Source organism: Sphingomonas trueperi (genome assembly GCF_040545965.1).
GTDB lineage: Bacteria > Pseudomonadota > Alphaproteobacteria > Sphingomonadales > Sphingomonadaceae > Sphingomonas > Sphingomonas trueperi_C.
In genome coordinates, this window is the sequence record NZ_JBEPMV010000006.1 from 57,672 (window position 1) to 112,041 (window position 54,370).

Annotated in this window: 60 protein-coding genes and 1 tRNA gene (2 of these 61 only partly in view); 26 read left to right on the forward strand and 35 right to left on the reverse strand. The window is 67.1% G+C overall.

Features of this window, described 5'->3' with window-relative positions; all coding sequences use genetic code 11:
• From ABIC35_RS16865 to ABIC35_RS16875, 3 genes are all read right to left on the reverse strand, one after another.
• On the reverse strand, positions 1–685 hold the 5' portion of the coding sequence (locus tag ABIC35_RS16865) for an enoyl-CoA hydratase/isomerase family protein (protein ID WP_121076411.1). It extends 86 nt beyond the left edge of the window; only the first 685 of its 771 coding nucleotides appear in the window; it begins with the start codon at positions 683–685; its stop codon lies off the left edge, out of view.
• A 365-nt stretch (positions 686–1,050) separates the two neighbouring features.
• A complete protein-coding gene (locus ABIC35_RS16870) occupies positions 1,051–1,194 on the reverse strand; it encodes a DUF2256 domain-containing protein (protein WP_121076415.1) in 144 nt (47 codons plus the stop codon).
• A gap of 4 nt (positions 1,195–1,198) precedes the next feature.
• A complete protein-coding gene (locus ABIC35_RS16875) occupies positions 1,199–3,076 on the reverse strand; it encodes a M1 family metallopeptidase (RefSeq protein ID WP_121076418.1) in 1,878 nt (625 codons plus the stop codon).
• 119 nt (positions 3,077–3,195) lie between these two features.
• On the opposite strand from ABIC35_RS16875, the gene ABIC35_RS16880 reads away from it, so the two are divergent.
• Entirely contained in the window at positions 3,196–4,164 is a 969-nt protein-coding gene (locus ABIC35_RS16880; protein WP_121076421.1) for a methyltransferase, read from the forward strand.
• Positions 4,165–4,289: 125 nt separating this feature from the next.
• Here ABIC35_RS16880 and aroB read toward each other — a convergent pair whose 3' ends face one another.
• Together aroB and ABIC35_RS16890 are read right to left on the reverse strand one after the other, a co-directional pair.
• Positions 4,290–5,387: a 3-dehydroquinate synthase gene (gene aroB, locus ABIC35_RS16885; RefSeq protein WP_121076424.1), complete on the reverse strand. Its 1,098-nt coding sequence runs from the start codon at positions 5,385–5,387 to the stop codon at positions 4,290–4,292.
• On the reverse strand, positions 5,384–5,923 hold the full coding sequence (locus ABIC35_RS16890) for a shikimate kinase (protein WP_121076426.1): 540 nt from the start codon (positions 5,921–5,923) through the stop codon (positions 5,384–5,386). The genes aroB and ABIC35_RS16890 overlap by 4 nt, the downstream gene beginning before the upstream one ends.
• 74 nt (positions 5,924–5,997) lie before the next feature.
• Here ABIC35_RS16890 and ABIC35_RS16895 point away from each other — a divergent pair, with 74 nt between their 5' ends.
• From ABIC35_RS16895 to ABIC35_RS16910, 4 genes are read left to right on the forward strand one after another with little or no spacing between them, the layout of a single operon-like run.
• Positions 5,998–6,135 (forward strand): hypothetical protein, encoded by a 138-nt coding sequence (locus ABIC35_RS16895; RefSeq protein ID WP_164521922.1) that lies wholly within the window; start codon positions 5,998–6,000, stop codon positions 6,133–6,135.
• The gene (locus ABIC35_RS16900; RefSeq protein ID WP_354278526.1) at positions 6,116–7,927 is read left to right on the forward strand and encodes a hypothetical protein; all 1,812 of its coding nucleotides are present in this window, start codon (positions 6,116–6,118) and stop codon (positions 7,925–7,927) included. The genes ABIC35_RS16895 and ABIC35_RS16900 overlap by 20 nt, the downstream gene beginning before the upstream one ends.
• The gene (locus ABIC35_RS16905; protein WP_121076429.1) at positions 7,924–8,835 is read left to right on the forward strand and encodes a tyrosine-type recombinase/integrase; all 912 of its coding nucleotides are present in this window, start codon (positions 7,924–7,926) and stop codon (positions 8,833–8,835) included. The genes ABIC35_RS16900 and ABIC35_RS16905 overlap by 4 nt, the downstream gene beginning before the upstream one ends.
• 10 nt (positions 8,836–8,845) lie before the next feature.
• Positions 8,846–9,793, forward strand: coding sequence for an acetyl-CoA carboxylase carboxyltransferase subunit alpha (locus ABIC35_RS16910; RefSeq protein WP_121079309.1), 948 nt, complete (start codon positions 8,846–8,848; stop codon positions 9,791–9,793).
• A gap of 60 nt (positions 9,794–9,853) precedes the next feature.
• Here ABIC35_RS16910 and ABIC35_RS16915 read toward each other — a convergent pair whose 3' ends face one another.
• The 3 genes from ABIC35_RS16915 to ABIC35_RS16925 form a co-directional block, all read right to left on the reverse strand.
• Positions 9,854–10,021, reverse strand: a complete 168-nt coding sequence (locus tag ABIC35_RS16915; protein WP_121079311.1) for a Flp family type IVb pilin — start codon at positions 10,019–10,021, stop codon at positions 9,854–9,856.
• 81 nt (positions 10,022–10,102) lie between these two features.
• Positions 10,103–10,267, reverse strand: a complete 165-nt coding sequence (locus ABIC35_RS16920) for a Flp family type IVb pilin (RefSeq protein WP_121079313.1) — start codon at positions 10,265–10,267, stop codon at positions 10,103–10,105.
• 126 nt (positions 10,268–10,393) lie between these two features.
• Positions 10,394–10,579 (reverse strand): Flp family type IVb pilin, encoded by a 186-nt coding sequence (locus ABIC35_RS16925; RefSeq protein WP_121076432.1) that lies wholly within the window; start codon positions 10,577–10,579, stop codon positions 10,394–10,396.
• A 95-nt stretch (positions 10,580–10,674) separates the two neighbouring features.
• Here ABIC35_RS16925 and ABIC35_RS16930 point away from each other — a divergent pair, with 95 nt between their 5' ends.
• Entirely contained in the window at positions 10,675–11,085 is a 411-nt protein-coding gene (locus ABIC35_RS16930) for a (deoxy)nucleoside triphosphate pyrophosphohydrolase (RefSeq protein WP_121079315.1), read from the forward strand.
• Positions 11,086–11,142: 57 nt separating this feature from the next.
• Here ABIC35_RS16930 and ABIC35_RS16935 read toward each other — a convergent pair whose 3' ends face one another.
• Positions 11,143–12,621, reverse strand: a complete 1,479-nt coding sequence (locus ABIC35_RS16935; RefSeq protein ID WP_121076435.1) for a lipopolysaccharide biosynthesis protein — start codon at positions 12,619–12,621, stop codon at positions 11,143–11,145.
• On the reverse strand, positions 12,618–13,601 hold the full coding sequence (locus tag ABIC35_RS16940) for an MlaA family lipoprotein (protein WP_121076438.1): 984 nt from the start codon (positions 13,599–13,601) through the stop codon (positions 12,618–12,620). Before ABIC35_RS16940 ends, ABIC35_RS16935 begins: the two co-directional genes overlap by 4 nt.
• A 283-nt stretch (positions 13,602–13,884) precedes the next feature.
• Here ABIC35_RS16940 and ABIC35_RS16945 point away from each other — a divergent pair, with 283 nt between their 5' ends.
• The 3 genes from ABIC35_RS16945 to ABIC35_RS16955 are packed head-to-tail and all read left to right on the forward strand — an operon-like array spanning position 13,885 to position 16,555.
• On the forward strand, positions 13,885–14,739 hold the full coding sequence (locus tag ABIC35_RS16945; protein WP_121076441.1) for a CDP-alcohol phosphatidyltransferase family protein: 855 nt from the start codon (positions 13,885–13,887) through the stop codon (positions 14,737–14,739).
• Positions 14,739–15,836: an inositol-3-phosphate synthase gene (locus ABIC35_RS16950; RefSeq protein ID WP_121076444.1), complete on the forward strand. Its 1,098-nt coding sequence runs from the start codon at positions 14,739–14,741 to the stop codon at positions 15,834–15,836. Before ABIC35_RS16945 ends, ABIC35_RS16950 begins: the two co-directional genes overlap by 1 nt.
• Entirely contained in the window at positions 15,833–16,555 is a 723-nt protein-coding gene (locus ABIC35_RS16955) for an NTP transferase domain-containing protein (RefSeq protein ID WP_121076447.1), read from the forward strand. The genes ABIC35_RS16950 and ABIC35_RS16955 overlap by 4 nt, the downstream gene beginning before the upstream one ends.
• Before the next feature lie 164 nt (positions 16,556–16,719).
• Here ABIC35_RS16955 and ABIC35_RS16960 read toward each other — a convergent pair whose 3' ends face one another.
• Positions 16,720–17,304, reverse strand: coding sequence for a class I SAM-dependent methyltransferase (locus ABIC35_RS16960; protein ID WP_354278527.1), 585 nt, complete (start codon positions 17,302–17,304; stop codon positions 16,720–16,722).
• 17 nt (positions 17,305–17,321) lie between these two features.
• Complete coding sequence (locus ABIC35_RS16965; RefSeq protein WP_121076450.1) at positions 17,322–18,149, reverse strand: methyltransferase domain-containing protein; 828 nt, start codon at positions 18,147–18,149, stop codon at positions 17,322–17,324.
• 42 nt (positions 18,150–18,191) lie between these two features.
• On the opposite strand from ABIC35_RS16965, the gene ABIC35_RS16970 reads away from it, so the two are divergent.
• The 7 genes from ABIC35_RS16970 to ABIC35_RS17000 all read left to right on the forward strand — a co-directional run bounded on the left by ABIC35_RS16970 (position 18,192) and on the right by ABIC35_RS17000 (position 23,263).
• Entirely contained in the window at positions 18,192–18,923 is a 732-nt protein-coding gene (locus ABIC35_RS16970; protein WP_121076453.1) for a double zinc ribbon domain-containing protein, read from the forward strand.
• A gap of 35 nt (positions 18,924–18,958) precedes the next feature.
• Positions 18,959–19,216 carry a glutaredoxin 3 gene (gene grxC / locus ABIC35_RS16975; RefSeq protein WP_121076456.1) on the forward strand — a complete coding sequence of 86 codons (258 nt, stop codon included), beginning with the start codon at positions 18,959–18,961 and terminating at the stop codon, positions 19,214–19,216.
• Entirely contained in the window at positions 19,213–20,037 is an 825-nt protein-coding gene (locus ABIC35_RS16980; RefSeq protein WP_121076460.1) for a carbon-nitrogen hydrolase family protein, read from the forward strand. Before grxC ends, ABIC35_RS16980 begins: the two co-directional genes overlap by 4 nt.
• A complete protein-coding gene (locus tag ABIC35_RS16985) occupies positions 20,034–20,471 on the forward strand; it encodes a DUF1178 family protein (protein WP_121076463.1) in 438 nt (145 codons plus the stop codon). Before ABIC35_RS16980 ends, ABIC35_RS16985 begins: the two co-directional genes overlap by 4 nt.
• A 34-nt stretch (positions 20,472–20,505) precedes the next feature.
• A tRNA-Arg gene (locus tag ABIC35_RS16990) sits at positions 20,506–20,582 on the forward strand.
• Between the two features lie 163 nt (positions 20,583–20,745).
• Positions 20,746–21,723 (forward strand): right-handed parallel beta-helix repeat-containing protein, encoded by a 978-nt coding sequence (locus ABIC35_RS16995; RefSeq protein WP_121076466.1) that lies wholly within the window; start codon positions 20,746–20,748, stop codon positions 21,721–21,723.
• A gap of 454 nt (positions 21,724–22,177) precedes the next feature.
• Entirely contained in the window at positions 22,178–23,263 is a 1,086-nt protein-coding gene (locus tag ABIC35_RS17000) for an acyltransferase family protein (RefSeq protein WP_121076469.1), read from the forward strand.
• A gap of 105 nt (positions 23,264–23,368) precedes the next feature.
• On the opposite strand, the gene ABIC35_RS17005 is transcribed toward ABIC35_RS17000, so the two are convergent.
• Positions 23,369–24,043, reverse strand: a complete 675-nt coding sequence (locus ABIC35_RS17005; RefSeq protein ID WP_121076472.1) for an OmpW/AlkL family protein — start codon at positions 24,041–24,043, stop codon at positions 23,369–23,371.
• Between the two features lie 178 nt (positions 24,044–24,221).
• Between ABIC35_RS17005 and ABIC35_RS17010 the strand changes: the two genes are divergently transcribed.
• Together ABIC35_RS17010 and ABIC35_RS17015 are read left to right on the forward strand one after the other, a co-directional pair.
• The gene (locus ABIC35_RS17010; protein ID WP_121076475.1) at positions 24,222–24,956 is read left to right on the forward strand and encodes a Crp/Fnr family transcriptional regulator; all 735 of its coding nucleotides are present in this window, start codon (positions 24,222–24,224) and stop codon (positions 24,954–24,956) included.
• A gap of 79 nt (positions 24,957–25,035) precedes the next feature.
• A complete protein-coding gene (locus ABIC35_RS17015; RefSeq protein WP_121079319.1) occupies positions 25,036–25,836 on the forward strand; it encodes a universal stress protein in 801 nt (266 codons plus the stop codon).
• A gap of 113 nt (positions 25,837–25,949) precedes the next feature.
• Here ABIC35_RS17015 and ABIC35_RS17020 read toward each other — a convergent pair whose 3' ends face one another.
• Together ABIC35_RS17020 and ABIC35_RS17025 are read right to left on the reverse strand one after the other, a co-directional pair.
• A complete protein-coding gene (locus ABIC35_RS17020; protein WP_116468858.1) occupies positions 25,950–26,207 on the reverse strand; it encodes an SWIB/MDM2 domain-containing protein in 258 nt (85 codons plus the stop codon).
• Positions 26,208–26,468: 261 nt separating this feature from the next.
• Positions 26,469–26,864 carry a BLUF domain-containing protein gene (locus ABIC35_RS17025; RefSeq protein ID WP_121076478.1) on the reverse strand — a complete coding sequence of 132 codons (396 nt, stop codon included), beginning with the start codon at positions 26,862–26,864 and terminating at the stop codon, positions 26,469–26,471.
• A 284-nt stretch (positions 26,865–27,148) separates the two neighbouring features.
• On the opposite strand from ABIC35_RS17025, the gene leuA reads away from it, so the two are divergent.
• Positions 27,149–28,807, forward strand: coding sequence for a 2-isopropylmalate synthase (gene leuA, locus ABIC35_RS17030; RefSeq protein ID WP_121076481.1), 1,659 nt, complete (start codon positions 27,149–27,151; stop codon positions 28,805–28,807).
• Positions 28,808–28,852: 45 nt separating this feature from the next.
• On the opposite strand, the gene ABIC35_RS17035 is transcribed toward leuA, so the two are convergent.
• The 10 genes from ABIC35_RS17035 to miaA form a co-directional block, all read right to left on the reverse strand.
• Complete coding sequence (locus tag ABIC35_RS17035) at positions 28,853–30,577, reverse strand: methyl-accepting chemotaxis protein (protein WP_354278528.1); 1,725 nt, start codon at positions 30,575–30,577, stop codon at positions 28,853–28,855.
• A gap of 150 nt (positions 30,578–30,727) precedes the next feature.
• Complete coding sequence (locus ABIC35_RS17040; RefSeq protein ID WP_121076488.1) at positions 30,728–31,093, reverse strand: dihydroneopterin aldolase; 366 nt, start codon at positions 31,091–31,093, stop codon at positions 30,728–30,730.
• Entirely contained in the window at positions 31,086–31,859 is a 774-nt protein-coding gene (locus ABIC35_RS17045) for an SDR family oxidoreductase (protein ID WP_121076491.1), read from the reverse strand. Before ABIC35_RS17045 ends, ABIC35_RS17040 begins: the two co-directional genes overlap by 8 nt.
• On the reverse strand, positions 31,859–32,479 hold the full coding sequence (folE, locus tag ABIC35_RS17050) for a GTP cyclohydrolase I FolE (protein WP_121076494.1): 621 nt from the start codon (positions 32,477–32,479) through the stop codon (positions 31,859–31,861). Before folE ends, ABIC35_RS17045 begins: the two co-directional genes overlap by 1 nt.
• A gap of 76 nt (positions 32,480–32,555) precedes the next feature.
• Positions 32,556–33,155 carry a TMEM175 family protein gene (locus ABIC35_RS17055; protein ID WP_121076498.1) on the reverse strand — a complete coding sequence of 200 codons (600 nt, stop codon included), beginning with the start codon at positions 33,153–33,155 and terminating at the stop codon, positions 32,556–32,558.
• A gap of 198 nt (positions 33,156–33,353) precedes the next feature.
• Complete coding sequence (locus ABIC35_RS17060) at positions 33,354–33,953, reverse strand: YceI family protein (RefSeq protein ID WP_121076501.1); 600 nt, start codon at positions 33,951–33,953, stop codon at positions 33,354–33,356.
• A 96-nt stretch (positions 33,954–34,049) separates the two neighbouring features.
• Positions 34,050–35,069: a ketol-acid reductoisomerase gene (ilvC, locus tag ABIC35_RS17065; RefSeq protein WP_121076504.1), complete on the reverse strand. Its 1,020-nt coding sequence runs from the start codon at positions 35,067–35,069 to the stop codon at positions 34,050–34,052.
• 51 nt (positions 35,070–35,120) lie between these two features.
• Positions 35,121–35,636: an acetolactate synthase small subunit gene (gene ilvN, locus ABIC35_RS17070; protein ID WP_121076507.1), complete on the reverse strand. Its 516-nt coding sequence runs from the start codon at positions 35,634–35,636 to the stop codon at positions 35,121–35,123.
• Positions 35,637–35,683: 47 nt separating this feature from the next.
• Positions 35,684–37,429 (reverse strand): acetolactate synthase 3 large subunit, encoded by a 1,746-nt coding sequence (locus ABIC35_RS17075; RefSeq protein WP_121079321.1) that lies wholly within the window; start codon positions 37,427–37,429, stop codon positions 35,684–35,686.
• A 93-nt stretch (positions 37,430–37,522) separates the two neighbouring features.
• Complete coding sequence (miaA, locus tag ABIC35_RS17080; RefSeq protein WP_436286787.1) at positions 37,523–38,449, reverse strand: tRNA (adenosine(37)-N6)-dimethylallyltransferase MiaA; 927 nt, start codon at positions 38,447–38,449, stop codon at positions 37,523–37,525.
• Between miaA and serB the strand changes: the two genes are divergently transcribed.
• The gene (serB, locus tag ABIC35_RS17085) at positions 38,448–39,326 is read left to right on the forward strand and encodes a phosphoserine phosphatase SerB (RefSeq protein WP_121076513.1); all 879 of its coding nucleotides are present in this window, start codon (positions 38,448–38,450) and stop codon (positions 39,324–39,326) included. The two genes, miaA and serB, sit on opposite strands and share 2 nt — an antisense overlap.
• Before the next feature lie 4 nt (positions 39,327–39,330).
• On the opposite strand, the gene ABIC35_RS17090 is transcribed toward serB, so the two are convergent.
• Both ABIC35_RS17090 and ABIC35_RS17095 read right to left on the reverse strand, forming a co-directional pair.
• Positions 39,331–40,125 (reverse strand): MipA/OmpV family protein, encoded by a 795-nt coding sequence (locus ABIC35_RS17090; protein WP_121076516.1) that lies wholly within the window; start codon positions 40,123–40,125, stop codon positions 39,331–39,333.
• A gap of 14 nt (positions 40,126–40,139) precedes the next feature.
• Complete coding sequence (locus ABIC35_RS17095) at positions 40,140–41,039, reverse strand: SPOR domain-containing protein (RefSeq protein ID WP_121076518.1); 900 nt, start codon at positions 41,037–41,039, stop codon at positions 40,140–40,142.
• A gap of 134 nt (positions 41,040–41,173) precedes the next feature.
• On the opposite strand from ABIC35_RS17095, the gene ABIC35_RS17100 reads away from it, so the two are divergent.
• The 3 genes from ABIC35_RS17100 to ABIC35_RS17110 are packed head-to-tail and all read left to right on the forward strand — an operon-like array spanning position 41,174 to position 43,424.
• A complete protein-coding gene (locus ABIC35_RS17100) occupies positions 41,174–41,887 on the forward strand; it encodes an AAA family ATPase (RefSeq protein ID WP_121076521.1) in 714 nt (237 codons plus the stop codon).
• A gap of 5 nt (positions 41,888–41,892) precedes the next feature.
• Positions 41,893–42,198, forward strand: coding sequence for a hypothetical protein (locus ABIC35_RS17105; protein WP_147425868.1), 306 nt, complete (start codon positions 41,893–41,895; stop codon positions 42,196–42,198).
• A complete protein-coding gene (locus ABIC35_RS17110; RefSeq protein ID WP_121076527.1) occupies positions 42,195–43,424 on the forward strand; it encodes an SPOR domain-containing protein in 1,230 nt (409 codons plus the stop codon). The genes ABIC35_RS17105 and ABIC35_RS17110 overlap by 4 nt, the downstream gene beginning before the upstream one ends.
• Before the next feature lie 4 nt (positions 43,425–43,428).
• Here the strand turns inward: ABIC35_RS17110 and ABIC35_RS17115 are convergent, their stop codons facing one another.
• The 4 genes from ABIC35_RS17115 to ABIC35_RS17130 are packed head-to-tail and all read right to left on the reverse strand — an operon-like array spanning position 43,429 to position 46,641.
• Positions 43,429–44,649 (reverse strand): dihydroorotase, encoded by a 1,221-nt coding sequence (locus ABIC35_RS17115; protein WP_121076530.1) that lies wholly within the window; start codon positions 44,647–44,649, stop codon positions 43,429–43,431.
• Positions 44,646–45,635, reverse strand: coding sequence for an aspartate carbamoyltransferase catalytic subunit (locus ABIC35_RS17120; RefSeq protein WP_084581839.1), 990 nt, complete (start codon positions 45,633–45,635; stop codon positions 44,646–44,648). Before ABIC35_RS17120 ends, ABIC35_RS17115 begins: the two co-directional genes overlap by 4 nt.
• A 43-nt stretch (positions 45,636–45,678) precedes the next feature.
• Complete coding sequence (gene ruvX, locus ABIC35_RS17125) at positions 45,679–46,140, reverse strand: Holliday junction resolvase RuvX (RefSeq protein WP_121076532.1); 462 nt, start codon at positions 46,138–46,140, stop codon at positions 45,679–45,681.
• Between the two features lie 39 nt (positions 46,141–46,179).
• Complete coding sequence (locus ABIC35_RS17130; RefSeq protein ID WP_121076535.1) at positions 46,180–46,641, reverse strand: Lrp/AsnC family transcriptional regulator; 462 nt, start codon at positions 46,639–46,641, stop codon at positions 46,180–46,182.
• 128 nt (positions 46,642–46,769) lie between these two features.
• On the opposite strand from ABIC35_RS17130, the gene ABIC35_RS17135 reads away from it, so the two are divergent.
• A complete protein-coding gene (locus tag ABIC35_RS17135) occupies positions 46,770–47,831 on the forward strand; it encodes a Leu/Phe/Val dehydrogenase (protein ID WP_121076538.1) in 1,062 nt (353 codons plus the stop codon).
• A gap of 6 nt (positions 47,832–47,837) precedes the next feature.
• On the opposite strand, the gene ABIC35_RS17140 is transcribed toward ABIC35_RS17135, so the two are convergent.
• Positions 47,838–48,950, reverse strand: coding sequence for a DUF3089 domain-containing protein (locus ABIC35_RS17140; RefSeq protein WP_121076541.1), 1,113 nt, complete (start codon positions 48,948–48,950; stop codon positions 47,838–47,840).
• A 148-nt stretch (positions 48,951–49,098) separates the two neighbouring features.
• Between ABIC35_RS17140 and gatC the strand changes: the two genes are divergently transcribed.
• On the forward strand, positions 49,099–49,386 hold the full coding sequence (gene gatC / locus ABIC35_RS17145) for an Asp-tRNA(Asn)/Glu-tRNA(Gln) amidotransferase subunit GatC (RefSeq protein WP_121076543.1): 288 nt from the start codon (positions 49,099–49,101) through the stop codon (positions 49,384–49,386).
• Entirely contained in the window at positions 49,383–50,864 is a 1,482-nt protein-coding gene (gene gatA / locus ABIC35_RS17150; protein ID WP_121076545.1) for an Asp-tRNA(Asn)/Glu-tRNA(Gln) amidotransferase subunit GatA, read from the forward strand. The genes gatC and gatA overlap by 4 nt, the downstream gene beginning before the upstream one ends.
• A gap of 59 nt (positions 50,865–50,923) precedes the next feature.
• Here gatA and ABIC35_RS17155 read toward each other — a convergent pair whose 3' ends face one another.
• The 3 genes from ABIC35_RS17155 to ABIC35_RS17165 form a co-directional block, all read right to left on the reverse strand.
• On the reverse strand, positions 50,924–52,225 hold the full coding sequence (locus ABIC35_RS17155; protein ID WP_121076548.1) for a hypothetical protein: 1,302 nt from the start codon (positions 52,223–52,225) through the stop codon (positions 50,924–50,926).
• A gap of 58 nt (positions 52,226–52,283) precedes the next feature.
• Positions 52,284–53,753: a hypothetical protein gene (locus tag ABIC35_RS17160; RefSeq protein WP_121076551.1), complete on the reverse strand. Its 1,470-nt coding sequence runs from the start codon at positions 53,751–53,753 to the stop codon at positions 52,284–52,286.
• Positions 53,754–53,883: 130 nt separating this feature from the next.
• Positions 53,884–54,370, reverse strand: the 3' portion of a protein-coding gene (locus tag ABIC35_RS17165; protein WP_121076554.1) for a glycosyltransferase family 2 protein. 473 nt of this gene lie beyond the right edge of the window; only the last 487 of its 960 coding nucleotides appear in the window; the start codon falls outside the window, past its right edge; its stop codon occupies positions 53,884–53,886.

A 54,370-nucleotide genomic window follows, 5' to 3' on the forward strand; every position in this document is an offset into this window, starting at 1 on the left:
GGCGGCGCAGCTGCGTGGTCAGCGCGATGCGGGTGTAGCGGCTGGTCAGCGGCGGCAGCGCGGCGATGCCGTCGGCGATCGCGTGCGCACGGGCGAGCAGACCGTCGGCCGGAACGATCTCGTTGACCACGCCCCAGTCCTTTGCCGTCGCCGCATCCAGCACCTGTCGGGTCAGCAGGAAATAGCGCCCGCGGACCGAGCCGATCACGTGCGGCCATACCAGGTGCATGCCGTCGCCGGGGACGATGCCGAATTCGAAATGCGGCTTGTCCTGGAACACGGTTTCCGGCGTGGCGAGGATGATGTCGGTGAGCAGCGCATATTCGCTGTGCAGCAGAACCGGGCCGTTCAGCGCGGTGATCATCGGCACTTCGATATCGAGGATGTTCGACAGGACCTTGCGGCCCTCGCGCAGGATCTTGTCATACCCCCGCGGCGTGAAGAAATCGAAGCCGTCGGGTTCGATCACGTCCATGAACGCATCGCCCGAGCCGGTGAGGATCACTACCCGATTGTCACGGTCTTCGCCGATCTGGTGGAACAGGTCGACGAACTGCTCATGGGTGTGACCGTTGAATACAAGCTTGCCGCCATTGGTATGCAACGCCACTTCCAGAACGCCATTATCCTTGCGCGTGAGGCGAGCGTTGGGGAAGGCATCACGATAGTTTTGGAATACGGACATGTGCTGTCTCCAAAGTTGATCAGTGCGAATAGACGAGGATCGTCGCTGGGGCTGGAATACGAAGACTATGTTGTTTCGATTAGGCGAAGGCGCTGTACTTCCCTCGCCCCGTTTAGATACGAGCGAGCGCCAGTCGCGATAATGCGCAAAAGTCGAAAGTCATTCTTGCAGGGCGGCGGGCCCTCGGCGGCAGATCGAATCGTGATTCTGCCGGATACGTTCAAGACTCGGCCCTCCAGAGACGAGGGACACGCGAATCCGATACGAATTTCACGCTGATCGGTGGGGGTGGACCTTACAGCCGGGTGCACGCCGTCGCCGGCGCCGGGGTATGCTCCGCAAGGGGCGGGGCGCGGGAGAAGTCGCTACTTCCCCGCGCGTCGACAACGATCCGAACAGTAGATCACATTTTCCCAGTCCCGCTCCCATTTCTTCCGCCAGGCAAAGGGGCGCTGGCAGACCGGGCAGGTCTTGGTCGGCAGGTCCCGCTTGGCGACGCCGCGCGGCATCGGATCAGTCCGCGCCGACGATCTTGGCCACGCCCGCCGCGACGGTGGGGTGGTAGCTCGCCTTCGAGGCCTCGTAGAGGCGCCGCGCGATCGGCTTGCCCCAGTCGCCCTGCGCCACCAGATCCTTGTAGATCGGGTAGATCAGCAGGCCGCGACCGACGCTGCCGACCAGCTTCTCGATGCTCGGCACGGCCGGATCATAGCGGTTGGCGATCGCCAGCTCGCCCCAGGCCGAGCGGACATAGGCGTTGTTGGATGCCGACAGACCCAGCGTCTCGTCCAGCTCCTTGAGCCGCGCCGGCGTCTGCTGGCGGTTCAGCCCGTTGAGGAAGCGCAGCCATTGCTGGGTCGCCCAGCCCTGCGGATGCACCGCCGCGACCGTCCCGCCGGCATTCACCGCGGCGAGCGCGGCATCGACCGCCTTCAGCGTTGCCGACTGGACGTGCACCGCATTGTTCGGCAGCCCGGCGGCATAGGCCCATTTGTCGAGCTGCAGGTTCGATTCGAGCCCACGATCGCCCTTCACCAGATTGGCGCGCAGGTCCGCAAGGAAGCCGGCGGTGGTCTGCGGTTGGAAGGCATGACGGTCGAAATAGCCGCGCAGATAGACGTCCCAGCGCGCGCGGCCCACGATGCGCTCGATCGTGCGCAGGAAGGTCGATCCCTTGAAGTAATCGAGCTGGCCGAAGGTCGCGCCCGGATCGCCGTGGAGCCGCGTGGTCGGCGCCTCCATCCCGCCGGCATCGGCGATGTCCTTCTGGAGACCGTCCCATTCGAGATCGGCGTCGGTCGCGGCGCGCTCCGTGCCGTACACCGCCTCCATGATGCGGTTCTCGAAATAGGTCGTGAACCCCTCGTTGAGCCACGAATCCGACCAGGTCGCGTTGGTGACGAGGTTGCCCGACCAGCTATGCGCCAGCTCGTGCGCCACCACGTCGACGTTCGAGCGGTCGCCGGTGAGGATCGTCGGCGTCAGGAAGGTGAGGGTGGGGTTCTCCATGCCGCCATAGGGGAAGCTCGGCGGCAGGACGAGCATGTCGTAGCGGCCCCAGCGATAAGGGCCGTAGAGCGCCTGCGCGGCGTCGATCATCTTCTCGACATCCGCGACTTCCTTGGCAGCGGCTGCGAGCATGCTGGGCTCGGTCCACACGCCGGCGCGCGGGCCGACCGGCTGGAAAGCGAGGTCGCCCACCGCGAACGCGATGAGGTACGGCGGCACCGGCTTGTCCATCCGGAAGCGGAACTTGTGCCAGCCCTTGCCCGCCGGCACGCCCTTGGCGCCGTCGATCCGCGTGCCGCTCGCCACCGCGACGAGATCGGCGGGGACGGTGAGCGTGGCGGACCAGGTCTGGCGGATGCCGGGGCTGTCCTGGGTGGGGATCCAACTGCGGTTGTTGATCGGCTGGCCCTGGCTGAACAGATAGGGCTTCTTCTTGCCGGCGGTGAGCGCGGGCGCGAGCCATTGCAGCGCCGAGGCGCCGGGGGCGGTTGCATAATGGAGCACGATCTTGCGCGCGCTGTTCAGCTGCACCGTCAGCGGCGCGCCGAGATCGGGCTTGGCCGCGCCGACCGTGAAGGGCAGCGGCTTGCCGGCGGCGTCGGTCACCTTGGCGATCACCAGCCCGTCGTCGTCTAGCACGATCTCGGTCGCGCCGGGCGCTGCCAGGATATCGAGCGTCGCGGTGCCGCTGAGCGTCTTGGCCGCGAAATCGGCGCGGAGGTCCAGCGCGACATGGGTGACGCGGGCGACTTCCGGGCGCGCATGGGTCCACACGTCCTTCGCCTCGGGCGTCGTCAGGATCGGCGCTGGGGCGGTCTGCTGGGCGAGGGCGGGGGAGACGAGCATGGTCGAAGCGGCGAGAGCCGGGGCTAGAATGCGCATGCCATGGAGCTAGGCCCTGGCGCTGGACGGGGCAAGGGACTTGCCATGGATCAAGCACTTGGCGCCGGACCCTCTGCGGGCCCGTAACGTTGATGCGGAACGATTTTGTGGGAGTATGCATGGCACTGCTGGTGGCGGAACGACCTGTGGCGGCGGATATGGGGGCGGCGCTCCACGAACTGATCGCCTTCCTCAAGGCGCGCGCCTACCGCTTCATCACCCCCACGCCTGCCACCCACGCACGGGTGCTCGCCCGGTCGGACCGGCAGCGCGCTGCCGACCTGCGCGATGTCTTCGGCTGGAGCCTGCCCTTCGCACGCGATCTGCTCGACGCGCCGCTGCTGGAGACGCTGGAAGCGGCCGGGCTGATCGAGGTGACGGGCGATCTTCTGCGCAGCAAGGTCCGCGTGTCGACGCTCGGGCCCGATCTGCTGGTGCATTCCGCCTATCCGACCGACGATACCCATGCGGTGTTCTTCGGGCCGGACAGCTATCGCTTCGCGCGCTTCATCGCGGAAGAGCTCCGCCGCTGCCCGGAGCGCGAGGGGGCCACGCTGGTCGATATCGGTACCGGCGCCGGGGCAGGAGCGATCGCCGCCGCGCATTGCTGCCCGAAGGTCGACATCGTGATGACCGACATCAACCCGGCGGCGCTGCGGCTGGCGCGGGTGAATGCGCAGGCGGCCGGCGTTGCGGCGCGCTTCGTGGAGGGCGACGATCTGTCGGGCATCTCGGGCGAACTCGACCTGGTGCTCGCCAACCCGCCCTATATCATCGATCCCGCCGGCCGTGCCTATCGTGACGGTGGTGACCTTCACGGTGCCGGGGTGGCGCTGGCGATGGCCTGCGAGGCGGTGCCGCGGCTCGCGGCGGGCGGGCGGTTCCTGCTCTACACCGGCAGCGCGATCGTGCGCGGAGCGGATGCGCTGCACGATCGGCTGGTGCAACTCGCCGCGGCAGAAGGCTGCCGGCTGCGCTACGAGGAGATCGACCCCGACGTGTTCGGCGAGGAGCTGGAGACGGCGGCCTATGCGGATGTCGAACGCATCGCGCTGATGACCGCGGTGATTGAGCGGCTGAACAATTAAAATGAAAAGCCCCTCCTCCTTGGAGGAGGGGTTGGGGGTGGAGGGGTTCCAGAACAGAAGTTGGTCTCGGTGAGACACAGCCCCACCCCAACCCCTCCCCTGAAGGGGAGGGGCTTAGATGGGCTTCAGCGCTGCGAATCCAAAAATGCCGCGACCCTGGCCAGGTCCACCGTCTTGTCCAAGTACGTTTGCCCGATGCCGCGGGCGAGCAGGAAGGGCAGAGTGCTGCCCTCCATCTTCTTGTCGTGGAGCATGTGGCCGACCAGCGTCGCGCCGTCTGCGGTCACGCCTGCCGCCGCCAGCCCATCGGGCAGCCCCACCGACCGCAGGTGCGCCGCCACCCGCGCGGCATCCTCCGCCGGGCACAGGCCCTGCTGCGCCGAGAAGGCGAATGCCAGCGCCGTACCCGCCGCGACCGCCTCGCCGTGTAGCAGCTTGTCGGAGAACCCCGTCTCCGCCTCCAGCGCATGGCCGAAGGTGTGCCCAAGGTTGAGCAGAGCCCGCGTGCCGGTCGTCTCGCGTTCGTCCGCCGCGACGATCCGCGCCTTGGCGGCCACCGAATGGCCGATCGCATGCGCCCGCGCCGCCGGATCGCCCGCGAACAGCGCGGCGGCGTTCGCCTCGCACCAGGCGAAGAAGCCAGCATCGTCGATCAACCCGTATTTCGCGACTTCGGCATAGCCCGCGCGCAGTTCGCGCTGGGGCAGGCTATCGAGCACCTGCGGGTCGATCAGCACGATCGAGGGCTGATGGAACGCGCCGACCAGGTTCTTGCCCGCCCGGGAATTGATCGCGGTCTTGCCGCCCACCGAGCTGTCGACCTGCGCGAGCAGCGTGGTGGGGATCTGGACGAAGTTGCAGCCGCGCTTGAGGATGCTCGTCGCGAAGCCGACCAGGTCCCCGATCACGCCGCCGCCCAGCGCGATCACCTGATCGCTGCGGACGACGCCCTGTTCGAGCAGCCAGTCGGTCACCGCTTCGAGCTGCGCCCAGCTCTTGGTGCTCTCGCCCGCGGGGAGCGTCAGCACCGGCGCGGTCACCCCCGCTGCGGCGAGGCTGGCGACCAGTGTCTCGCAATGTGCGGCGAGATGCTCGTCGGTGATGATCGGCATCGGCCGGCCGCGCGACAGCGGCGCAAGCACTTCACCCGCACGCGCGAGCAAGCCGGGTTCGATGCGCACGTCATAGCTGCGTGCGCCCAGGGCGACGGGGATGGTGGTCACTTGCGCAGGGCCTTCAGGATCGCTTCGACGGTGGTTTCGTGCGGTGCGGCTACGCTGGAGACGCGGATCTGCGCAAGCGCGTAAAACGGGTTTCGCGTCTTGGCGAGCTCGGTCAACGTCGCCAGCGGGTCCTTGCCGCGGAGCAGCGGGCGCGTATCCCGCCGCCGCACGCGGTCCGCCAGCACCGAAGGCTCGGCATCCAGCCAGATCGAAATCGCCTGGTCGAGGATCAGCGCCCGCGTCTCGTCGTTGATGAACGCGCCGCCGCCGGTGGCGATTACCTTGGGCGTGCCGTCGACCAGCCGGGCGATCACCCGCCGTTCGCCGTCGCGGAAATGCGGTTCGCCGAATTTCGCGAAGATGTCGGAGACCGACATGCCCGCCGCCGATTCGATTTCCGCATCGGCATCGACGAAGGGAAGCCGCAGGCGCTGGGCGAGGCGGCGCCCTACCGTGGTTTTGCCGGCACCCATCAGCCCCACCAATACGATGGGCTTGCCGGTCCAGCTGTTCAGTTGCGCATGCGTTTGTAACATCGTGCGAAGGGCTATACAGCGAGGGACCGTCTCGGGCAAAAGGCCCGTATCGCTCAAGGATTGGACTGTTTTTCATGCCGCGTATGCTTGTCGTGTTGCTCGTGATTCTGGTGGTTCTGGTGGGCGGCATGTTCGCGCTGGCCGGCCGCAATACCGTCAAGGAGCCGGTGCGCATGGAGAAGGCAGTCGCGCTTGAAAACCTCGCCAACTAGGGCGTCGCGCCTCGCGATCGCCGCGGCCCTGCTCGCGGCGATCGGGGTCCCGGCGTTCAGCCAGCAGCAGAAGGCCCCCGAATCGCTGTTGCCGCCCGGCTTTGACCAGCCGGCGCCGCGACCGCAGCCTTCGGCGCGCCCGAGCCCGAGCCCCACGTCCAGCGCAGCGCCGGCAGCGGTCCCGTCGCCGAGCGGTGACGTGGCGCCCGTCGGCGGCGACATGGGGCCCGATGCCTTCGACGTCGAGGAGAGCAACGCCAGCGTGGCGGTCGCACCGGCGATCGATCTCTCGCAATATGACCTGCCCAAGGGCGTGCGTCGGCCGCTCAACCGCATCGGCATCCTGGCCGCGGGCAATGCGCCGTTCCCGGGCGATGCGTTCGGCGACGTGGCGGGCGCCACCCAGGTGACGCTGATGCGGCGGCTCGATGCGCCGGTCGCCTCGCGCTGGGTGTCGATCGCGCTGCGCCGCGCGCTGATGTCGCCGCTCGACACGCCGCGCGGGATCGACGGCGCCGACTATGCCGCCGAGCGTGCCTGGCTGCTACTCCGCATGGGCGAGGCGACGGCTGCGCGCGGCCTCGTCAGCTATGTCGATATCGACGACTATACCAATGCGCTCGACCGCGTCGCCATGCAGGTCGCGCTGGCGACCGGCGATCCGGCCGCGGTCTGCCCGATCGTCGACGATGCGGCGTCCAACATCCCCGATCGTGGTTGGGCGCTGGCCCAGGCGATCTGCGCGGGGCTTGCCGGCAAGCCGAGCGAGGCCGACCAGCGGCTTGACGCCGCGAGCAAGGGCAAACCGCGCAACGACCTCGACACGCTGCTCGCCACCAAGGTGGTGGGGATGGGTGCCGATTCGCGGCGTGCGGTGACGATCGACTGGGTCGGTGTGCCCGCGCTCTCCGCCTGGCGCTTCGGCATGGCGACCGCGGCGGGGGTGGATATCCCCGACAATCTGTTCGCCACGGTGGGGCCGGAGTTCCGCTACTGGCAGGCGCTGTCGCCCGCGGTGTCGCCGGTGAACCGCGCCGGGGCGGCCGAGCTGGCAGCGGCGGCGGGCGTGCTCTCCAATGCCGCGCTGGTCGATCTCTATGCCGAGCTCGACCAGGCGAACGACGTGCCCGATCCGCTGCAGAAGACGGTGCGCGACCTGCGCGCCGCCTATACCGGCTCGGCCGCCGAGCGGCTGCAGGCGATGAAGAGCCTGTGGGACGCCGCCGAAAGCCCGCGGTTGCGCTATGCCCGGCTGGTGCTGACCGCCAAGGCGGCCGCCTGGATCCCGGCGAACAAGAACGCCGCCGAGCCCGACCGGCTGATCGCGGCGATGCTCTCCGCGGGCTATGATTCGGCGGCGCTGCAGTGGCGCGGCGTGGTCGCGCCGGGCAGCGAGGGCTGGGCGCTGCTCGCGCTCGCCGACGCGGGCGGGCCGATCGGCTACAGCGATTTCGAGCGCTATGTCGGCGCCGCGAGCCCGCGCAAGGCGGCGATGCTGCTCGCCGGGCTCGCGGGGCTCGGGCGTCTGTCGCCCAGCGATGCGCAGCGCGGGGCGGAGGCGACCAAGGTCGGCATCGGCGGAGTCAACGCCTGGACCCAGGCGATCGACCGCGCAGGTGCCGCCAACCAGCCCGGCATGGTCGCCTTGCTCGCCGGGGTCGGCATGCAGTCGCCGCGCTGGGACCAGGTGACCCCCGAGGCGCTCTACCACATCGTCGCGGCGATGCGGGCGGCGGGGATGGCCAATTATGCCCGGATGATCGCCGTGGAGGCGGTCACGCGCGCCGAGTGAGCGCCGATCGCGACCTGATCGAGCGCTTCCTCGAAATGCTGCGTGCGGAGACCGGCGCTGCGGCGAACACGATCGCGGCGTACGGCACGGATCTCCGCCTCGCCTCCGAGGCACTAGGCGGTGACTTGTCCGGAGCGGGGCGCGCGGAGATCGAACGGCTCGCCGGTGGCTGGGCCGAGCTCGCCCGCGCGACGGTGGCGCGCAAGTCCTCGGCACTGCGCCGTTTCTTCGCCTTCCTGGCGGAGGAGGGGCATCGCGCCGACGACCCCGGCAATGCCTTGCCGCGCCCCGGCGCCGCGCGGCGGCTGCCCAAGGTCCTCAGCACCGGCGATGTCGACGCGATGTTCGCCGCGATCGCCGAGCGCCAGGCGCGGGTGCCGCCCGATCCGCTCGACCTGCGGCTCGCCGCGCTGATCGAGCTGCTCTATGGCTCGGGCCTGCGCGCGACCGAGCTGGTCTCGCTGCCGCGGAACGCGATCCACCCGGATCGCCCCTTCCTGATCCTCAAGGGCAAGGGCGGGCGCGAGCGGCTGGTGCCGATCTCCGACCGCGCCCGCGCCGCCGTGGCGCTGTGGCGGGGGCAGGTGCGGCCGGATAGCCCCTGGCTGTTCCCCTCGGGCAAGAAGCACCTGACGCGCGTGCGGCTCTACCAGATCGTCCGCGCGCTGGCGGCGATGGCGGGCATCCCGCCCGAGCGCGCGAGCCCGCACGTCCTCCGCCACGCCTTCGCCACGCATCTGCTCGAGGGCGGGGCGGACCTGCGCGCGCTGCAGGCGATGCTCGGCCATGCCGATATCGCCACGACCGAAATCTACACCCATGTCGACAGCCGCCGGCTGGTCGAACTGGTCAATGCGCGACACCCGCTGGGCGAGGCGCTCGTTGACGCGAAGCGCGGCGCCCGGTAGCGCGGCGCGCATGACGACATTCCTCGACTTCGAGAAGCCGATCGCCGAGCTCCAGGGCAAGATCGACGAGCTGCGCAGCGCCGCCCATGACGGCGACGTGGACATCGCCGCCGAGATCGCCCCGCTCCAGGCCAAGTCGGACAAGCTGCTGCTCGACACCTATGCCAAGCTGACGCCGTGGCAGAAGACGCAGGTCGCCCGCCATCCCGAGCGCCCGCACTTCAAGCATTACGTCGCCGGGCTGATCGAGGACTTCATGCCGCTAGGCGGCGACCGCGCCTTTGCCGACGACGCTGCGATCATCGGCGGGCTCGGCCGCTTCCGCGGGCGTCGGGTGATGGTGATCGGTCATGAGAAGGGCGACGATACCGCCAGCCGGCTCAAGCACAATTTCGGCATGGGCAAGCCTGAGGGCTATCGCAAGGCGATCCGCCTGATGAAGCTGGCCGACCGCTTCGGTATCCCGGTCATCACGCTGGTCGACACCTCGGGCGCCTTTCCGGGCGTCCAGGCCGAGGAGCGCGGCCAGGCCGAGGCGATCGCGCGCTCGACCGAGGCGTGCCTGTCGCTCGGCGTGCCGCTGGTCGCCTCGATCCTCGGCGAGGGCGGCTCGGGCGGCGCGGTGGCGCTGGCCGCGGGCAACCAGGTGCTGATGATGGAGCACGCGGTGTACTCGGTGATCTCGCCGGAAGGTTGCGCCTCGATCCTGTGGCGCACCGCCGACAAGGCCGCCGACGCCGCCGAGGCGATGAAGGTCACCGCGCAGCATCTCAAGGAACTCAAGGTGATTGACGGCATCGTGCCGGAGCCGCTGGGCGGGGCGCATCGCGCGCCGGGCCAGGCGGTGCAGGCGCTGGGCGATGCGATCGAGAAGGCGCTGGCCGACCTCGCGGCGATGTCGCCGGAGTCGCTGCGCCAGGCCCGCCGCGCCAAGTTCCTGGCGATGGGTCGTATCTGAAAATAGAAAAAGGGCTGACGCGCTGCGCAGCCCCTTTTGTCATCGAAGCGAAAGCGTCGCTTAGGCCGGCTTCATTTCGTTGCTGACCGTCGTGAAGGTGTTGTTGAGGCTGCCGCCCAACCCCTGCATGGCGGCGATCGCCGCAACGGCAATGAGGGCGGCGATCAGGCCATATTCGATGGCCGTCGCGCCCTTGCGGTGTGCGACCAGCTTGCGAAGCGTCTTCATCCGGAAAACCTTTCTCGGGATCACGATGACGGAGATGCCCGGCAGCGCCTCCATCATCGGATCGATCGAAACGAAGGCCTATCAGCCCTTCATGCTGTTGCTGACGGTCGTGAAGGTGTTGTTCAGGCTGGTGCCCAGACCCTTCATCGCGGCGATCGCGGCAACCGCGATCAGGGCGGCGATCAGGCCGTACTCGATGGCCGTGGCGGCCTTGGAATTCTTGATGAACTTGCGAATCTTAAGCATAGCCGTCTCCATCGTCCCAGAAACTTCAAACACCGGCCCGTCGGGAATCCGACGCGGCCATGCGACCCTAGAGAAGAGGGGTTAAGAACCGGATAAATCGCGTGCTTACCGAATGGTTTACGCGATTCAGTGGCCGGCGTTCTGGACCTGCTCGGAGACGTTGTTCCACATCGACGTCGCGGTATTGCCGAACAGGCTGAGTGCGCCGACCATCGCCAGCACGATCATCGCGATAATCAGTCCATATTCGACGGCGGTCGCGCCGCGATCGGCACGGGAAAGCGCGCGCAGGGCATGGATCAGGGCTCGCATCGACAACCAATCTCAGTCAATAAACGCCGGGAATTCTGTCAGGATTTGGTTGCGAAGTGATTAGCGAGACAGGGGTGGGGAGCGAGACGCGGCCGATGCTGCTGGTAGTGGCGGCGGCGATGATCGAGGACGGGCGCGTGCTGGTGCAGCAGCGCCCGGAGGGCACGTCGCTGGCCGGCCTGTGGGAATTCCCCGGCGGCAAGATCGAGCCGGGCGAGAGCCCCGAGGCTGCGCTCGCCCGCGAGCTGGACGAGGAGCTGGGCGTCGCTGTCGATCCCGCCGCGCTGGTGCCGCTCACCTTCGCCAGCGAAGCGCTCGCCGACCGGCACCTGATGCTGCTGCTCTACCGGCTGGATCGCTGGGAAGGGGTACCGGAAGCCCGTCACGCAAGCGCGCTCGCCTGGGCGGACTCGGCGGCGCTGCGGGGTCTGTCGATGCCCCCGGCGGACGTGCCGTTCCTGGAGGTGCTGGCGCCGCTGCTTGGGGGTGGGGCGGTCTTGCGCTGATCGGGCGGTGAGGGCGGATGTTCGGGCCTGGCGGGCAAGCAGGCGCCAACGCGCGCGTCAAACCGGTTGAAGCTGGAATATTCGATTGCCGAATCTTCTGATTGCAAAGAAAGAGGCCGCTGCAACGACCGTAGCGGCCGCCGCAGGCACCATTGCGGTCAGATCAAGGCTGGCAACCGCTGCCAGAATCACTGCTCCGCCGGCAGCGAAGGCAGCGGCCAGCGGGATCAGCGGTCGCAGCGGGGCGCAAACGGCGAAGTCCCGGTGAATCATTTTCCGCCGGAGCAACGCTCTGGCCATATACCCCAACAACAGTCCCGACGCGATGCCGACCATGCCGAAGCGGGCGAGGGCGAAGGACGCCACCACGCCGATCGCCGTGCCTGCTACCGTGATGGCAAGCCCGTGCCCCGGCGCGCGGTAGGCGAACAGCAGATCGGCTATGCCGAAGCTGGCCTGCAGAATCTCGGCGAGGCACAAGATCAGCATCGGAGCATAGGCGGCAGGATAATAGCCGCCCAGGAGGTGCAGTATCGCCGCTCCCAAGCCGGCAATCAGCAGGAAGGTCGGCAGCTGAAGATCCAAGATCTTCCTGCTCACGTCGGCGATGGTGCGCCGCGCCGAATCGACACCGGAAAGTCTCAATTCCCGCGCGACAATGGGGGTCAACAGGGCGTCGAAGGATTGCCGTACCTGCCGAAGCGGCGTGCAAACCTGCCGTGCCACACCATAAATGCCTGCCGGAGCATCGCCCAACATCAATCCGACGATGTAAAGGTCTGCCCGCTCCGCCAGCGCGGTGACGCAATCCGTCCCCGTCACCCAGCCATTGTGGCGCATCGTGCTGAACAATTGCCGAAAACCGGAGGGCGTTATCGTCACGCCTCGCATGTCAAAGCTGCGCAGCACTGCCGACAGCGCGAAGACAATCGCCGCAAGCGTGCCGGCGGCATAGCCGAGCACGAGCCCGGCTTGCGGGGCGCCCAACGCGAAGGCGGCCACCGATACGAGGACAGCGACATAGGGTTCGATGATGCTTCTGCAGAGCACCTCGTAGCGCACAAGCCCCTGCCAGCGTGTGGCCGCGAGCAGGAGATCCAGCAATGCTTGCCCGGTGATGAGCGGCGCCATCCATAACAGCGTCCAGCCAACCAGTCCGAGCCCCGGCAAAAGCAAGATGCAGGAGACGATCAGCGCCGTGACCAGCGCGCTGGCACCGAGGACGATCAGGCCCATTTCGAGCAGACGCTCCCCCGGCGACGTCGAACGCTCCGCATTTTCCAGGATCTGGAAAAGCATCGTCTTCATGCCCGCACCGCCGATGGTGACGGAAACCTCGACGAGGGCGAGCGCGACGCTGTAGGCACCGTAGAGCGTCGCGCCATACAGGATGGCGGCCACCAGCAAGAACGAAATGCGCGCCCCGAACTTGATCGCGAACCCGCCGCCTACGGCCAGCGCTCCGCGCTGGAGGCGTTCATTTCCGTCAGAACTCTGTGCGTCGGGTGTGGCAGGCAACGACCCGCCAACGGTCATTTGGCGCCGTCCGAGGGCGGGGGCGTTGCAGGCGTGTCCGACACCGCCTCCGGCTTGCGCTTGCGATGGCCATGCACATGCAAGGCGTCGATTTCCGCCTGCCGGGACTGGAGATAGGATGCGCGAGAAGCCGCATAAGGATCCGGCGAGTCGCGGAAAGATTGCAACTTGTCGGCGAATTCCACCCGGTCGTCCAACGTTCCGATGATGGTTGCAGGCACTGTATACCAGACGCGGTTGAACGGCTTTCCAACGGTCGAAGGCAGCAAAAGCTTGTCCACCGAAAGGCCGACAAGGTCGCGCACCGTCGTCGGCCCGACGAGGGGTAGGAAAAGAAACGGCCCCGGCTTTACGCCATAGAAGCCCAACGTGTTGGCGAAGCTGTTGCGCCTTTTAGGAAGCTTGAAGGGCTTCTTCTTTGCCACATCGACCACGCCGGCTACGCCCAGCGTGGAATTGACGCCGAAGCGACCGACCGTCTCGAAGGCTTTCCCGATCTTGTGCTGCAGGAGATAGTTTACGAAAACGATGGGCTCGTTGAGATTATTGAAGAAATGCCGCAATCCCGCGCGAATGAAGGACGGTACTATTTTGGAATAGGTCTTGGCCGCGGGTGCGACGACCAGCTTGTCGGCGGTCTGCACGACGGCATATGTCTTCAGGTTTACTTCCTGAAGAGGATCCTCGCGCGGTGGGCGAGGCCTGGCGCTAACGACGATTTCATCCTCTGGCGCACTTTCCTGCGGGGCTGGCTCGGTCGCGCCGCTGGTAGCCTGAGGAGCAGGCGAGGCAGTCTGCGGGGCCGGCGGAGTCGGTGCGACCATGTCCTGCCCCGGCGGGGTTATGGACTGGGCATCTACATCCGGCAACACGACGGCAACGATCGGCAGCGCGATCAGCTCGTCAGGCGAGCCTGCCGCGTCACATGGCGCAGGGCCGCTCATCAGGAGCATCGCCGCCATCACGGTGGAACCGCCCATTATTTGGCATTCATGGCAGTGTGTCTCGCTGCGTTCGGCACGTTTATGGGTCAACTATGACCGACATTCCGAGTTTTTGGATAGGTCGGAAGGGCGGATGTATGGCGGGTGTAAAGCGTCCCTTATCAGCAAACTCCGGCGAAAGTCACCGCCAATTCGCCTGACGGAGGGGCGGATGCAGGCCACCCGCACAACGGCCCCGCGCGCTTTCCCGGACCAGCGGGGGACACGCCTCCGCAAATCGCTTGCTGAAGGGACACCTGAACCCGTAGATTACGGTTCAATGACGCTTGCTATCACCGACCTGTCACGAGACCGCCGGATAGAGGATCCGACAAACCTGTGGATCATCCATCCGGCAGCACGTCGCCTGTTGCCCTGGTTCCTCGCGCGCGGGATCTCCGCCAATGCCGTGTCGCTGGCCGGCCTGGCGCTGGGCACGTTGGCGGCGCTCGCCTATGCCCAGTGGAAGATCTGGCCCTTTGCCCTTGGGGGCCTGCTGCTGTCCGTCGGCTGGCTTATCGCCGATGGCTTGGACGGGATGATCGCACGTGCCACGGGCACCGCCAGTCCCTTGGGGCGCGTGCTGGACGGCGTGTGTGACCACGGCGTTTTCATCCTGATCTATGTTTCGCTGGCTTCGTCGATCGGCACGTTGGAAGGCTGGGTCTGGGCGGTGGCCGCCGGTGTCGCCCACATGATTCAATCCAACATGTACGAGAGCGAACGTTCCCGCTTTCACCGTCGTTGCAAGGCGGTGGCGGTGATCGCCGTTCCTGCACCCAGCCGCAATCCGTTCATTCGCCTGTATGATTTTGGCTGGGGGATGCTGGATCGCGTCGCCGCTCGATTCGATAACGTGCTGCAGCATCACCCTGCTCCCGCGGACCTTGCTGCGACCTATGGCGATCTGGCCGCCAAGCCCATGCGGCTGATGAGCCTGTTGTCCGCCAATGTTCGGGTCTACGCGATTTTCCTTGCCTGCCTCGTCGGCAATCCACGCCTGTTCTGGTGGGTCGAACTCGTCCCACTGAACATCATCCTCATCTTCGGACTCTTCCAGCATCGCATGGTCGAAAATCGCCTTGGAGCAGTGTCGATGAATCACTTTTCACAAATCGAAGGAATAAAGAAGTAATGCCGGCCATTAACATCGCCATTGTTGGTGTAGGAAACTGTGCCAGCTCTCTCGTGCAGGGGCTTTCCTATTATCGCGAAGGCGCAAATGAGACCGTCGGGCTCATGCATTGGGACCTGGGCGGCTATAAGCCGAACGATATCCGTGTCGTCGCTGCATGGGACGTGGATCAGCGCAAGGTCGGCAAGGACGTGTCGGAGGCGATTTTCGCCAAGCCCAATTGCACGGCCATCTTCTGCGAAACCGTGCCGCCTACCGGCACGAAGGTGCAGATGGGGCATGTTCTCGACGGCGTCGCCGAACATATGGCCGACTATGACGACAATCGCACCTTCCTGCTCTCGAGCGAGCGCGAAGCAACCAAGGCGGAAGTGGTCGCCGCATTGCGCGAGACCAAGACCGACGTGCTGATGAACTATCTGCCGGTCGGCTCGCAGGCCGCCAGCGAGTTCTACGCCGAATGCGCGCTCGAGGCGGGCGTGGCCTTCGTCAACAATATCCCGGTGTTCATCGCCAGCGACCCCGTATGGGCGGAACGCTTCACCAAAGCTGGCGTGCCGATCATCGGCGACGACATCAAGGCGCAGCTCGGTGCCACCATCGTGCATCGCGTGCTGACCGATCTGTTCGCCAAGCGCGGCGTCAAGCTGGAGCGGACCTATCAGCTCAACACCGGCGGCAACACCGACTTCCTGAACATGTCGAATCACCGCCGACTCGCCTCCAAGAAGATCTCGAAGACCGAGGCGGTGCAGTCGGTCGCGGCCGAGCGTCTGGAAGACGAAAACGTGCATATCGGCCCGTCCGACTATGTGCCGTGGCAGAATGACAACAAGGTGTGCTTCCTGCGGATGGAAGGCACCATGTTCGGCGGCGTGCCGATGAACCTCGAGCTGCGCCTTTCCGTCGAGGACAGCCCCAACAGTGCCGGCGTCGCCATCGATATGATCCGCTGCGCCAAGCTGGCCAAGGATCGCGGGCTGGCGGGGCCGATCGATGCGGCATCGGCCTATTTCTGCAAGCATCCGCGTTTCCAGATGACCGATGATCTGGCGGCGCGCGCGGTGGACGAGTTCATTGCACTAGCAGCGGAATGATCGACACCGGCATTGTTCTCGCGGCAGGCGAAGGCTCGCGCCTTCGCGCTGTCGCGCCGGTCAAGCCGCTATGCCTCGTTGACGGGCAGACCCTGCTTGCCCATGCCGTGTTCGGCATGGCGCAGGCAGGGCTTGCGCGAACGATCGTGGTCGTCGGCTATGAAGCGGAGACGATCGAATCCTACGTTGCGGCGAACCAATGGCCGATCATCGTCGAGACCGTACGGGTAGAAGATCATCGGCATCCCAATGGTTCGTCGTTGCTCGCAGCAGGACCGCTGCTGGGCGATGCGGAGGCGATCCTTGCGATGTGTGACCATCTGGTCGAACCGCACTTCTATCGGCGCATGGCCGATACCGCGACGGGCGGCGGTGCGTCGCTCGGGATCGATCGCCGGCTCGATAACGATTGGGTCGATCTCGACGATGTGACGTGCGTCCAGACGGAGGGCGATCGCGTCGTCGGCATCGGCAAGGGCCTGACGTCCTATGACTGCTTCGATACGGGCGTCTTCACGGTCGGCAGGGGCCTCTTCGATGCACTCCGCGGGTTGGAGAAGCCATCGCTCACGGAAGGGATGCGGCGCTTGGCATCCGATCGGGCGGCCGGCGTCAGGGATTGCAGCGATCTTGAATGGATCGATGTGGACGACGAACGGGCGTGGCGCATTGCGGAAACATGGCTAGCATCGAGTCGGCGCAGGGCGGGTGGCGCGTAATATTGGCGGCCTTTGCCAAAAGGTGATGTCGGGGCGGATGCGGGACGAGCACGCCGCGCGCGTCCGCGCCGACCGACCAAGCTCCTGATCAACCGAAGAGGGCGCTGATTCGGAACGGCAACGCTTGGTCGAAAACGAAGCCGGTGCATTCGTGACGGCCCACCTCAGGCCTTGTCGACCGCGGCGTCGAAATAGTCGTTGTACCCCTCGTCCCGATGGCACCCCACCATCTTCAACCCCGCCGCATCGAGCAACGCACCGTACGCCTCTTCGCCCAGCGATCGCGAACGCCGCCCGGTCAGGCTGTCCTCCCAGTCGCAGCGCTCGCGGGGCGCGCTGAACAGGAAGCGGCCGCCGGGGTGGAGCACCCGAGCGACGCGGCCGATCACCGCCGCCTGCGCCGCCTCCGGCAGCAGGAACAGCATCCCGATCGCGACCACGCCGTCGAAGCGGCGGTCGAAGAAACGGCTGGTCTCCGCCGGCTCGCAGGCCGCGGTCGCCTCGGGCAAATTGGCGCGGAACGCGGCGATCATCCTGGGCGCCGGATCGATGCCGAACAGCGCGAAGCCCTGCGCCGCCAGGCAGGTGCCGATCGGCACGCCGGTGCCGCAGCCGATGTCGAGCACCGCGTCGCCGCGCGGCAGCTGGCGGGACCAGCGGAGGACGATGTCGGTGCCGACATCCGAGCGAAGCGCCGCGAACCGATCGGCAACGGCGTCCCAGCCGGCGGAGGCGTCGTCGCTGGTCACCGGCGCTCCGCCACCGCCTAGCCCTTGGGCTTGAGCGCGTCGGCCAGCGAGGCGGTCGCGCTGCCCGGGCGGGCGGGCTTGGGCTGCGAAGGGTCGGGGGCCCAGCCGGTCAGGTAGACGATCGAATATTTCTCCGGCGTCCGGCCGTCGGGATCGGCGCGTTCGGCGAAGGCGGCGGCGGTGCCGAGCAAGGTCTCGCGGCGGAGCGGCGGGGTGTTCGGCAGCAGGTTGGTCGCCGCCATGCCGCGCAGGTCGCGGATCAGCCCGCCCAGCCCGCCATAGCGCACGGTCAGCGTCTCGACATCGGCCACCGGCAGGGTGAAGCCGGCGCGCGAGAGCAGGTCGCCCGCGGCGCGCACGTCGATCTGCGGGTGGAAGCGCGCCACCGGCCGGTCGGCCTCGGCGGCGAGCAGGCAGGCGCGCAGCGTCGCGAGGCTGCCGGCGCCGAGAAAGGCGCCGAGGAACAGCCCGTCGGGCTTCAAGGCACGGCGGGCGAGGGCGAGGGCGCCGGGCACGTCGTTCACCGTGTCCAGCACGCCGGCGGAGATCACCAGGTCGAAGCTCGCCTCGGGAAAGGGGTGCATGTCCTCGTCGGCATGGATCGCGCCGCTGGCGGCGGCGAAGGCCGCGCCGGCCTCCAGCCGGGTGACGGTGGCGCCGGGCCAGACGAAGCTGCCGTCGGCGCTGCCCAGGTCGAGCACCGTGCGGAACTCGCGCTTCACGCCTTCCAGCCGCTCGTACAGCCCGTCGAGCATGTGGTCGCGCAGGAAGCTTTCATAGCTGCGGGCGGCGCGATCCCGGCGCTTGCGGCGCAGCGCGCGGTCGAAGATTTCGGAGTCGGACACGGCGCGCTTGTGCAGCGGCGCGGGGCTTGGAACAAGAGGGGCGTGGATCCGCGCGCGCCTTTCCTCCGCATCCTCGACCTGGCGCTGCCGCCGCGCTGCCCGGGCTGCGGCGCGATCGTCGAGGCCGATCATCGCTTTTGTGCAAGCTGCTGGGACAGCCTGCATTTTCTGGGGCCTCCTTGGTGCGCGACCTGCCATCTGCCGTTCGAGTACGAGCGCGGGGAGGGCGCGCAGTGCGGCGACTGCCTCGCCCAGCCGCCGCCGCATGACGGGGTGCGCGCGGCGGTGGCGTACGGCGAGGTCGCGCGGCATCTGGCGCTCAAGCTCAAATATGGCGGGCGACTGGCGGTGGCGGAGACGATGGCGCGGGCGATGGCGCGGCTGGTGCCCGAGGGGGCGGACCTGGTGGTGCCGGTGCCGCTGCATCGCTGGCGGCTCTGGTCGCGCGGGTTCAACCAGGCGGTGCTGATCGCGCGGGCGGTGGCCAAGGGGCGGGGGCTGCGGGTCGAGACCGATCTGCTGCGCCGGGTGAAGGCGACGCCCAAGCTCCAGGGGCTGGGCCGGCGGGCGCGGGCCAAGGTGGTGGCGGGGGCCTTTGCGCTGGCGCCCGAGGCGCGGGCGCGGCTCGCGGGAAAGACGGTGCTGCTGGTCGACGACGTCCATACCAGCGGTGCGACGGGCGATGCCTGCGCCCGGCTGCTCAAACGCGGCGGGGCTTCGCGCGTTGTGATTCTTTGCTGGGCACGCGTCCTCGTCGAGGATGCCATGGATTGACAAGCCGGGGGCCCGCGCACACCTCAGGAGGCATTATGGCAAAGGTCGAAATCTACACCAAGGCGTTCTGCCCCTATTGCACGCGCGCCAAGCAGCTCCTCACCGCCAAGGGCGCGGATTTCGAGGAGTATGACATCACCATGGGCGGGCCTAAGCGCGCCGAGATGCTGGAGCGCGCGCCCGGCCGCACGACGGTGCCGCAGATCTTCATCGACGGGCAGCATATCGGCGGCTCGGACGATCTCGCAGCGCTCGATCGCAAGGGCGGACTGGACCCGCTGCTCGCCGCATGAGCCGCGCCGCGCTGCTCCAGATGACCAGCGGGATCGATCCCGCCGCCAACGCCGCGACGCTGGTCGCGGCGGTGGCACAGGCCAAGGCGGGCGGTGCGGCAATGCTGTTCACACCGGAAATGTCCGGCCTGGTCGACGGCAACCGCGAGCGGGCGCAACGCCATTATCGCTCGGAGGGCGAGGATCCCGTGCTTGCCGCGGTGCGCGACGCTGCGGCAAAGCAGGGCCTTTGGGTGCATCTGGGCAGTCTTGCGGTGCTGCGCGAGGACGGCAAGCTCGCCAACCGCGCCTTCGTGATCGACGATACCGGCGCGATCCGCGCGCGCTACGACAAGATGCACCTGTTCGATGTCGACCTCCCTACCGGCGAGAGCTGGCGCGAATCGAACAGCTACACGGCGGGCGCGGGGCCGGTGGTGGTCGACACGCCGCTCGGCAAGCTCGGCCTGGCCATCTGCTACGACCTGCGCTTCCCGGACCTGTTCCGCACGATGAGCGACGCAGGCGCGACGATTCTCGCGGTGCCGGCGGCGTTCACCCGGCCCACCGGCGCTGCGCATTGGCACGTGCTGCTGCGCGCCCGCGCGATCGAGGCCGCCGCGTTCGTGCTGGCCGCAGCGCAGACCGGCGAGCATCAGGACGGTCGCGCCACCTATGGCCACAGTGTTGCGATCGATCCGTGGGGCGACGTGCTGCTCGACATGGGCGAGGCGGCCGGGCTCGGCTTTGTCGAACTCGATCAGGCGCGGCTGGACGATGTGCGGACCCGCGTACCGGTCCTGCGCCACCGCCGCGCGATTCCGGAGGCGGTGACGGCGTGATCGTCTTCGACCTGAAATGCAGTGACGAGCATGTATTCGAAGCATGGTTCAAGTCGAGCGGTGCCTATGAGGAGCAGCGCGCGCAGGGGCTGATCGCCTGTCCTTTTTGTGGTGACGTTGCGGTTACCAAGGCGGTGATGGCGCCGGCGGTGGCCGCAAAGGGCAATCAGGTGCCAGAAAAGGCTCCCGTTTCGCCCGAGGGGTTCAAGGCCGCGCTGGCTGCAATCGCGCAGCTCCAGGCCAAGCAGCTCGAGACCTCGACCTGGGTGGGCAGCGCGTTCGCGGAAAAGGCGCGGGCGATGCATCAGGGTGATGCGCCGGAGGCGCCGATCCACGGCCAGGCGACGCTAGCCGAGGCAAAGGCGCTTGTCGAAGACGGGGTGCCCGTCGCGCCGCTGCTGGTACCGGTCGTGCCTCCCGAGGCGCGCAATTGATTTCGAGCGATCGGGTCGGTACGAGCGACCGCGTGGCCCGGTAGCTCAGCAGGATAGAGCAAGCGATTCCTAATCGAGAGGTCGGAGGTTCGAATCCTCTCCGGGTCACCATCCTCCGACGAAGCAGCGCGCGTCCCCGTGCGCACGCGCGGATGAAAGAAGATGCCTGGGAGAACAGGTGGGGGAATTGGTCGAGCCAAGTGCTGCGGCCTGCTTTATGCGCGCGCCGGTGCCGATTTCCGATTGCATTCGCCGCGCACCCTAGGAGGATTTCATGTTCGTGCTGATTGCTGCCGCCATTTCCGTCGCGACGCCAGCGGCGCTCCAGTCCGCGCTGAGAACGGCGCGGCCGGGCGACGTCATCCAGCTGGTGCCGGGCAATTATGGATCGGTCGTACTCAACGACGCGCGATACGCCGCCAAGGTGACGATCAGGAGCGCCGATCCCAAGCGCCGCGCGCTTCTCACCCGGCTGACCATCAACAATCCGCGAAATCTCGCCTTGTCGGGCCTGGAAGTGTCCTATGTCCCCAAGCCCGGCGAGGGCAATGCGCAGGTGATGATCCGCATCAACAACGGTTCAGGGGTAACGCTCGACAATCTCTACGTGCATGGCCTGATCGGCGGCGACGTCAGCAAGGACTTGAGCGGGCTCAGCGCCTTCAATGTCGAGGGCCTCAGCGTCACCAACTCGCGGTTCCAGCAGGTCAATGCCGGGATCAAGGTGGAGCGTGGGCGGAATGTCTTGATCGACCATAATGACATAGGCTTCATCGGTTCGGACGCGATCGAGATACCGGGGGCGAACGGCATCACGATTTCCTGGAACAGGATCCACGACTTTCGCACCAACCCGGGCGTTCACCCCGACGGCGTGCAGTGCTGGACGACGCGACAGGCCTCCGGCTGCAAGAACGTCCGGATCCTGAAGAACCAGATCCTCGGCAGCCCTGGCCACGAACCGCAAGGCGTGTTCTTCGGTGACGAGGATCGGGTCGGCGGCTACGAGAATATCGAGATCAGCGGAAACCGCTTCGTCATGACCATGTGGCACGCGATCAACATTTACAGCGGCCCGAAGAACGTCACGATCCGCGCCAACGAGGTGATCGCCGGTCCGAACTTCACGCCGTGGATCCGCGTCGATGCGCCGGCGGTTGTCGAGGGGAACTCGGCACCGGCCTATTTCATCAACAGCAACAAGAGCATGCGGCCTGCCGGAAATCGTATCGGCGGACGCTATGCGAAATAGCGGTTGAGCGCGGCGGCGTTGCGACTGCAACCCACCGACAGGTGGCGCCCCGCGCCATCTCACCGGTCTCGGAAAAGGCTGCCATAGCCGGTTCTCGGCATGTCATGCGATGTAAGCCCAACCATATCCGTGAGCATGAATCCGAGAATCAGCGCGATGCCAAGCGCTGCGAGGAGGGAGCAGCCTGCGTACAGGTTAGGTGTTTCCGCTTCCCCATCAAGCATGGCGTCCATCGCGGTCCCTTCCCGATGCTAGAGCCCGCGCTCGTCGCGGGCGCCAGGACATGTTGTAGATCGAGGCGCCAGGCGCGTGCCGTTGCGACTGCTCCGTTCTGGAACCGATTCATCTCGGATCTGATAGGGACTCGTTGATTTTCGACCAGAAATCAGGTTGAGGCGGGGCTGCCCGGCGCGGACAACGGATTCGCACGGGGCAATTTTCGGAAGAGGCACAAATGAAAAGTTTGGGGGAACGGTTCGCCGCGCGTGCGACGACCGGATTTGACTATGCGCGGTTGTTTCTCGCGCTCGCCGTGGTGTTGTGGCACACCTTTCCGGTGACGATGTCGACCGAGGCGCTGATGCCCTATGTCGATCAGCCGATCATGGTGCTCGTCCGCGTCATTCTGCCGATGTTCTTCGCGCTGAGCGGGTTCCTGGTTTCCTCGAGCCTCGAGCGCGCGCCCAACCTTGGCGTGTTCCTCTGGCACCGCGTGCTGCGCATCTTCCCGGCCCTGACGGTGGAGGTGCTCCTCTCGGCGCTGATCCTGGGGCCGATCCTGACCACGGTGTCTCTTGCAGCCTATTTCACGCACCGCGAATTCTTCCAGTACATGGTCAACATTATCGGCTGGATCCATTTTCGCCTGCCGGGCGTGTTCCTCGACAATCCGGTCTCGGGGATCGTCAACAGCTCGCTGTGGACGGTACCCTCAGAGCTGGAATGCTACATCACGATCAGCGTTCTCTTCCTGATCGGCTTCACCAAGCGACCCAAGCTGATCGCTGCGACCTGGATCGTCGCGGCGGGCATTCTCACCTGGCATCAGGTGGCGACGGCCGCGCCGATGTGGTTCAACGTCGACAAGTTCAATCTGACGCTCAGCTTCGTCGCCGGCATGATGGTGTACCAGTTCCGCCATGCGCTGCCTGGCGGCTTCCTGGTTGCGCTGGGCGCGTTCGCGGTGGCCTGCCTGCTGCTCTATTTCCCCAACGCGCAGTATGTCGCCAGCTTCCCCGCCGCCTATGCGATCGCCGCATTCGGTTGCAATCGCATGTGGCGCCCGAAGCTTATCTTCGGCGGCGACTATTCCTACGGCCTGTATCTCTACGCCTATCCGATCCAGCAGACCGTCGTGCATCTGATCGGTCCGGGCAAGTTCTTCGAGACGTTGGCTCTGTCCCTGCTCGCAATGGTGTGTTTCGCGGTGTTCTCGTGGCACGTCATCGAGAAGCGCATTCTGGTGTTCAAGGACTCGTTCCCCGCGATCGCGCGATGGGCCCGCCGTCCGACGCTGCTGCGTCGACCGAGCGCCGCCTAAGTCCGCAGCGTCGCAACGAAGAGGGGAGCCGAGCGCCCTAGCGCTCGGCTCCCCAGTCATATCCCCCGCTGGAGGGGTCAGCGATCGCAAGCGGGGAACGCTCGATCAGAAGCGGGTGCCGACGCCGAAGCCGAACACCAGCGGGTTGATGTCGACGCTGGTCTGGTTGATCGCGCCGCCGGTGTTGAGCCGGGCCGTGGTGCTCATGTCGATGTATTTGACGTCGAGGTTCAGGAAGAACTTCTTGTTCAAATCGATGTCCACACCGGCTTGCAGGGCATAGCCGAAGCTGTCCTTGAGCGAGAGGCTGGTCTGGCCGAGCGCCTTGTTGAGCGAGTCGCTGGTCTTGGCCGAATAGAAAGTGGTGTAGTTCACGCCCGCGCCGACATAGGGGCGCACCGCCGCCTTGGGCAGGAAGTGATATTGCAGCGTCAGCGTCGGCGGCAGCACCCAGGTGTGGCCGACCTTGCCGAGCGACGAGATCGCCTCGCGGCCCTGGATGTCGTGGCGGGTGCTGGAGACGATCAGCTCGGCGCCGATATTGTCGGTAGCCATGTAGGTGAAGTCGACCTCGGGCATCACCGCATCGCCGACGCCGACCTTGGCGGTGGGCAGGGCAGGGGTGATGCCGGTCGACGATTCATTCGGGGCGACGACGATGCCGCGCAGGCGGACCAGCCAGTCGCCGGCTGCGATGCCCGCTCGGTCCTGTGCCTGGGCGCTCGCGGTGGAGGCCAGCAGACCGGCAGCGGCCAGACCGACAAAAAGCGAAGTACGCATGGTTCATTTCTCCTCGTGTTCGACGAGGCACCGGGTAGCCGCAAGTTTCCGCCACGGTTTTGATCGCACGCAACGTTGCGCGTAGGTAATGTTCCCAAGGTGGTCCGTTGCCCGGCTTGGGACCAATACGTAACGACAAGCCGCACGCGCGCGATGCATGCCACGCGCGGAGGCGGATATGTTCATCGATCGAAACCAGCCGGATCTGGGTGCTGCGGAATGGAACCTGCCGGCGCGTTGCGCGGCGTGCGGCGTGCGGATGGCGTCGCTGTGCGGCGGCATCTCGGCGGGTGCGCTGGAGGCGCTCAACCGCATCGGCCGCAAGCGCGTGCTGCGCCGGGGCGAGGCGCTGATCTGGCAGGGCGACATCGCCGAGCAGGTCGGCATCCTCCATCACGGGCTGGTCAAGCTTTCTGCCTCGCTGGAGGATGGCCGCGAGCAGATGCTGGGGCTCGCTTTCCCGGCGGACTTTGTCGGCGCGATCGGGGAGCGGCCGTCTAGCCACTGCGTCACCGCGCTGACCGAGACGGAGCTCTGCGTCTTTCCGCGCAGCGCGCTGCCCGGCCTGGTCGAGGCGCATCCCGAGATCGGTCAGGCGCTGCTGACCCGCGCCTATGACGAGCTCGACCAGCTGCGCAAATGGATGCTGCTGCTCGGCCGCAAGTCCGCCGAGGAGCGTGTCGCCAGCCTGTTGCTGCAATTCGCGGCGCGCGGCACGTGCAGTCCCGGCGCCCCGGTCGCGCTGCCGCTCACGCGCCAGCAGATGGCCGAGCTGCTGGGACTGACGATCGAGACGGTCAGCCGCAAGCTCACCGCGATGAAGCGTGACGGCGTGATCGCATTGCCGGATCTGCGGAGCTTCGTGATTCTCGATGCCAAGGCACTCGCCGTGCTGGCAGCGGAGACTCCGTAACTAACCGCATGTCGGCGCGCAGTGCATCTGCCTAGCCTGCGTTCATCCACCAAGAAGACCGGATGAAATGGAGGCGACCATGAAGAATGTACTCGTTCTGATGCATGACGACGCCGGACAGGAGGCGCGGTTTCAGGCGGCGCTCGACTTGACACGTGGACTGGAAGGGCATCTGCGCTGCGTCGATATCGCGATGGTGCCGGCCTATGTCGGCGATTATGTCGAATTCGGCGGCGGTGCGGCATTGCTTGCCGACGAGCAGACCCGCGAGGCGGCCAATCGCGTGCGGATGGAAGGGCGGCTGAAGGCCGAGGACGTTCCGTATGACTGGGTGGACGCGACCGGCTTCCCCCGCGAATGCCTGCGCGATGCGACCGCGCTCGCCGATCTGGTGGTGCTCAACCGCGAGCTCGACAAGGTCGACTATCCCGACATGCGCGACCTGATCTGCGATACCATCCTGAAGACCGGCAAGCCGATCGTCGCGGTGCCCGAGAAGGCGCTGGGCTTCGATCTCTACGGCCATGCGGTGGTGGCGTGGGACGGCTCGCGCACGGCGGAAGCGGCGCTGCAGGCGACGGTGTCGCTGCTAAAGCATGCCGGCACCGTGACGATCCTGGTGGTGGATGAAGGCTCGCTGCGGCTGCCGGCGGCGGAAGCGGCGGAATATCTGTCGCGGCACGGAATCCGGCCCGAGGTGCGGGTGGTGCCCAAGACCGACACAGTGGGCGGCGCGATCCTCGCGGTCGTGGAAGCGCTCAAGGCGGCCTATCTGGTGATGGGCGGCTTCGGCCACAGCCGCTTCCTCGAAGCGGCGTTCGGTGGGGTGACGCGGCGGATGCTGGCGGAAAGCCCGGTGCCGCTGCTGCTGGCGCACTGACGCGGGCGAATCGCGGGTACTCTTGCCCGTCGTCAAAAGAAAAGGGGCAGGCAACCCTGGATGCCTGCCCCTTTTGCTGTTTGCGCGGCCCGAAAAGGCCGCGGCGACCTCGCTTACTTGACGTGCTTGGCGAGGTGCTTGTTCATCTCGAACATGGTGGCCTTGTCGCCGCCGAAGATCGGCTTCAGCGTGTCGTCGGCCAGGATTTCGCGCTTGTTCGCAGGGTTCTGCAGGTTGTGCTTCTTGATGTATTCCCACACCTTGCTGACGATCTCGCTGCGCGGCAGATCGGCGGTGCCCACAATCTTCGCCAGTTCGGGCGAAGGGGTAACCGGCTTGGCAATGCCACCGCGTGCTTTGGTCTCGGCCATCGTGTCTAACTCCTGTTCGTACCCCTTATTGGGGCTATTCCTTCGTCAGCGCCTCGGGATTGAGAGGCTTCCTCCCCCTTGTCGCAACCAACGATGTACTGCGGTTCGTGCGGTGATGCACGCCCCTGTACGCCTTTGACTGCGGGAAAGGGCATCTGTCCAGCGCAGACCGCACCGAAGCGCGGCGAACCGCTGTTTTGCGGCGCTGCGGTGGTGCAGCGGCGCAACACTTTAGGGCAAAAACGTAGTAATATTGCGCGTTCAGGCCAAGACTCGCGTCTGAACCAGCCCTTCGAAGGTGCCGCGCACGTCCGGCGCGGCGTCTGCGGTAAGCCGTTGGACATCCGCCAGGAAGTTCGCGGCGTCCGCGCCCGGTGCGCGATGCGCCATTTCCCAATGGCCGAACGCGCGGCGATCCACGATCCGGCGGGAGAGCAGCACGATCGCACGATGCCGCGGATCGCGCTGGATGCGGGCATAGGCCGCTTCCACCGCATCTTCGGGACCTTCCAGCGCCTGCAGGAAGCGCCCGCCATCGGCGTAGAGCAGCCCGGTGATGCGGTCGCGGGCATTGTTGCGGCGGGAAACCGTCAGGATGTCCTGGGTAGGGCAGGGCGCGGCCGGGTTGGCAGAACTGACATAGACGAGCTGCAGCATGGAAATCCTCTCCTGCGAGCGCGCGTTTTCGGCGTCGATTGGTTAATAGCAGATAAAGATCACAGATGCTCGCTTGTTTTTCAGCTATTTAGGCCAAGCTGGACAAGATCGTATAATTCCGGCATCAGGAGCGTATGATCGACGCCCTGCGCCTTACCCTGCGACTTATCCGCCCTTAGGGGCCGATTTCGCACGCGCGCGTCTCCCCTAAGGGCAAACTGGAACTTCCCTATCGCATCACGGCTGCGCTAGGCGCGGCCAGACCTTGAAGAGAGACACGGCCCATGTTGCGCGACCCCAGCGTCAAATATCGTCCCTTCCCGCAGGTGGATCTGCCCGATCGCCAATGGCCCAGCCGCACCATCACCAAGGCGCCGCGCTGGCTCTCCACCGACATGCGCGACGGCAACCAGGCGCTGATCGATCCCATGGACGGCGAGAAGAAGACCCGCTTTTTCGAGCTGCTGGTGAAGGTGGGGCTCAAGGAGATCGAAGTCGGCTTCCCGAGCGCAGGGGCGACCGAGTTCGACTTCATCTCCGGGCTGGTGCGCGAGGGTAAGGTGCCCGACGACGTGATCGTCCAGGTGCTCACCCAGTCGCGCCGCGACCTGATCGAGACCAGCTTCCAGTCGCTGAAGGGTGCCAAGCAGGCGATCGTCCACCTCTACAATGCGGTCTCGCCCGCCTGGCGCCGCATCGTCTTCGGCATGAGCCGTGACGAAGTCCGCCAGATCGCCATCGAAGGCGCCAAGGTGCTGCGCGACGAGGCGGCCAAGCAGCCCGATACCGAATGGCATTTCGAATATAGCCCGGAAACCTTCTCCACCGCCGAGCTCGATTTCTCGGTCGAGGTCTGCGAGGCGGTGATGGACATCCTGCGCCCGACGCCGGAGCGTCCGCTGATCCTCAACCTGCCGGCGACGGTAGAGGCGGCGACGCCTAATATCTATGCCGACCAGATCGAGTGGTTCTGCCGCAACATCCGGAATCGCGAGAGCGTGGTCATCAGCCTGCACACGCATAACGATCGGGGCACCGGCGTCGCCGCGTCGGAGCTGGGCCTGCTGGCCGGCGCCGACCGCGTCGAGGGCTGCCTGTTCGGCAATGGCGAGCGCACCGGCAATGTCGATCTCGTGACGCTGGCGCTCAACATGTACACGCAAGGGTTGAACCCCGGCCTGGACTTCTCGGACATCGACGAGGTGATCCAAACGGTGGAATATTGCAATCAGCTCCCCGTCCACCCACGCCATCCCTATGCGGGCGACCTGGTTTTCACCGCCTTCTCGGGCAGCCATCAGGATGCCATCAAGAAGGGCTTCGCCTCGCAGGCTTCGCGCAACGACCAGGTCTGGGACGTGCCCTATCTGCCGATCGATCCCAAGGATCTCGGCCGCGATTACGAGGCGGTGATCCGCGTCAACTCGCAGTCGGGCAAGGGCGGCGTCGCCTGGGTGCTCGAGCAGGACAAGGGTCTCAAGCTGCCCAAGCGGATGCAGGCCGAGTTCTCCAAGCACGTCCAGGCCCTCGCCGACGAGACCAGCCGCGAGCTCAACGCCGCCGATATCTGGGGCCTGTTCGAGCGGGTGTATCTGCCCGGTGACACGGACCGGATCACGCTGGTCGATTATGAGGAAACGGGCAGCGCAGGCAGCCGCGTGTTCGTCGGCCGCATCTCGATCGACGGCGCAGAGCAGTCGATTTCGGGTCGCGGCAACGGCCTGATCTCGGGTGTCGTAGACGCGCTGGCGGGTTCGACTGGGCCGCGCTTCGACGTGGTGGACTATAGCGAGCATGCGATCGGCGGCGGCGCGGACGCGCAGGCAGCTGCCTATGTCGAGTGCCGCACTGAGGATGGCCGTACCGTGTTCGGCGTCGGTATCGACGCGGATATCGCGACTGCGTCGGTACGTGCGGTGCTGAGCGCTGCCAACCGGGCCTGACGTAAAAAGCCCCTGCTCCCGAAAGAGCAGGGGCTTCCTCTCCTATCAGTGAACGGTCGCCAACTCGCCCGTATGGGCCGCGGCGCGCATGCCGGTGGTGCGCTCGAAGCGGAAGGCACCGGCACGCTGGGCGAGCGCATTGACCTCGCTCGACAGGTTGCGGATCGCCGCCGAGGTCTCCTCGACCATCGCGGCGTTCTGCTGGGTCACCAGATCCATCCCCTTCATCGCGGTCGAGACCTGGCTCACCGCTGCCGACTGGGCGTGGTTGTCATGGTCGATCGCGGCGATCAGGTTGTGCACTGCCTCGACGTCGCCCGAAATGGTGTCGAGCGCGGTATCGGTGTCGTGCACTGCATCGGCCGCCTGCAGGATGTCGGCTTGGGTCTCGCTGAGCATGTCGCGCGCCTGCTTGGCCTGGTCCTCGGCGCGGAGTGCCAGTGCGGCGACGAGGTCGGCGACGACCATGAAGCCGCGGCCCGCCTCGCCGGCGCGGCCGGCCTCGACCGCCGCGTTCATCGCGAGCACGCGCGTCTGGAAGGCGATCTTGTCGAGGCCTTCGATCACCCCGTCGATATTCTTGGCGCTACCGCTCGCGCGGTCCATCGCCTGCACGGCGCGGGCCGTGGTGCCGCGGCCGTCGCGGAGTGCCGTGGTCGCCTCGCCGGCGCGCTTCACCGTGTTGTCGGCGGCGATCATCGTGGCGCGCAGGCGCTCCTCGATCTTGGCCAGCGCCTCGGTCGCCTGGGCGAGATTGGCCGCGCTCTTTTCGGTGCGGTGCGCCAGGTCCTCGGACCCGTGCGCGACCTCGGACGAGGTGTTGCGGATATTGTCGGCACTTTCGCTTACCAGCTGCACCCGGGCGCGCAGCGAGGCGATCGCCTCGTTGATGTTGTGGCGCAGCACTTCATATTCGGCGGGGAAGCGCTGGTCGATCGTGCGGCTGAGATCGCCCTCGCGCAGCGCCAGCAGGCCGCTGCCGAGCACTTCAGTGACTTCGCGCTGCTCTTCCAGCTTGCGCGCATCGGCCTCGCTCTGCGCGGCGGCGGCGGCGCGATAATGCTCCAGCCCGCTGGCGATGCGGCCCATTTCGTCGGTGCGATCCTGATAGGGGATCGTCGCCACTTCACCCTTGGCGAGACGATCCGTCAGCGCGGAGAGCGTGCCGACCGGCTCCAGCACCCGGCGATACATGGTGATGTAGAAATGCGCCGCCTGGCCGCCGACGATCAGCGCCAGCACCAGCACAATGCCGATCGCGAGGTAGAATTCGGAGGCGCCGCTGGCGGAGACCCGCTGCTGCTCGGCCAGCGCCATAGTGACGAGCTTGTCGACCGCAGCGCGGTGCGTGTCGTAGATGCCGGCGAGCTTGGTGTAGCTGGCTTCCACCGCCGCGCGATCGCCCTTGCGGGCGGCGGGCAGGAAGCTCTGGTCGAGTTCGTTCCAGAAGGCCTGGGCGGCAGGGTGCGCCTGCTGCAGCAACTGGCCGCGCAGGCTCTCGTCCACCCGTGCGGTCTGCCAATATTTATTGCGCTCCAGGTAGAGCTTATGCAGCCCCTCCAGCTTCTCGGCATGCGTGCCCACCGTCTCCGGGTTGCGCGCGATCAGCGTCGCTTCGAGAAACGGCTCGATGATATATTCGGGGGGCGGGAGGATGTCCGCGATCAGATCGGCATTGACCTGCTGGTGCAGTTGCACCTCGCCGCCCATGCGAATGCGATCCAGCCGCCAGGCCGCCAGCGAGCCGCCGACAACCAAGAGCGCCATCATGGCTAACGCGCTGTTGCGAACGAAACTTGCAATCGACATCCACGATCCTCTGGTGACAGGCGCACGCATCCCCCAAGCGGACCTTCGACGGGGAAGGCCTTTCGGTAGATTATAGGGGGGAGGATCGGGGCGAGATGCCCGGATTCGGGATTATTCCTGCATATTCGTAAGAATACGGACCACCTCGCAGCCCACCCGCGCGTCGGGGTAAATGTCCTGCTTGGCGGAGCGCACCCGGACCTCGACGACACGCGGATCGCGCATCGCCAGTGCGGCCACTTGCTCGCACAGAACTTCCTGCAATTCGAAATGGCGCGAGCGGACAAGGGCGTGGATGCCTTCGCGGAGAAAGTCGTAATCGACCACCGCGTCGATGCGATCCACGGGTACCTCCGGATAGCGACAGGTCATCGCCACGTCGATGCGGACGCGCTGGGGGGCTGCGCGCTCATGCGCATGGATGCCGAGGCCCATCGAGACCTCCAGCGCTTCGAGATGGATCACATAGTCAGGCATCGGGGCGGTGCTCGCGTCCTTCGAACATCACGTCGCTGTCGCGCGCGAGGAAATGCTGGCCGCAATCGACATAGACATTCTGCCCGGTGATGCTGCGGCAGTCGAGCAGATGCGCGACGGTGGCGGCGATGTCCGCAGGGTCGACCGTGCGGCGCAGCAGGTTCTGGGTGCCGGTGCGGGCGAACTCTTCCGCGCTCTGGTCGAGGCTGGGGAGGGTGAGGCCCGGGGACACCGCGTTCACCCGCACCCGCGGCGCCAGCTTCTGCGCGAGCATGTGGGTCGCGCCGTGCAGTGCCAGCTTCGAGCAGGTGTAGCTGAAGAAGTCCGGGTTGAGATTGCCCACCTTCTGGTCGAGCAGGTTCACCACGGCGCCCTCCGCCAGATCCGCCTGCGCGGCCAGCGCCATGGCGAGGCCTACCGAGGCGGCGAGGTTCACGTGCATGTGCTGGTCGAGCAGCGCATAGTCGGCAATCGGCGCCTGATCATAGGCAAACAGCGAGGCATTGTTGACCACCGCGTCGAGCGGGGCGCCGAAGGCGCTGCGGCACGCCTCGACCAGCGCGGCGGGCGCTGCCGGATCGCCAAGCTCGGCGCAGACGATCGCGGTCGTCGCGCCGGCCGCACGGAGTTCGGCGGCAAAGGCTTCGGCCTCGACGGGCGAATGATGGTGGTGGATCGCCACGGCCCAGCCGCGCGTGGCCAGCCCCCGGCTGATCGCCGCGCCGATCCGCCGCGCGCCGCCTGTGACCAGCACCCGCCCGCGCATCAATAGCCCATCAGCTTGAGCACTTCGGCCCGGCTGCGCTCGTCTTCGCGGAACACGCCCATCATCCGGCTGGTGACCATGCCCACGCCGGGCGTACGGACGCCGCGGCCGGTCATGCAGCCATGCTGCGCTTCGATCACCACCGCGACGCCCACCGGGTGCAGGTGGTTCCAGATGCAGTCGGCAACCTCCGCGGTGAGCCGTTCCTGGACCTGCAGGCGGCGGGCAAAGGCGTGGAGGACGCGGGCGAGTTTGGAGATGCCGACAACGTGATTCCTGGGCAGATAGGCGATCGATGCCTTGCCGGTAATCGGCGCCATGTGGTGCTCGCAATGTGACTGGAAGGGAATGTCCTTCAAGAGCACGATCTCGTCATAGCCGCCGACTTCCTCGAACACGCGGGAAAGGTGGTGCGACGGATCCTCGGCATAGCCTGCGCAATATTCCTTCCAGGCGCGGGCGACGCGCTGGGGCGTGTCGAGCAGGCCCTCGCGATCGGGATCGTCGCCGGTCCAGCGGATCAGCGTGCGGATCGCCTCGGCGACATGCTCGGGCACGGGGATCTTGGGCGGGGGGGCGACGATGTCACCGTCTACGGGGTCATGGTGATGATCGTGCATGTCTGTCTGTCCTTTCGCCGCGCGTGGCGGGTTCGGACCGCAGAAACAGCAAAGTGGCTACAGGTGCAACCCGGGGTCAGCGTTCGAACAGCCGATCGAGCGGTCCGTCGGCGAGGCACCAAAGCAGCGCGACGAGCGCGGCGCAGGCGAGGCCGGCGGCGGGGGAGGCGATCGCCACGGCGACGCCGGCAAGGTAGAGGCAGCAGGCAAGCATGCTCTTGCGCAGCGTGCGGCGATGGTAGCGCTGGGCTTCGGCCGACTGGGCGCCGGTACGCCGGATCACCCGCTGCAGCCAGTTATAGGCGAAGGAGGGGAGGAGCATCACCAGCATGTAGAGCAGGGTCGCCTCGCCGCTGAAATGCTGCTCGCCCAGATAGGCGGTGGCGAAGGGGATCAGCGACAGGGTGAACAGCAGCACGATGTTCGACCAGAGCAGCGCGTTGCCCGCGCGGGTGGCGAACTGGAACAGCTTGTGGTGGTTCACCCAGTAGATCGCCACATAGGCGTAGCTGAGCGCATAGGCGAGGAAGACGGGCCATTGCGCGGCCAGCGCGCGCAGCCCGGGTGCTTCGGGTGCGTGGAGTTCCAGCACCATGATCGTCACGATGATGGCGATCACGCCATCCGAAAACGCCTCGACTCGCTTGGCGCCGTCGCGGCCTTCCTGGTCCTGCATATCCGTCCTCCTGCCCGCGCCGTGGTGGCGCAGGCAGGAGGCGGAGGCAACTAAACCAAGGGTTTAGTCGGTAGAGACAGGCCGCTCCCCAAATCCGTCACCCCGGCGAAGCCGGGGTCCATTGGCTTGTCCGTCTCGGCTCGAGCCGAGGCCGCGTGGCGAATGGATCCCGGCTTCCGCCGGGATGACGGGGAAGGTTTACTTCGCCGAGAACGCCGCGTTGATGTGCAGCTTCACTTCGTCCGAGACGAAGGGGACATACTTGTCCATGCCGAACGCGCTGCGGCTGATCGTGGTGGTCGCCTCGAAGCCGAAGTTCAGCTTCTTCATCATCGGGTTGGTGCCCGCGCCGACCAGGCTGGTCTCGAGCGTGACGGGCTTGGTGACACCGTGCAGCGTCAGGTCGCCGGTGATCTGCGCCTTGGTGCCGCTGACGACGACCTTCGTCGAGACGAAGTGGATCGTCGGATACTTTGCCGCATCGAAGAAGTCAGGCGAGGCGAGATGCTTGTCGAGCGCCGCGACGGTGGTGACGATGCCGCTGGTCGGGATGGTGATGTCAAGCTTGGCGTCGTTCGGCTTGGCCGGATCGATCGTCAGCGAGCCGGTGGCGCCGCCGGCCTGGCCGGTGAACTGGCTGAAGCCGAAGTGATTGACGGTGAAGTCGACCTGGGTGTGGCCGGTGTCGACCGCATAGGTGCCGGCAGGAACGCGGCTGGCGTCGGCCTGGCCGGGCAGTTCCTGAGCGAAGGCGACCGGAGCGGCCGCGAAAAGAGCGAGAGCAAGGAGAGCGCGCATGGATGTTCCCTTCGGGTGGTTGCGTCGCTCCCGTAATGAGGCCGCCGGCCGCGCAATGCTAGTGCGCAGCCGGCAACCCAAGGTTTCCGCCCGTGATCAGTTCTTCGACTGATCGACCAGCTTGTTGGCGCCGATCCACGGCATCATCGCGCGCAGTTCGCTGCCGACCTGCTCGATCTGGTGGCGCTTGGCGGCGATGCGGCTGGCCTTCAGCTCGGGCTGGCCAGCGCGGTTGTCGAGCACGAAGTCCTTCACGAAGCGGCCCGACTGGATGTCGGCGAGCACGCGCTTCATTTCCTTCTTGGTCTCTTCGGTGATGATGCGCGGGCCGGTCTTGATGTCGCCATACTCGGCGGTGTTCGAGATCGAGTAGCGCATGTTGGCGATGCCGCCCTCATACATCAGGTCGACGATCAGCTTCAGCTCGTGCAGGCACTCGAAATAGGCCATTTCGGGGGCGTAGCCCGCCTCGACCAGCGTTTCGAAGCCGGCCTGGACCAGCGCGGTCGCACCGCCGCACAGCACGGCCTGCTCGCCGAACAGATCGGTCTCGCACTCTTCGCGGAAATTGGTCTCGATGATGCCCGAACGGCCGCCGCCGACGCCCGAGGCATAGGCCAGCGCCACGTCATGGGCGTTGCCCGAGGCGTCCTGGTGGATCGCGATGAGGCAGGGGACGCCGCCGCCGCGGACATATTCGCTGCGCACGGTGTGGCCCGGACCCTTCGGCGCGATCATGATCACGTCGATGTCCGCCGGCGGCTCGATCAGGCCGAAATGCACGTTGAGACCGTGCGCGAAGGCGAGCGCCGAACCCGGCTTCATGTTGCCCTTGAGATCGGCCTCCCAGATCGCGGCCTGGTGCTCGTCGGGCGCGAGGATCATCAGGATGTCGGCCCAGGCGGCGGCTTCCTTGTTCGGCAGCACCTTGAAGCCCGCTGCTTCCGCCTTGGTGGCCGAGGCCGAACCCGGGCGGAGCGCGATCGCGACGTCCTTGACGCCCGAATCGCGCAGGTTCTGCGCATGGGCATGGCCCTGGCTGCCATAGCCGAGGATGGCGATCTTCTTGTCGGTGATCAGGTTCAGATCGGCATCGCGATCATAATAGACACGCATGGTGGTATTCTTCCCTTTCAAATTCTGCGGTGCGCGGATGCGCGGAAAACTTCAGGCGGGCTCGCGGCCGCGGGCGATCGCGACGATACCGGTACGCGCGACTTCGACCAGCCCCACTTCGCGCATCAGCTCGACGAAGCGGTCGATCTTGTCGATCGTCCCGGTGATCTCGAACACGAAGCTGGAGATGGTCGCGTCGACCACCTTGGCGCGATAGACCTCTGCGAGGCGCAGCGCCTCGATCCGGTGATCGCCGCTGCCGGCGACCTTGATCAGTGCCAGCTCGCGCTCGACATGCTCGCCCTTGGCGGTAAGGTCGACCACCTTGTGGACCGGCACCAGCCGCTCGAGCTGGGCGATGATCTGCTCCATCACCGGTGCGGACGCAAAGGTGACGATGGTGATCCGGCTGATCAGATCGTCGTCGCTGATCTCGGACACGGTGAGCGACGAGATATTGTAGCCCCGCGCCGTGAACAGGCCGGCGATCCGCGCGAGGATGCCGGGCTCGTTATCGACGATGACCGCCAGCGTGTGGCGCTCGATGGCTTCTTCCTTGATGTGCATTTCTACCCCTTCGATCCTGCTCCGCGAGGAGCGGACCTATGTTCCGGTCAAACCAGCGCCTTGGCCTCGTCGTCCATCTCGCCGGAGACTTCGCTCGCCTGGAGCAGCATCTCGGTATGGGCGGCGCCGCTCGGGATCATCGGGAAGCAATTGGCCAGCTTCGCGACGCGGCAATCGACCAGCACCGGGCCATCATAGTCGAGCATCGCCTGGATCCCGTCTTCCAGCTCCGAGCGCTTCTCGATGCGGATGCCCTTCCATCCATAGGCCTCGGCCAGCTTCACGAAGTCGGGCAGCGCGTCCGAATAGCTCTCCGAATAGCGCGACTGGTAGGTCAGCTCCTGCCACTGGCGGACCATGCCCATATATTCGTTGTTGAGGATGAAGATCTTCACCGGCAGCCGATATTGCGTAGCGGTCGCGAGTTCCTGGATGTTCATCTGGATCGAGGCTTCGCCGGCGATGTCGATGACGAGATCGTCCGGATTGCCCAACTGCGCACCAATCGCCGCGGGCAGGCCATAGCCCATCGTGCCGAGACCGCCGCTGGTCAGCCACTTGTTCGGCGCTTCGAAACCAAAATGCTGGGCCGCCCACATCTGGTGTTGGCCGACCTCGGTGGTGATGATCGGCGCGCGATGCTTGGTCGCCTCGTACAGCGCGCGGATCGCCCGCTGTGGCATGATCGCCTCGCCCGCTTCCGGGAAGTCGAGGCAACGGCGCGCGCGCCAGCCCTGAATGCGGCTCCACCACTCGCCCAGGTCAGGCTTGGGATGGCCGCGCGACTTCCAGCTCTCGACCATCGCGTCGAGTGCGCGGGCGCAATCGGCGATGATCGGCAGGTCGACGCGCACATTCTTGTTCACGCTCGAACGATCGATATCGATGTGCACCTTGCGGCTGTTCGGCGCGAAGGCGTCCAGGCGCCCGGTGACGCGGTCGTCGAAGCGCGAGCCCACCGCGATGATCAGGTCCGCCTGGTTCATCGCCATGTTCGCTTCATAGGTGCCGTGCATGCCGAGCATGCCAAGCCACTGGTCTGATGAGGCGGGCAGGGCGCCGAGGCCCATCAGCGTCGAGGTGACCGGCGCGCCGGTCAGCGCCGCCAGCTCGCGCAGCAGCCGCGTGGCTTCGGGGCCCGAATTGATCACGCCGCCGCCGGTGTAGAAGACCGGGCGCGCGGCCGCTGCCAGCATGTCGACCGCTTCCTGGATCTTCGCCGCTTCGGGCTCGGTCGTCGGGCGATAGGTCTTGTGCTGGATCGGGCCCGGCGCCTCGTAGCGCGCCGTCGCGACCTGGACGTCCTTGGGGATGTCGATCACTACCGGGCCGGGGCGGCCCGAGGTGGCGATGTGGAACGCCTCGTGGACGGTCGCGCCGAGCAGCTCCGGCCGCTTCACCAGATAGTTGTGCTTGGTGCAGTGGCGGGTGATGCCGACGGTGTCCGCTTCCTGGAAGGCGTCGGTGCCGATCAGCGTCGTCGGGACCTGGCCGGTGATGACGACCATCGGGATCGAATCGAGCAGCGCATCGGTGATGCCGGTGATCGCGTTGGTCGCGCCCGGGCCTGAGGTGACCAGGACGACGCCGGGTTTGCCGGTCGATCGCGCATAGCCCTCGGCGGCGTGGGTCGCGGCCTGCTCGTGGCGGACCAGGATGTGCTTGATCCGGTCCTGCTTGAACAGGGCGTCGTAAATCGGAAGCACGGCACCGCCCGGATAGCCGAACACGACTTCCACCCCGAGGTCGGTCAAAGCCTCGATCAGGATGTCTGCGCCGCTCTTCTCGGTCACCTTTACCTCCACGCACTCGCGAATATGGGTTACTGTACGGAAAGATTCCGTCGGAGAGGCGCTGCTACCCGCACGAAAATGATGCGTCAACCCCTAAAGAAATAATTTCCTTTCAATTTGGCGTAGGTTTTTGTACGTATCTGTCTCCGCCGTCACGTCCCACCCCCCTGGAGGCTGGCGGCGGAACCAGGTGTACTGGCGTTTCGCATATTGGCGGGTGGCGGTGGCGCCCGCTTCCTGCGCCTCTTCCACCGTCCCTTCGCCACGCAACACCCTTCCGATTTCCTCGACGCCGATCGCGCGCAGCACGGGCGCGTCGGCGGGAATGTCAGTGCGGGCGAGCAGGGCGCGCACCTCGTTCTCGGCGGTGGCAAGCATGGTGGCGAAGCGCCGGTCGATGCGCTCGGCCAGCCACGCGCGATCGGGCAGCAGGATCATCGCGCCGAGCCGGACCTGGTCGCAGATGCCGCCCTCGCGGCGGTCCTGCCAGTCGGCGAGCGTGCGGCCGGTCGAGCGGACGACTTCGAGCGCCCGGGCGACGCGAGTGGTGTCGGTCGCGTGCAGCCGGGCGGCGGCGGCCGGGTCGGCGAGCGTCAGCGCTGCATGCGCCTCGGCGACGGGAAGGGCGCGGACCTCGGCGCGGATGGTGGGATCGATCTCGGGAATCGGCGCGATGCCGTCGATCAGCGTGCGCAGATAGAGGCCGGTGCCGCCGACCAGGATCGGCAGGCGATCCTCGGCATGCGCCTCGGCGATCGCGGCGCGGGCCTCGGCGGCCCAGCGTGCGGCGGAGCACGCCTCGGCACCGTCGATATGGCCGAACAGCCGGTGCGGCGCGCGGGCTTCTTCCTCTGCGGAGGGGCGGGCGGTGAGGATACGGAGATCGGCATAGACCTGCATCGAATCCGCGTTGATCACAGTGCCGCGATGCTTTTCGGCGAGCGCGAGCGCCAGCGCGGACTTGCCGCTTGCCGTCGGCCCTGCAATGAGCGCGACGCGCGACAGCCCAGGGGAAATCATGTTCATTGCGACGCTGATAGCAGAAGGTCTCACGTCAGGGCAGCTGGAGACGGCGAAGGATCGCCTCGCAGCGGCGGGTTGCGCACCCGGGAGCTGGCGCTGGCTCGACGACTGCATCGCGGCGGACCTGCCGTTCGCGGCGCAGCCCGATGCGGCGCGTGCCGCGCTGGAAGGTGCGATCGCCGGTGCCGACGTGATCGTGCAGGTGGAGGCGCATCGCGAAAAGAAGCTGCTCGTCGCTGACATGGATTCAACGATGATCACCGTCGAGTGCATCGACGAGCTCGCCGACTATGCCGGCATCAAGCCGCAGATCGCCGAAGTGACCGAGCGGGCGATGCGCGGCGAGCTGGACTTTGCCGAGGCGCTCGATGCTCGCGTCGCGCTGCTGAAGGACCTGTCCGAGACCGCGATCGACCAGTGCCTCGCAGAGCGCGTGCGGCTGATGCCGGGCGCCCAGGCGCTCGTGCAGACGATGCGTGCGCGAGGTGCGCACACCATCCTGGTCTCGGGCGGCTTCACCCGCTTTGCCGAGCCGGTCGGCACGCAGATCGGCTTTGATCGCCGCATCGCCAATGTGCTGGAGATTGACGGTGGCAAGCTCACCGGCACCGTCACCAAGCCGATCGTCGACAGCAGCACCAAGGAAACCACGCTGCTCGGCGCGATGGCCGAGCTGGGCCTCGCGCCCGAGCACACCATGGCCGTGGGCGACGGTGCCAACGACCTGGCGATGATCCGCAAGGCCGGGCTGGGCGTCGCCTATCACGCCAAGCCGATCGTCGCGGCCGCTGCCGGCGCGAGGATCGATCACGGTGACCTTACGGCGCTGCTCTATGCCCAGGGCATCGTACGCGCCGACTGGGTCACCGCCTGAGGACTTAGCGGACCCCGCGCCCGAAGGTGTAGCTGAGCGCGAGGCCGCCCGAGAACTGGTTCTTCGAGCCATAGCGCTCGGTGATCGGCGAGCGCGAGGCGTCGCCCGTCAGCCGGTCATAGGCCAGATAGCCATAGAGTCCCCAGCGCTTGGTCAGCTGGCGGATGCCGGTGGACGCAAGGCCGAAGCTGTGCACGACATTGTCGCCGACTTGATAGAGCGGGATCCCGGCCGCGGTCGCATCGCGCTGGGTCACGCCGAAATAGGCGCGGCGATATCGCGCGTCGGACAAGCCCATGCGCGGGCCGATCGAGACCAGCCAGCGATCGCCGTCGCGTTCGACATAATCGAGCGCAAGCATGCTCACCACGCCCTCATTCCCGCCCGTGCCCTTGCGCAGCTCGCCATAGGCGCGGAGCTTGGGGAGAAGATAATAGCCGACGAACACGCCCGGCTCGACGGTGAAGTCCACCTTGGTGAGGTCCGCGCCGGCGCGCTTCGCGGTGCGGGCGCTCTGGAAGCCGACCACGATGCCAGCCTCCAGTCCATGACGATTATAGATCGCGATGTTGGGGTTCTCGTCCGCCGCTTCGAATTCGAACTGGTCGTCGCCGCGGGCGGTGGAGAAGTCCAACAACGGGCGTACCGCGTCGTGGTCGGCGCCCGGATAGCTTGGCGTCCCCTGCGCGCCCACCGCAATGCGGTAGCGGCGCGGTGCCTTCTCGCCGCCATCGGACTGCGCATGGGCAGGCATCGCAAAGGCGAGCAGCAGGCCCGCGCACAAGATGGATCGTTGCATGTTGTTTCTCCCCGTCAATGCTGCACTGCCATGCAGGGCTTGATCGCGCCACAGGCTTTTTCAGCCTCGGCCTGTGAGGGGAAGGGTCCGATCAGTAAGCGGGTGAGCTGGCCAGACTTGGGATAGAAGGGCTGGCGACCGGGGAAGCGGCTGCGGACCTGCCCCCAGAGCCGCTCGGCATTGCCCGGCGTGGCGAAGGCGCCGAGCTGGAGTCGCCAGCTGCCGACAGCGCGCGGCGGCGGCGGCGCGGCGGCCGTGACGGTCGGCTTGGCGGTGTGGGCGAGTGCGACCGGTGGGGTTTGGCGGGCAGGGGTGCTCTTGGCGGCCGCGACGGCGGCCGTGCGCGTCTCCTTGGCGTAGCGCTGCGCCAGAGCCTGCGCCTGCTGGCGATCGGCAGCCGGGATGTGTTGGTCCATCTGCGCCAGCGTGCGCGTTGCGGCATCGAGGCCGCCGGCGGAGGCGCGGAGCATCAGCGCATAGGCGCGCACCCAGTTCCTGGTGACGCCGTCGCCGTTGAACAACATCACGCCGAGCAGATACTGCGCACGCGGCTCGCCATGCGCGACGGCGCGCTCGAGCCAAGGCACCGCGGCCTCGCGCTTGCCGTTCTCGAACAGCATCATGCCGTAATTTGCCTCGCCCAGGTCATGGCCCTGCAGCGCGGCGAGGCGGTACCATTTCTCGGCCTCGACCATGTCGACAGGCACGCCGCGGCCGAGCTTGTAGATCTGGCCGACATTGTACTGCGCGTCGGCGTCGCCCTTCTCCGCCGCCGGGCGCCAGGCCTGCAGCGCGCCGGCATAGTCGCCGCGATTATAGGCATCGACGCCCGCCTTCACGGCGGCGTCCTGCGCGAGCGCCGGGGTGGAAATGCCAAGGCTGGCAAGAAGCAACAGGGCGGCAGGCAGGCGCATTGGCGAATCCCCTCTTGGTCGGCCGTTCGGACGCGGCGCCCGTGGCTTAGCGGCTTAGAGGGCCCCCGTTAACTCGATCTTATCCGCGGCCGTGGCAGACGGGGATCGGGTATCCGTCGACGTCGAGAGGGTAGATGCGCGTTCTGGCGCTGGCTTCGCAAAAGGGTGGATCGGGCAAGACGACCTTGTCCGGCCATCTGGCGGTGCAGGCGCAGCGCAGCGGCGCCGGCCCGGTGGCGATGATCGACCTCGATCCGCAAGGCTCGCTGACCGACTGGTGGAACGAGCGTGAGGCCGAACTGCCGGCGCTGGCCCAGACCAGCGTCGCGCGTCTCGCTGCCGATCTCGAGCTGCTGCGCCAGCAGGGCTTCAAGCTGGTGGTGATCGACACGCCCCCGGCGATCACCCCCGCGATCCTCACCGTGATCCAGGTCGCCGAGCTGATCGTCATCCCGACGCGGCCGAGTCCGCACGACCTGCGCGCGGTGGGCGCCACGGTCGAGCTGTGCGAGCGCGCCCACAAGCCGCTGCTCTTTGTGGTCAACGCCGCGACGGCCAATGCCCGGATCACCGCCGAGGCGGCGCTGGCGCTCTCCCAGCACGGCACCGTCGCGCCGATCATGCTCCACCACCGCACCGATTTCGCCGGGTCGATGATCGATGGGCGGACGGTGATGGAGGTAGATGCCGGCAGCAAGTCCGCCGCCGAGGTCGAGAGCCTCTGGGCCTATGTCTCGGACCGGCTCGAGAAGAATTTCCGCCGCACCGTGTTCGCCGCCCCCGCGGCGGGGGCCCCGTTCTCGGCAGCGCGTCCCGCCGGGGGCTTCGGTCGCCGGGTGGTGAATTGAGCTCGATGACCAAGCCGATCGCGTCGCTGAGCGCCGGGCTGCTCGCCCGCAAGCCGGTGCCGGTGCTGTCCGATGGCGATGCGGTCGCCGCACAACTGGCCCGCACTGCGCGGGCGACCAAGGACAAGGCCGCGTTTACCCTGCGCCTCGATGCCGAACGCCGGCTGCGGCTCCGGCTGGCGGCGGCGGTCACCGGCCGCTCGGCGCAGCAGCTGGTGACCGAGGCGATCGACACGATGCTGGCCGACATGGCCGAGCTGGAACCGCTCGCGCGCCGGATCGCCGCGATCGAAGGACGAGAAACCACATGAAGTCCCGCAAACTCCTCTCGATCGGCGCGGCGCTGCTCGCGCTCGGCGGCACCGCCGCGACCGGCGTGATGGTGCACAGCGCCGCCTCCGCCACCGTCGCCCCCAACGCCAAGAAGGCCGCGCGCGAGGCCCGGGCGGCGCAGAAGGCCCTCGCCGCGCACAAGGCGGCCGCCGCCGTCGCCCATGCTGAACAGGCGGTGGCCAACGATCCGCAGCGCGGCGACTATCGCACGCTGCTGGGTCAATCCTATCTGCTCGCGGGGCGCTTCGCTTCGGCCGGGCAGGCGCTGCGCGATGCGCTTGCGCTGAACCCCGAGGATGGGCGCGCCGCGCTCAACCTCGCGTTGGCCAGCATCGGCACCGGCGATTGGGGCGGGGCGCGGACGCTGCTCCACGCCCATGCCGCACGTATCCCCGCCGCCGACCTCGGCCTCGCGACCGCGCTGGCGGGCGACCCGAACGCCGCGCTCGAGATCCTTGCACCGGCGGTGCGCGCGCCAGACGCGACCGCGCGCACGCGCCAGAATTTCGCGCTGGCGCTGGCGCTGGCCGGCCGCTGGGGCGAGGCCAAGGCAGTCGCGGCGATGGACGTCGCACCCGACCAGCTCAACGCGCGCATGCTGCAATGGGCGAGCTTTGCCCGGCCCGCCAATGCCTATGACCAGGTTGCCGCCGTCCTCGGCGTGCAGGCGGTGCAGGATGCCGGCCAGCCGGTGGCGCTCGCGCTCGCCAGGCAGCCGGACTTTGCGGCCCTGACGCCCACGCCGACGCCTGTGGTCTCCCCGGAGCCGGAACCGCAGCCGGAGCCGATCCCGGTCAGCGAACCCGTACCCGTGCCGGTATTCAAGCCCGTGCCGGTCCGCATGGCCAAGCCCAAGCCGGTCAAGCCGCTGCCGCCCAAGCCCGCGCCTATCACGGTGGCGAGCGGGCCCTATGTCGTCCAGCTCGGGGCGTTCGCCAATGCAGGCGTCGCGCGCGACGCCTGGCAGAAGCTGAGCGGCCGCGTCGCGGCGCTCCGCCCGCTCAAGCCGCAGGGCGCCACCGTGCCGAGCGGCGCGGCGACGATCTATCGCCTCTCGGTCGGCGGGTTCGCCCGCAACGATGCCGATGGGCTCTGCCGCGCGGTCAAGACCGGCGGCGGCAGCTGCTTCGTGCGCATGGCGGCGGGCGACGCGGTGGCGAGCTGGTACAAGCCCGCCGGCCGCATCGGCATCGCCGCCCGCTGATCGCTTAGACCAGCGCGCCGCCCTTGTAGAGCTGCAGCACTCGTCCTTGCGTCGGCAGGCGATCGAACGGCGTGTTGCCGGCGCGCGCGTTCATCTTGCGCGCGTCGATCACCCAGGGCGTTTCCGGATCGAGCACGATCAGGTCGGCGGGGAGGCCCGGCTTGAGCGCACCGCTCTCCAGCCCGAGGATCTTCGCCGGATTGGCGGCGAGCAGCGCGAACAGCCGGTCGAGGCTCAGCTTCTCGTCGCGCACCAGCGTGAGCGACAGCGCCAGCAGCGTCTCCGCCCCCGCCATGCCCGGTTCGGCATCGGCGAAGGGCAGGCGCTTGGCCTCGGGCCCGCGCGGATCATGGCCGGAGGCGATCACGTCGATCGTGCCGTCCGCCACCGCCAGCAGCGCCGCCTGGCGATCGCTTTCGTCGCGCAAGGGGGGGGAGAGGCGGGCGAAGGTGCGGAAGTCGCTGATCGCGATGTCCGACAGCAGCAGGTGCGCGGGCGTGATGCCGCAGGTGACCTGCACGCCGCGACGCTTGGCGGCGCGGATCAGGTCCAAGCCCGCTGCCGTGGTCACCTGGCGGAAGTGGAGCTTCGCGCCGGTTTCCTCGGCCAGCATCAGGTCGCGGGCGATGGCGAGCGGCTCGGCGATCGACGGCGCGCTCGGCAGGCCGAGGCGCGCGGCGGTCTCGCCTGCGGTCGCGACGGTGCCGTCGGCCAGTCCGCCATCCTCGGCATGGGCGACGACGGTGAGGTTCAGGTCGCGCGCGTAGAGCAGCGCCTTCCGCATCGTGCCGGCATTGGCGATCCAGCGGCGGCCGGTCGCGATGGCGCGGGCGCCGGCCGAGGCGTTGATCGCGATCTCGGCCAGATCCTCGCCCTTGAGGCCCTGCGTCGCCGCGGCGAGCGGATGCACCCAGAGCTGCGGCTTGCCCGAAACGGCGGCGCGGCGGACGATGCCGGGATCGTCGAGCACCGGCGACTGGTCGGGCATCAGCCCGACGCGGGCAATTCCGCCGAAGCGGCAGGCGCCCTTGTCGACGGCGAACACGCCGAGATCGATCAGCGCCGGCGCGAGGACCTTGCCGGCGACGTCGACGACTTCGGCGTCGGCCGCAGCATCGACCTCGCCGACTGCGACGATGCTGTCCCCCTGGACGAGCAGGTCGCCTTCGGAAATCCCGCCCTCGGGGCAGACCAGCTTGGCGTTGCGGAAGAGGATGCTGCTCATGCCCAGCCCTCCACGCCGCGCGATCGTCGGGTAAGGACATCGAGGCACGCCATGCGGACCGCCACGCCCATCTCCACTTGCTCGGTGATCGCGCTGCGCTCGGGATGGTCGGCGACGATCGAGTCGATCTCGACCCCGCGGTTCATTGGGCCGGGGTGCATCACCAACGCATCGGGCTTGGCGCGGGCGAGGCGTTCGGGGGTGAGGCCGTAGCGCATGTGGAACTCGCGAGTCGAAGGGATGTAGCCGCCGGCCATGCGCTCGTTCTGGACGCGGAGCATCATCACCACGTCGGCGCCTTCCAGCGCGGCATCGAAATCGGTGAAGGGGGTGACGAACATCCGGTCCATGGCGGGCGGCATCAGCGTTGACGGCGCGACCACGCGCACCTCGGCGGCCAGCGCGGTGAGGGCGAGGATGTTCGACCGCGCGACGCGGCTGTGGAGGATGTCGCCGCAGATCACCACCCGCTGCCCTGCCACCGATCCGCGCCGGCGGCGGATGGTGAGCGCGTCGAGCAGCGCCTGGGTCGGGTGCTCGTGCCAGCCGTCGCCGGCGTTGAGCACCGGGCAGTCGACCTTGTCGGCGATCAGCCGCACCGCGCCCGAGCTGGCATGGCGGATCACGATCACGTCGGCCCGCATCGCGTTGAGCGTCACCGCCGTGTCGATCAGCGTCTCGCCCTTCTTCACGCTGCTCTGCGCGGCATGCATGTTGACGACGTCGGCGCCCAGCCGCTTGCCCGCGATCTCGAACGACAGCAGCGTGCGGGTCGAGTTCTCGAAGAAGGCGTTGATCTGGGTGAGGCCTTCCAGCCTTTTGTCGCTCTTGGCGCGGCTGCGATTGGCCTCCACCCATTGTTCCGCTTCGTCGAGCAGGAACATGATCTCGTGGGGCTGGAGTCCCGAAATGCCGGTGAGGTGCCGGTGCGGGAAAACGGCGCTGCCCTGTATCTGGGCACCGGGGCGATGATCGGAGGTGTGCATTAAAGCCGCCGCCTAAGCCTTGCGGCGGCGGTGCGCAACCCGCTCAGGCGTTCACCAGCCCGTCGATGGCGCCCTGCAGGATGTAGGCGGCGGCCATCTTGTCGATAAGTTCGGCGCGTTTGGCGCGGCTGGCGTCCTGTTCGATCAGCGTACGCTCCACTGCCACGGTCGACCAGCGCTCGTCCCACAGCAGGATCGGCAGTCCCATGTCCTCGCAGTTGCGGGCGAAGGCGCGAGTCGATTGGGTACGCGGGCTGTCGGTGCCGTCGAGGTTGAGCGGCAGGCCGATAACCATCCCGCGGACGTGCTGGGCAGCGATCAGCTCGGCGAGGCGCGCCTTGTCCTTGCTAAACTTGGTACGGCGGATGAGCTCGGCGGGACTGGCGAAGCTCCAGCCGGCATCGCACAGCGCAGTGCCGATGGTCTTGGTGCCGACATCGAGGCCGATCAGGCGGCCGCCTTCGGGCAGGGTGGCGCGAAAATCGCTGGGAACGGTCGTGATCACGCGTGGGCTATACGGCGCTCTTGCGGCGGGGGCGAGGGCTCAGATCGGCAATTCGGTGGTCGACTTGATTTCGGACAGCGCGACGATCGAGTTGATTTCCTGCACGCCCGGCAACTTGCTAAGCTTGTCGAAGAAGAACCGCTCATAGGCGTCTATGTCCTCCGCCACGATCCGCAGCATGAAGTCCATCGTGCCCATCAGCACATAGGCGTCGAGCACCTCGGGAAAGCCGCGGATCGCGGCGCTGAACTCGTCGAGATTGGCGCGGCCATGCGCGTTCAGCTTCACCTGCGCGAAGACATGCGCGTTGAGCCCCACCTTGCGCCGGTCGATCAGCGCGACCCGCTTGCGGATCACGCCCTCGCGCTCGAGCCGGTCGACCCGCCGCCAGCAAGGGGAGGCGGAGAGGCCGATCCGTTCCGCCAGCTCGGCGGTCGTCAGGCTCGCGTCGCTTTGCAGCTCGCGGACAATCTTTCGCTCATATGGGTCAAGGTCGATCATTTCATCCTGATATAGTGGAAAAGGCGAAAGGAATATCCCAAAGTCGCGGTGCGAGCGCCTGATTGAGGCAAGCATCACCCCTTGGTCACTGCCAGAGTGCCGGCACATCAGAAGAGGGAGCGTCAGGGATGGTAGTGCAGGTGCAGGGCGAGAGCCTGGTCGATGAAGTGGTGGTGCTGAAGGATGTGGAGGCGGGCCTGGACGGCGTCGTCGCGATCCATTCCACCGTGCTCGGGCCGGGCGCGGGCGGTTGCCGGCTCTGGCAGTATGCCGATGGCCAGGCTGCGTTCGCGGACGCCGCGCGACTCGCCCAGGGGATGAGCTACAAGAATGCGATGGCGGGCCTGCCGCTGGGCGGCGCCAAGGCGGTGTTGCGGCGGCCGCGGGGCGATTTCGACCGGGCCGCGCTGTTCCGCGCGTTCGGCCGCGCCGTCGCGCGACTGGACGGGCGCTACGTCACCGCGGAGGATGTCGGCACCAGCGTTGCGGATATGGAGGTGGTCGCCCGCGAGACGCGCCATGTCGCAGGGCTGCCGCAGCGCGCCGGCCGCCCCGGCGGCGATCCTTCGCCGCACACCGCGCTCGGCGTGTTCGTGTCGATGGCGCATGCGGCGCGGCGCAGGCTCGGGCGTGACCTCGATGAATGCACCGTCGCCATCCAGGGTGTCGGCCATGTCGGCGAGGCGCTGGCGCATCTGCTCCACGGCGTCGGCGCGCGGCTGATCGTCGCCGATGTCGATTCGGACCGGGTGGCGCGGGTGGCCGTCGCCACCGGGGCGGACATCGCCTCGACCAGCCAAATCCTTGCGGCACAGGCGGACATCTTTGCGCCCTGCGCGCTCGGCGCTGTTTTCAACGCGGAGTCGGTGGAGGCAATGCGGGCGCAGGTCGTCTGCGGCGCGGCGAACAACCAGCTGGCAACCCCGGCGGACGGCGAGCGGCTGGCGCGACGCGGCATCCTCTACGCGCCCGATTACGTGGTGAATGCCGGCGGGATCATCAACGTGGCGGGCGAATATCTCGGCTGGACGCCCGAGGACGTGGCGGCGCGCGTCGAAGCGACCGGCATCCGGCTGGCGGCGGTGCTCGACCATGCCGAAGCGGGGGGCCTGCCGCCGCACGTCGCCGCCGATACCCTCGCCCGGGCCGCGATCGCCGCCGGGCGGGTGCGGGCGCCGGCGATGGTCTGAACGCGGTCAGCCGGCACGCCGCTCGAACGCGGCCAGCCGGCGCGCGGCATCGGCGCGGACATTGGCCCAGAACAGGCTGTAGTCGAACACGTGATAGTTGTTCCCCGGCAGCACATACTGGCCGAAGTCGGGCGGGGCGGTGCCGATCGTCAGGATCCCGCGCCCGTCGCAGCGCGCCGGCACCCGGCCGGCCTCGAGATGCGCCGATTGCAGGTTCAGGTCGGGGATCAGCGATCCGAGGTTCGCGCTTGCCGGCGCCGAGTCGTTCGGCTTGCCGGTCAGCGGGTTGGTGCAAAGCATCTTCGTCCCTGCGCGCGGCTGGCCGGTGAAGCCGTTGGTCGCGTCGAAGGTGTCGACGATCAACGCCGGATCGGCGGGCTCGGCGAAGCTCTGCCAGGAGAGGATGCAGCCGGCCTGGTCGGGGTCGGTGCAGGCGGGAAGGCCCATCTTCGGCAAGTCGGCGGTGAGCGACACGGGCCATCCCACCACATAGGCGGCAACGACCCGCTTCGCGATCGGCGTACCCGCGACTCGCTCGGCGAGCAGGCGCGAGAGGTGCAGCGCGCCCTGGCTGTGCCCGGCGAGGATGATTGGCCGATCGCCGGCTTCGTGGAGGAACTCCTCGAACGCCGCCGCCACGTCGCGATAGGCGAGGTCGAGCGCCTTCTGCGCCTGCGCCTTGCTGGTCAGGAACGCGCCGAAGGTTGCTTGGCGATAGCGGGGCGCCCAGATCGCGGCGCTATCGTTGAATGCGCTCGCCTGGCCGCGCAGGAACAGCTCGGCGCGGGCGTTGGCGTCGGGATTGTCGAGCGGGGCATTCCACTGCTTGGTGTCGAGGAACGAGGTGGGGTGGATGAAGAACAGCGCCGCGCGGGGATTGGCCGCGGGCGTGTGCCCGGCTGGGGTCCACAGCGCCGGGTTGCCCGGCCTGTCCGGCCGCGCGATCCACATCTCGGCCTTAGCATAGTCGCGGGGCGAAACCGGCGGCAGGTCGGCGGTGTCTCCGGCCGGGACCATGAACTGGCGCATGATTTGTATGGCGTAGAAGCCATAAGCTATCCGGGCGGCAGTACCGAGCATGATCAGGGTCGCAACCGCATAAAGAAACTTTCGGGCCAATCGGCCTCTCCATTGTGCAATGCAGCATAAACGGGCGGCGACGCAATCGCGTTCCGGGCAGTGTTGCGTGCGGAGGATGCAACCGCAAGTGCCGATGCAGCGCTACGGACGCTTGAAGGGGCGCGGCTCGGCTGTTAGGCGCAAGCGCATGTCCGTAGACACCGCAACCGTGAAGAAAGTGGCGAGCCTGGCGCGTATCGCGATCAGCGACGCCGACGCCGAGCGCCTCGCGCCCGAACTCAACAACATCCTCGGCTGGATCGAGCAGCTCGGCGAGGTCGACACCAAGGATGTCGCGCCGATGACCGCCGTGATCCCGAACACGCTGCGCCTGCGCGCCGACGTGATCACCGACGGCAACCAGCGCGAGGCGGTGCTGGCGAACGCGCCGCAGGGCGAATTTGGCTTCTTCACGGTTCCGAAGGTGGTGGAATGAGCACGCTGACCGATCTGGGCGTCGCCGCCATCCGCAACGGCGTGCGCGACGGCGAATTTTCCGCGCGCGAAGTTGCCGAGGCGTTCAACACCGCCGTGGCCGGCGCCGACGCGCTCAACGCCTTCATCGTCAAGACTCCCGAGCACGCGCTCGCCGCCGCCGACGCCGCCGACAAGGCGCGTGCTGCGGGCGAGACGCTCAAGCCGCTGGCCGGCGTGCCGATCGGCATGAAGGACCTGTTCGCCACCAAGGGCGTGCAGACCACCGCTGCCAGCCACATCCTCGAGGGCTTCAAGCCCGAGTACGAGTCCACCGTCTCGCACAAGCTGTGGGAAGCGGGCGCCGGCATGCTCGGCAAGCTCAACCTCGACCAGTTCGCGATGGGCTCGTCGAACGAGACCAGCTATTTCGGCAACGTGATCTCGCCGTGGCAGCGGGGCGAGGGCGACAACACCCCGCTCGCGCCGGGCGGCTCCTCGGGCGGCAGCTCGGCGGCGATCGCGGCACGGCTGTGCCCGGCGGCGACCGGCACCGACACCGGCGGCTCGATTCGCCAGCCCGCCGCCTTCACCGGCATCTCGGGCATCAAGCCGACCTATGGCCGTTGCTCGCGCTGGGGCGTCGTGGCGTTCGCCTCCTCGCTCGACCAGGCGGGCCCGATGGCGCGTGACGTGCGCGACTGCGCGATAATGCTCGAGGCGATGGCCGGGTTCGATGTGAAGGACTCGACCTCGCTCGACATGCCGGTGCCGCACTGGGAGGCGGGCCTCTCCGCCGATCTGCGCGGCAAGCGCGTCGGCATCCCGGCCGAGTACCGCATGGACGGCACCCCGGCCGAGATCGAGGCGTTGTGGCAGCAGGGCATCGCCTGGCTGAAGGATGCGGGCGCCGAGATCGTCGAGGTCAGCCTGCCGCACACCAAGTACGCGCTGCCGGCCTATTACATCATCGCGCCGGCCGAGGCTTCGTCGAACCTCGCCCGCTATGACGGCGTGCGCTACGGCCTGCGCGAGCTGGCCGAGGGCCAGAACCTGAAGGAAATGTACGCCGCCACCCGCGCCGCCGGCTTCGGCGACGAGGTGAAGCGCCGCATCCTGATTGGCACCTATGTGCTTTCGGCAGGCTTCTACGATGCCTATTACACCCAGGCGCAGAAGGTCCGCACGCTGATCGCGCGCGACTTCGACAATGCCTGGAGCCAGTGCGATCTGCTGCTCACCCCCACCGCGCCGAGCGCGGCGTTCGGGTTGGGCGAAAAGGTCGATCCGCTGGCGATGTACCTCAACGACGTGTTCACCGTGCCGGCGAGCCTGGCAGGCGTGCCCGCGATGAGCGTGCCGGGTGGGCTGGACGCGGCGGGCCTGCCGCTCGGTCTGCAGATCATCGGCAAGCCGTTCGACGAGCAGGGCGTGCTCAACGCCGGCCTCGCGCTCGAGCAGCGCGCCGGCTTCACCGCGCGTCCCAACGCCTGGTGGTAAAATGAAATGGGGAGCGGGGCCTCGGGCCGCCGCTCCCCATTCGCAGTCCTTGGGCAGCCTCAGGCCGTAGCGTGTGCCGCCGGCCAAACCCTTCGATACAGCCCATAGGCCGTATTCGCTGCCAGGAAGAGCAGCGGCAGCAGCACGATGTAGCGGTAGCGCGGCACCGGCTGGGTGATGACGTACGGCAGCACCGGCACCAGCGCTAAGGTCGCCAGATAGAGCAGCCGCTCGCGCCACGCGAACAGCGCAGCGAACGCGCCGATGAGGCCTAGCGCCGCGACGCTCCACAGCAGCGCCTGGCGGACGATCACGTCCTTGCCCACGCGGCTGTTGTAGATGTTCCACTGCCAGCGCGGCGGGAAGTAATATTGCACCAGATGCTTGGCGCACAGCCGGACGAAGTCGCCCGGATGCCCATGGATCCATGCCTTGGCCTCTGCGCCCATCGCGTTGGCGTAGGGAATCTCGCCGCCCATCGCCTGCATGCGGTCGAACGCTGCCTGGCTTTCGAGCGGATGTACGGTGCGGAGCCGCTCGACGAACACTTCGCGATCGTTGCCGCCCAGCGCCGCAGGATGATTGCCGATCGCAAGTTCGAGCCCGAAATTGCCGCGCAACGGCAGGATGCGGTGGAAGACCTCGTAGTTCCGGATCGTCCAGGGGGTGAGCACCACTCCCAGCGCGACCGCGAGGATGGCGACATGGCCGATCCATCGCCGCGGGGAGACCGTGCGCAGCAGCAGCAGGCCGACCAGCGCATAGGCGGCGAGGCCAAGCGCAGGGTTGATGAAGAAGAGCAGTGCGGCAGTCACGGCGATCGGCAGCATGCCGCGATAGCCAAGCGTGCGATCGCGATCGGCGCGGAGGCTGAGCAGCAGCACGATTCCGCCCAGCAGGCTTGCCAGCCCGCCCTCCCATACCCGGAACGCGGTCGTCTCCAGCTCGGGCGTGACCGGCAGCAGCGCGAATACGGCCAAGGCCGCGAGGCGCGGTACGCGCGGCACGCTGGCGACGGCCGCAGCCTGGTAGAAGACCGCGCCGGCACCCAGCACGATGCTGATCGAGATCAGCGCGAGGATCCACTCAGATGCCGCGCTCTGGACGCCGAACAGCGTGTAGATGCCGCCCGCGAGCCAGGGCAGCAGCGGGTTGAGATGTGCGGTAAGCCCGCTGCCGCGCGCGAACACGTCGGCGATGGTGCCGTCGCGCGCGACCGACAGGGCAACGTTGGCGGCTTCGCCTTGCGCATGCGAGACTTCGCGCAGCGCAAGGATCGCGATCCGTTCGATAAAGCCCAGCGCCAAAATGGCCGGTGCCAGCAGGGCGAAGCGGTGTTCCCGGTCCGACGGCAGCTTCACGATCTTTCCCCCTTGTGCGCGCCGGTCGCGAACGCCCCGGACGCGAATTGTCGTGAACTCAACGCGTGCGCTGCGGGCTGTCGCTGCGCGCGCTTCCCGCCTGGATCAGGATGGCCAGCGCGAACATCGGGATCAGCCATGCGACGCGGCCCTGGTAGCGATCGAACACCCCCGAGATCGCACCGCACACCGCGCCGTTCAGCAGTACCGCGAACACGACCAGCAGCGTAGCCTCGAACAGCCGCGTGCGCCAGGCAGGCACCGCTTGGAATCCACCAGGACTGCGGCGCAGCCGCGTCGCCAGGATCGCCAGCGCAACGCCGCCCAGCACATAGCAAGCGAGCATCAGGCCGCTGATCAGCCTGAGCGGCATGGTGCGATGTCCGATTCCGCTCTGTTGATAGGCCTTGATGTCCGGGTGCAGCAGCGTTGTGAGAGAATCGCGCGGCATCAGCCTATATTCGGTGACGCCGACCGTCGCGATCTGCCGGAACACGCCGATAAGGCTCTTGCCGAGCTGCTCGAAGCCGTGACTGCGCAGCGTGCCCAGCACGATCGGCAATTGCTCGTCGCAGATCCTGGCCTTCTCGGCGGCAGGGAGCGTGGCGAAGCTGACCGCACTGCCGTCACCGCTCCACAGGAAATCATTCTCGGTCATCGGCATGCGCGGCAGGAAGCGGCAGGTGGCATAGTGAGTCTGCGGACAGGTCTCACGCAGATATTTCTCCGCAGTGCCGTCGCCGATCAGCCGGGCCATCACGAAGGGCGGCGAGTAGACCGTCAGCCCGGCGTGGCGTGCAGCGATCCCGAAGGCCACCTGGCCCAGGCCGCCGGCGACGATCATCAGCACGATGAGGCCAAGGCTGGTCCAGCGCTGCCGACGCGTGACCAGGCCGAGCAGGAACAGCGCGCCGAGCATGCCGAGGGCGAGGAGCAGGTGCGATTTATGGAAGAGGATGGCCGCGACGCCCAGCGCCAGCCAGCCGATCAACTCGGCGCGGGTTAAGGTAGGGCGGTAAATCGCGATCATCGCGACCGCGAGGATCATCAGTCCGGCGAATATATCGGGCATGATCGTGGTCGCGAAGATGCCCGCGCCGCCGATCAAGCCGATGCCAGCTACCACCGCCCAGCGCAGTGTGCGCGTTGCGTCAGGTGCCAGATGCCGCAGTGCGGCATACATCGCGACGACGCAGAGCAGCGCCTGCAGTATCGGCAGTGCCCATATGCCGGCGATCGCCCAGCTGAGCGCGAACGCCGCGCCGTAATAGACCGAGCGGGCATCCGATACGCCGTCCTCGGTGTCGATCCCCATCTTGGCAGACGGAGCGGCTTGTGGGGGTATCGCCGGGGCGTGGGCGGAGAGCGGGATATGCGCGGCGCTGGTCGCCGCCTTTCCGGCCTGAAAATAGCCGATCGAATCGGGGTAGAGGATCGGGCTGCGGTTGATCGCAGCGGGGACCAGGAACAGCAGCAGCGCGACCAAGGCGAAGAGGAAATCGGTTCGCTTCGATCGTGCAACCGTCATGGCGTACCCTGTTCCCTCATTCGCCTCGGCAGCGTTCCTCGCCGATCGATCCGGAATTGCCGTTCAGCACCGGCGTTGCATCCAAATTTCCGTTCCGGGCGCGCCTTCGCTCACCCGGAACGGGAGTGTTTCAGGCGCGTGGCGCAGGCACGCCCAGATAGGCAAGACGCCGGATTTCGCGACGTCCGCGCACCACGGTATCGAGGATGAGGCCGGTGAAGACGTTCAGCAGGCCGACGATCGACAGGCCGGTGACGAGCACCGCGGTCGGGAAGCGCGGCACCAGGCCGGTCTGGGCGTAGGTGATCGCCAGCGGGATCGCCAGGATGATCGCCAGCAGCAGCGCGATACCGCCAAGGATACCGAAGAACAGCACCGGACGCTCGATGCGGAACAGGTTCACGATCGTGCGCAGAATCCGCCAGCCGTCGCGGTAAGTGGAAAGCTTCGAGGTCGAACCTTCCGGGCGCGCGGCATAGTTGGTGACGATCTCGGATACCGGCATGCGCAGTTCGAGCGCGTGAATGCTGATTTCGGTTTCGATCTCGAAGCCGGCCGACAGCACCGGGAAGCTCTTGACGAAGCGCCGCGAGAAGACGCGATAGCCCGAGAGGATG

Coding starts and splice junctions, on each gene's coding strand:
- ABIC35_RS16870 (WP_121076415.1), bottom strand. CDS start 1,194: ATGCCGCGCGGCGTCGCCAAGCGGGACCTGCCGACCAAGACCTGCCCG.
- ABIC35_RS16875 (WP_121076418.1), bottom strand. CDS start 3,076: ATGCGCATTCTAGCCCCGGCTCTCGCCGCTTCGACCATGCTCGTCTCC.
- ABIC35_RS16880 (WP_121076421.1), top strand. CDS start 3,196: ATGGCACTGCTGGTGGCGGAACGACCTGTGGCGGCGGATATGGGGGCG.
- ABIC35_RS16890 (WP_121076426.1), bottom strand. CDS start 5,923: ATGTTACAAACGCATGCGCAACTGAACAGCTGGACCGGCAAGCCCATC.
- ABIC35_RS16895 (WP_164521922.1), top strand. CDS start 5,998: ATGCCGCGTATGCTTGTCGTGTTGCTCGTGATTCTGGTGGTTCTGGTG.
- ABIC35_RS16910 (WP_121079309.1), top strand. CDS start 8,846: ATGACGACATTCCTCGACTTCGAGAAGCCGATCGCCGAGCTCCAGGGC.
- ABIC35_RS16915 (WP_121079311.1), bottom strand. CDS start 10,021: ATGAAGACGCTTCGCAAGCTGGTCGCACACCGCAAGGGCGCGACGGCC.
- ABIC35_RS16920 (WP_121079313.1), bottom strand. CDS start 10,267: ATGCTTAAGATTCGCAAGTTCATCAAGAATTCCAAGGCCGCCACGGCC.
- ABIC35_RS16925 (WP_121076432.1), bottom strand. CDS start 10,579: ATGCGAGCCCTGATCCATGCCCTGCGCGCGCTTTCCCGTGCCGATCGC.
- ABIC35_RS16930 (WP_121079315.1), top strand. CDS start 10,675: ATGCTGCTGGTAGTGGCGGCGGCGATGATCGAGGACGGGCGCGTGCTG.
- ABIC35_RS16935 (WP_121076435.1), bottom strand. CDS start 12,621: ATGACCGTTGGCGGGTCGTTGCCTGCCACACCCGACGCACAGAGTTCT.
- ABIC35_RS16940 (WP_121076438.1), bottom strand. CDS start 13,601: ATGGGCGGTTCCACCGTGATGGCGGCGATGCTCCTGATGAGCGGCCCT.
- ABIC35_RS16945 (WP_121076441.1), top strand. CDS start 13,885: ATGACGCTTGCTATCACCGACCTGTCACGAGACCGCCGGATAGAGGAT.
- ABIC35_RS16950 (WP_121076444.1), top strand. CDS start 14,739: ATGCCGGCCATTAACATCGCCATTGTTGGTGTAGGAAACTGTGCCAGC.
- ABIC35_RS16955 (WP_121076447.1), top strand. CDS start 15,833: ATGATCGACACCGGCATTGTTCTCGCGGCAGGCGAAGGCTCGCGCCTT.
- grxC (WP_121076456.1), top strand. CDS start 18,959: ATGGCAAAGGTCGAAATCTACACCAAGGCGTTCTGCCCCTATTGCACG.
- ABIC35_RS16980 (WP_121076460.1), top strand. CDS start 19,213: ATGAGCCGCGCCGCGCTGCTCCAGATGACCAGCGGGATCGATCCCGCC.
- ABIC35_RS16995 (WP_121076466.1), top strand. CDS start 20,746: ATGTTCGTGCTGATTGCTGCCGCCATTTCCGTCGCGACGCCAGCGGCG.
- ABIC35_RS17000 (WP_121076469.1), top strand. CDS start 22,178: ATGAAAAGTTTGGGGGAACGGTTCGCCGCGCGTGCGACGACCGGATTT.
- ABIC35_RS17005 (WP_121076472.1), bottom strand. CDS start 24,043: ATGCGTACTTCGCTTTTTGTCGGTCTGGCCGCTGCCGGTCTGCTGGCC.
- ABIC35_RS17010 (WP_121076475.1), top strand. CDS start 24,222: ATGTTCATCGATCGAAACCAGCCGGATCTGGGTGCTGCGGAATGGAAC.
- ABIC35_RS17015 (WP_121079319.1), top strand. CDS start 25,036: ATGAAGAATGTACTCGTTCTGATGCATGACGACGCCGGACAGGAGGCG.
- ABIC35_RS17020 (WP_116468858.1), bottom strand. CDS start 26,207: ATGGCCGAGACCAAAGCACGCGGTGGCATTGCCAAGCCGGTTACCCCT.
- ABIC35_RS17025 (WP_121076478.1), bottom strand. CDS start 26,864: ATGCTGCAGCTCGTCTATGTCAGTTCTGCCAACCCGGCCGCGCCCTGC.
- leuA (WP_121076481.1), top strand. CDS start 27,149: ATGTTGCGCGACCCCAGCGTCAAATATCGTCCCTTCCCGCAGGTGGAT.
- ABIC35_RS17035 (WP_354278528.1), bottom strand. CDS start 30,577: ATGATGGCGCTCTTGGTTGTCGGCGGCTCGCTGGCGGCCTGGCGGCTG.
- ABIC35_RS17040 (WP_121076488.1), bottom strand. CDS start 31,093: ATGCCTGACTATGTGATCCATCTCGAAGCGCTGGAGGTCTCGATGGGC.
- ABIC35_RS17045 (WP_121076491.1), bottom strand. CDS start 31,859: ATGCGCGGGCGGGTGCTGGTCACAGGCGGCGCGCGGCGGATCGGCGCG.
- folE (WP_121076494.1), bottom strand. CDS start 32,479: ATGCACGATCATCACCATGACCCCGTAGACGGTGACATCGTCGCCCCC.
- ABIC35_RS17055 (WP_121076498.1), bottom strand. CDS start 33,155: ATGCAGGACCAGGAAGGCCGCGACGGCGCCAAGCGAGTCGAGGCGTTT.
- ABIC35_RS17060 (WP_121076501.1), bottom strand. CDS start 33,953: ATGCGCGCTCTCCTTGCTCTCGCTCTTTTCGCGGCCGCTCCGGTCGCC.
- ilvC (WP_121076504.1), bottom strand. CDS start 35,069: ATGCGTGTCTATTATGATCGCGATGCCGATCTGAACCTGATCACCGAC.
- ilvN (WP_121076507.1), bottom strand. CDS start 35,636: ATGCACATCAAGGAAGAAGCCATCGAGCGCCACACGCTGGCGGTCATC.
- serB (WP_121076513.1), top strand. CDS start 38,448: ATGTTCATTGCGACGCTGATAGCAGAAGGTCTCACGTCAGGGCAGCTG.
- miaA (WP_436286787.1), bottom strand. CDS start 38,449: ATGATTTCCCCTGGGCTGTCGCGCGTCGCGCTCATTGCAGGGCCGACG.
- ABIC35_RS17090 (WP_121076516.1), bottom strand. CDS start 40,125: ATGCAACGATCCATCTTGTGCGCGGGCCTGCTGCTCGCCTTTGCGATG.
- ABIC35_RS17095 (WP_121076518.1), bottom strand. CDS start 41,039: ATGCGCCTGCCTGCCGCCCTGTTGCTTCTTGCCAGCCTTGGCATTTCC.
- ABIC35_RS17100 (WP_121076521.1), top strand. CDS start 41,174: ATGCGCGTTCTGGCGCTGGCTTCGCAAAAGGGTGGATCGGGCAAGACG.
- ABIC35_RS17105 (WP_147425868.1), top strand. CDS start 41,893: ATGACCAAGCCGATCGCGTCGCTGAGCGCCGGGCTGCTCGCCCGCAAG.
- ABIC35_RS17110 (WP_121076527.1), top strand. CDS start 42,195: ATGAAGTCCCGCAAACTCCTCTCGATCGGCGCGGCGCTGCTCGCGCTC.
- ABIC35_RS17115 (WP_121076530.1), bottom strand. CDS start 44,649: ATGAGCAGCATCCTCTTCCGCAACGCCAAGCTGGTCTGCCCCGAGGGC.
- ABIC35_RS17120 (WP_084581839.1), bottom strand. CDS start 45,635: ATGCACACCTCCGATCATCGCCCCGGTGCCCAGATACAGGGCAGCGCC.
- ABIC35_RS17130 (WP_121076535.1), bottom strand. CDS start 46,641: ATGATCGACCTTGACCCATATGAGCGAAAGATTGTCCGCGAGCTGCAA.
- ABIC35_RS17135 (WP_121076538.1), top strand. CDS start 46,770: ATGGTAGTGCAGGTGCAGGGCGAGAGCCTGGTCGATGAAGTGGTGGTG.
- gatC (WP_121076543.1), top strand. CDS start 49,099: ATGTCCGTAGACACCGCAACCGTGAAGAAAGTGGCGAGCCTGGCGCGT.
- gatA (WP_121076545.1), top strand. CDS start 49,383: ATGAGCACGCTGACCGATCTGGGCGTCGCCGCCATCCGCAACGGCGTG.
- ABIC35_RS17160 (WP_121076551.1), bottom strand. CDS start 53,753: ATGACGGTTGCACGATCGAAGCGAACCGATTTCCTCTTCGCCTTGGTC.